This window comes from Pseudomonas sp. 9Ag (genome assembly GCF_902506445.1).
In the GTDB taxonomy this organism is placed as follows: domain Bacteria; phylum Pseudomonadota; class Gammaproteobacteria; order Pseudomonadales; family Pseudomonadaceae; genus Stutzerimonas; species Stutzerimonas stutzeri_AB.
The window spans coordinates 3,279,054-3,333,801 of sequence record NZ_LR733836.1; the positions used below are offsets into that span (position 1 = coordinate 3,279,054).

Here is a 54,748-nt window from a genome sequence, read left to right on the forward strand (position 1 = left end):
AATCACCGAGGCGCCCAAGGCAGGCCTAACCAAAATCCAGCGGCCCTGGCGCCCCTGGCAATGATGCGTTCGACGAGGCCAACCGTTGCTGGCAAACTTTCCCCGGCCAGCCGGCTCTCAGCAATAGCCAGCTTGATGATCGAAACTGGAATTAGCCAACTACCGCAATTGAAGGAGTCGCGATGAAATTTTGTAGCCAGTGCGGCGACTCGGTCATATCGCGGGTGCCCGAGGGCGATAATAGGCAACGTTTCGTCTGTACGTCCTGCGATACGATCCACTACCAGAACCCGCGCATCGTCGCGGGCTGTCTGCCAGTCTGGGATGAGTGCGTGCTGCTTTGCCGGCGCGCAATCGAGCCACGACGGGGATATTGGACACTGCCGGCGGGCTTTATGGAAAACGGCGAAACCGTTCAACAGGCAGCAGAACGCGAAACTCTTGAGGAAGCGTGCGCCCGTGTCACCGGCCTGCAGCTGTACACACTGTTCGACTTGCCGCACATCAACCAGGTCTATATGTTCTTTCGCGCCGAACTGGTCGATGAACGATTCAGTCCAGGAGACGAAAGCCTGGAAGTCCGGCTCTTTCGACAAGCCGATATCCCTTGGTCAGAGCTGGCTTTTCCGACCGTCGGCCGTACCCTAGAATACTTCTTCGCCGACCGGGTGCAGCAGGCCTTCCCGGTGCGCAACGAAGCCATCGAAGCAATGCGGGTGGCGCGCAAACAGGTCTGATGCAGTTTTGATTCAGGATTCGCCCCAATGCGCTGGCTGTTAGCAATAGTCTGCTTTAGTTTCGCCCCCCTCTCTTACGCAAACGCGACCCCCACCCTCGACGACTCGTTCATCGACAAAGTTCTGGTGGTCAAGTCCGAGCGCAAGCTTCACTTGATCAGCCGCGGCGTCAGCATGAAAAGCTACCGTGTGTCTCTCGGCAAACAAGCAGGCCCCAAACAACGCGAAGGAGACCAGCGCACCCCTGAAGGTCTTTACTGGATCGACTGGCGTAAAGTCTCAGACAAGTACAACCTGGCGATGCACATCTCTTACCCGAACGCCAAGGACCTGGCACGCGCTAGCAGCGAGGGCGCGAGACCGGGCAGCATGATCATGTTGCATGGCACGCCGCTCGACGAAGAATACCCCGAGTGGTACTTCCACACGCTCGACTGGACGGAAGGCTGCATCGCCCTGAAGAACGACGATATGCGCGAAATCTGGAGTCTGGTTAAAGACGGCACCTTGATAGAAATTCGCCCCTGAGCGAGCGCCGAGCTTGGCAAGGGGCAAGGCCGCGCGCTAGGGTGAAAGCCATTTTCTCGCCATTCGACCTCTCATGACGAAGCGCCCCTCCGACGAACAACTGCAGCTGGATCACCAGCTGTGTTTCGCCCTGTATTCTGCCTCTCTGCAGATGACCAAAGCGTACAAGCCGCTTTTGCAGAGCATCGGCCTCACCTACCCGCAATACCTGGCCATGCTAGTCCTTTGGGAGCGCGACGGCCTGACCGTCGGGGAGATCAGCGCGCGCTTGCTGACCGAGCCCGGGTCATTGACCCCTTTGCTCAAGCGCCTGGAGGCCGAAGGCCTGATCAGCCGGACCCGCAGCAGCCGCGACGAGCGAGTGGTCGAACTGCGTCTTACGGAGGCCGGGCGGGCCATGAAGGTGCAGGCTCGCGACTTTCCGGCCTGCATGCTCGAATGCACAGGGCAATCACAGGAAGCGTTGTTGGCACTACGCGATCAGCTCGTTTCCCTTCGAAGCGCATTGCTGGCCCGCGACTAACTGCACTCCTCTTCCCACCTTGATGCAAGCGCAGGGACATTGAAGCCATTTTATCTTGCGCGATAAACATTATCGCGATAGCTTAAATGGACTACCCATTCTTGGAGGACGCGAATCATGCAAAGCATCAAGGCTCTCTATACCGCCACGGCCACCGCAACCGGCGGTCGCGATGGCCGTGCTGTATCGCCAGACGGTCTACTTGACCTGAAACTGTCTACGCCTCGCGAGCTCGGCGGCCAAGGCGGCGATGGCACCAATCCGGAGCAGCTCTTCGCCGCGGGGTATTCGGCTTGCTTCATAGGCGCACTCAAGTTTGCCGCGAGCCAGCTGAAGCAGCCGCTTCCTGCCGACACTTCGGTCTCGGGTCAGGTCGGCATAGGCCAGATTCCCGGAGGTTTCGGTCTTGAAGTGGAGCTGAACGTCAATCTTCCAGGCCTGGAGCAGACCGCAGCCGAGCAGCTGACCGAAGCGGCGCACCAAGTTTGTCCCTATTCCAACGCTACACGTGGGAACATCGAAGTACGCCTGAACGTCAGCGTCTGACTAGCTGACATGATGCAAAAAAGCCGAGTCACCAGTGGCGACTCGGCTTTTCTATCGACATCGATCAATCAGAACTGCAGGTCGGACAGCCGCCAGACTTCGAAAGCTGGCTTCTCGTAAGGATGAGTGCGTTTGAGCGCCTTGACGCTATCGTGGATCAGCTCATCAGCGACCACCAACTCGACCTTCCATTCGGAAACCGATTGAACCTGGCCCTGCTGCCCCAGATAGGGCGTGCTGCCCTCCAGCGGGCGATATTGCCCATGCCCCAACACCTGCCAGCAGCAACTGTCGTACGCACCGATACGCCCGCCACCCGCCGCAAAAACCGCTTGTTTTACGGCATCCAGATGGCTCTCTGGGACATAGAAACACAGCTTGTACATCAACATCTCCGCACTGAAAAACGGTGAGCAGAGCACGAGCTCCGCCGGGTGGTTATGTTCAGGTCCAGAGCGTCCTTGCGTGCCCCAGGTCAAGATCAGACGTTGACCTCGGTGCTTGGTTCAGCGGTCGCGAGGTAACACCTCATAGGCAATAAAAAGCCCGAAGCGCTCGCACGCTTCGGGCTCTTTATCTCAGATCAACTTCAATCCACCCACACCCGCGCATTACGGAACATGCGCATCCAGCCGCCGTCTTCCTGCCACTCGTCCGGACGCCAGGAGTTGGTGACGGCACGGAATACGCGCTCAGGGTGCGGCATCATGATCGTCACACGCCCGTCCCGAGTCGTCAGGCCGGTAATGCCACGGGGCGAGCCGCCAGGATTGGCCGGGTACCGCTCGGTGACCTTGCCGTGATTATCGATGTAGCGCAGCGCTACCGTGCCGGACAAGTCGGCTTCAAGCAGCGCCTCCTCGCTTTCGAATTCCGCGTGACCTTCGCCATGAGCAATGGCAATCGGCAAACGCGATCCGGCCATACCTTGGAGGAAGATCGACGGCGAATCCTGAACCTGGACCATCGCCACACGCGCTTCGAACTGCTCAGAACGGTTACGCACGAAGTGCGGCCAGGATTCGCTGCCAGGTACCAGCTCGTGAAGGTTAGACAACATCTGACATCCATTACAGACGCCAAGGGCAAAGCTGTCTTTACGCTCAAAGAAGGCACTGAAATCTTCACGCGCGCGAGCATTAAACAGTATCGACTTGGCCCAGCCTTCGCCGGCGCCCAGCACGTCGCCGTAGGAGAAACCGCCACAAGCCACCAACCCCTTGAAGCGCTCAAGACTGATGCGGCCTGACAGAATATCGCTCATGTGCACGTCGACCGCGGCGAAACCCGCGCGATCGAACGCTGCCGCCATTTCAGTCTGGCCGTTTACGCCTTGCTCACGAAGGATCGCCACCTCAGGCCGTACGCCACGCTTGATATACGGCGCAGCGATGTTGTCGTTCACGTCAAAACCTAACGTGACGCTCAACCCGGGGTTGTCTTCCTCAAGCAGTGCATCGAACTCCTGATCGGCGCAGTCGACATTGTCCCGAAGGCGCTGGATCTGATAACTCGTCTCGGACCACTGCCGCTGTAGCAGCCGGCGATCACCTGCAAAGACATCTGCGCCTTCGAACTTGATTGCCACATGGCCGTTGTTGACTGGCTGCCCGATGACCGACACGCAGTCGGCAAGCCCTGCCGCGCTGAACTGTGCGAGCACGATTTCCGTGTCGCCCTGACGAACCTGGACCAGCGCACCCAGTTCTTCGTTGAACAAAGCTGCCGGGATATGAGCAACGGTTTCAACAAGCGAATCGAGATTCAGGTTGAGACCGCAATGACCGGCAAAGGCCATTTCCAGTGCGGTAGTCAGCAAGCCGCCATCGGAACGATCGTGGTAAGCCAGCAACAGCCCGTCGGCGTTAAGCCCCTGGATCACGGCGAAGAAGGCTTGCAGATCTTCCGCATCGTCCACATCCGGCGCCTGACGGGCCATATGGCCATAGACCTGCGCCAGGATGGACGCCCCCATACGGTTCTGACCGCGACCAAGATCAATCAGGATCAGGTCGGTTTCGCCCTTGTCCAGACGCAGCTGCGGCGTCAGAGTCTGGCGAATGTCGACAACCGGGGCAAAGCCGGACACCACGAGCGAAAGTGGCGAGGTAACGCTCTTGTCTACGCCCTCGTCGCTCCAGCGGGTCTTCATCGACATGGAGTCTTTGCCCACTGGAATAGTGATACCCAGCTCAGGACACAGCTCCATGCCAACCGCCTTGACCGTGTCGAACAGACGCGCATCCTCGCCCGGATGCCCGGCAGCGGCCATCCAGTTGGCAGATAGCTTGATGTCGGAAATCTTCTCGATACGTGCTGCGGCAAGGTTGGTCAGCGTTTCGCCGATAGCCATACGACCCGACGCTGGCGCGTCGAGCAGGGCCAGCGGCGTGCGCTCGCCCATGGCCATGGCTTCACCGGTATAGACGTCATAGCTGGTAGCCGTAACCGCGCAGTCGGCCACCGGCACCTGCCAGGGCCCGACCATCTGATCGCGCGCGACCATGCCAGTGATGCTGCGATCACCAATGGTGATCAGGAAGCTCTTGCTCGCGACCGCAGGGTGATGAAGCACGCGATTGATCGCCTCGGAGAGGTCGACCTGATCAGCTGAAAAGTCATCCCCCAGTTCGGCTTCACGAACGGCGCTGCGATGCATGCGCGGCGCTTTGCCGAGCAAAACGTTGAGCGGCATATCGACCGGCTTATCACCGAAATGGCTGTCGGCCACCGTCAGGTGCGGCTCGGCCGTGGCTTCGCCGACTACGGCGAAGGGGCAACGCTCGCGCTTGCAGATCTCTTCGAAACGCTCGAGATCAGCCGCATCGACCGACAGGACATACCGCTCCTGGGACTCATTGCACCAGATCTCATGCGGCGCCATGCCTGGCTCATCGTTAGGCACCTTGCGCAGTTCGAAACGACCGCCACGACCGCCGTCATTGACCAACTCAGGGAAAGCGTTGGACAGGCCGCCGGCACCGACGTCGTGGATGAACTTGATCGGGTTCCTGTCGCCGAGCTGCCAGCAGCGATCGATAACTTCCTGACAGCGACGCTCCATTTCTGGGTTGTCACGCTGCACTGACGCGAAATCCAGATCGGCCGAACTGCTGCCGGTCGCCATGGAGGATGCCGCGCCACCGCCCAGGCCGATGAGCATCGCCGGGCCACCGAGCACGATCAGTTTGCCGCCGACCGAGATTTCGGCTTTCTGAACATGATCTTCACGAATGTTGCCCATACCGCCGGCCAACATGATCGGCTTGTGATATCCGCGGACTTCCTCACCACGCGGCGTGCTGATCGCCTGCTCGAAGGTCCGGAAATAGCCATTCAGAGCTGGACGACCGAATTCGTTGTTGAAAGCCGCGCCACCCAGAGGGCCTTCGATCATGATGTCGAGCGGCGTGACGATGCGCTCAGGCTTGCCGTATGGCACTTCCCAAGGCTGTTCGAAGCCTGGGATGTTGAGGTTGGAGACGGTAAACCCGGTGAGGCCGGCCTTCGGCTTGGCGCCACGTCCGGTTGCGCCTTCATCTCGTATTTCGCCACCGGAGCCGGTAGCCGCGCCCGGGAATGGCGCAATGGCGGTCGGGTGGTTGTGCGTTTCGACCTTCATCAAGATGTGCACGGGCTGCTTGTTCGCCGCGTATTCGCCCGTTTCCGCGTCCGGGTAGAACCGTCCGGCTACGTTACCGACGATGACCGCAGCGTTGTCCTTGTAGGCCGACAACACACCTTCGCCGTGCATCTGAAAGGTATTCTTGATCATGCCGAACAGCGACTTTTCCTGGCTTTCGCCATCGATGTCCCAGCTGGCATTGAAGATCTTGTGACGGCAATGCTCGGAGTTGGCCTGCGCGAACATCATCAGTTCGATGTCGTGCGGGTTACGGCCGAGCCCGTTGAAACTGGTAACCAGATAGTCAATCTCGTCTTCGGCCAATGCCAGACCCAATTCCACGTTGGCCTGTTCCAGCGCGGCACGGCCACCCGCCAGCACATCGATCGTGCGCAGCGGCTTGGGTTGTGCGTGGCTGAACAGCTCTGCCGCACCCTCGAACTGCTCGAGGACCAGCTGAGTCATCCGGTCGTGCAGGACCGCTGCGATCAGGCCCGCATCGGCCTCCGAGAAATCGCCTTCGACATAGTAGGCAATGCCGCGCTCAAGGCGCTGAATCTTGTCGAGACCGCAATTTCGCGCAATGTCGCTGGCCTTGCTGGACCAAGGCGAGATGGTGCCGAAGCGCGGGATCACCAGGAACAGTCGTCCTGCAGGCTCCTGAACTGGAACGCTGGGACCGTATTTCAACAGCCGGGCCAGTACTTGCTGCTCGTCCGCACCAAGCGTGCCGGACACCTCGGCGAAATGAGCAAACTCGGCGTACAACCCGCGCACAGCGGGGACCTTATCGGTCAATTGGGCCAGGAGCTTACCGTGACGGAAGGCGGAAAGAGCGGGAGCGCCGCGCAGGATCAACATCGTCGGAACAGCCTCGGAGGGGGGAGCAGTCGGGCCGCGTATTCTAGCCCATGACGGCGCCCGAGGCTAAGGGGACGCCGTCGAATTAAGCTCGGAGACAGAAGCTGAACATTCAGTCAGAACTGAACGTTCAGCCCGATGCAGCGACCAGTCAATGCAGAATCTGACTGAGGAACAGCTTGGTCCGTTCGTTGCTGGGGTTGGTGAAGAAGGTCTCTGGGTCGGCCTCCTCGACGATCTCGCCCTTGTCCATGAAGATCACCCGATCAGCGACGGTGCGCGCGAAGCCCATCTCATGGGTCACGCAAAGCATCGTCATACCACTTTCGGCGAGGCCGACCATGGTATCGAGCACCTCCTTCACCATCTCCGGGTCCAGTGCCGAGGTGGGCTCGTCGAACAGCATGATCTTTGGCTTCATGCACAGCGCCCGCGCAATCGCGACCCGCTGCTGCTGACCGCCAGACAGCTGCCCTGGAAACTTGTCGGCCTGCTCCGGGATACGTACCCGCTCGAGGTAATGCATGGCGACCTCCTCAGCCTGGCGCCGGGGCATCTTGCGTACCCACATTGGAGCCAGAGTGCAGTTCTGCAGCACCGTGAGATGGGGGAACAGGTTGAAGTGCTGGAACACCATGCCGACCTCGCTGCGAATCGCTTCGATCTGCTTGAGGTCATTGGTCAGCTCAACGCCATTGATGACGATACGACCCTGCTGATGCTCTTCCAGCCGGTTGAGGCAGCGAATGGTAGTGGACTTGCCCGAACCGGACGGACCACAAAGGACGATACGTTCGCCCTGGGTGACGTTCAGATTGATGTCCTTGAGCACGTGAAACTGACCGAACCACTTGTGCACGCCCTGCATCTGGATCACGGATTCACCAGACTGCTCGGGCTGCTGGCTATTCAAAGATGTTTCATTCATGTGTAACGCTCCTAATTCCGGTGACCTGTGTCGAGCTTGCGTTCCAGATGCATGGAATAGCGCGACATGCCAAAACAGAAAACCCAGTAGACCAGCGCTGCAAACACATACCCCTCGGTCGACATGCCCAGCCAGGCAGGGTCCGAGGTGGCGCGTTTGATGCTGTTGAGGAAGTCGAACAGGCCGATGATGATCACCAGGCTCGTGTCCTTGAACAGTGCGATGAAGGTGTTGACGATGCCCGGAATGACCATCTTCAGCGCCTGCGGCAGGATGACCAGAATCATGCTGCGCCAGTAGCCCAAGCCCATCGCTGCGGCCGCCTCGTATTGCCCTTTGGGGATCGCCTGCAAGCCTCCGCGCACGACTTCGGCGATGTAAGCCGCCTCAAAGAAAACCACCATCACCATGGCGCGCATCAGCTTGTCGAGGTTCATGCCCTCCGGCAGGAACAACGGCAGCATCACCGAGGACATGAACAGCACGGTGATTAGCGGGACACCGCGCCAGAACTCGATGAAAGTGATGCACAGCACGCGGATAGCCGGCATGTCGGAACGCCGTCCCAGCGCCAGCAGGATTCCGAGTGGCAGTGCCCCGGCGATACCCACGGCCGCGATGACGATGGTCAGCATCAGCCCACCCCAGCGGCTCGTGGGTACTGTTTCCAGCCCCAGAAAACCGCCATGCAGCAACCAGTAGGCAACCAGCGGGTAAATCACCAGAAAGGCGATACCGTAGCTTGCTTTATGCCGCATCTGCTTCAGGAACAGCGGCGCGGCACCGATGATGGCGAGCCAGGCAGTGGCATCCACACGCCAGCGCAGCTCCGGCGGGTAAAAACCGTACATGAATTGGCTGAAACGTGTCTGCACGAACACCCAGCACGCCCCCTCACGACTGCAGTCGTCACGTGTGTCACCGGTCCAGTCGGCCTTGATGATGGCCCAGTCGATGAGGGGAGGCACTATTAGCCAGATCAGATAGAGGCCGATCAAGGTCAGCAGCGTATTGACCCAGCTAGAAAACAGATTGGCCCGCATCCAGCCCAGCACACCAATATTGGTGGACGGAGCCGGCAGGTCCGGTTTGAAAGTATGGCTTGTCATGCGCTGATCCTCACCGCTCGATTAGCGCAATGCGCTTGTTGTACCAGTTCATCAGCAGCGAAATGCTGATGCTGATGGCGAGGTACACACTCATGGTGATGGCCATGGTTTCGATCGCCTGGCCGGTCTGGTTGAGCACCGTGCCGGCAAACAGCGAAACCATGTCCGGATAGCCGATCGCAGCGGCGAGAGAGGAGTTTTTGGCGAGGTTGAGGTATTGGCTGGTCAGCGGAGGAATGATCACCCGCATGGCTTGGGGAATGATCACCAACCGCAAAACACGACCCGGACGAAGGCCCAACGAAGCCGCCGCCTCGGTCTGACCGTGGCTCACTGACTGGATGCCTGCGCGCACCGTTTCACCGATAAAGGCGGCGGTATAGATCGACAACGCCAGCACAATCGACACCAGTTCCGGAATCACCACCCAGCCACCGCGAATGTTGAAACGCTGCAGCTCCGGCACTTCCCACAGAAAGGGCGCGCCCATGATCAGCGAGCAAAGCCCTGGAATTGCGATAAACAGCGCCAGGCTGGCGGAGAACACTGGAAATGTCTGACCGGTGGCGTGACGCCGAGCGCGTGCCCAGCGATTGAGCATCACGATTGCGACCAGTGCCACAAACATGGCTACCCAGAACGACCAGAACCCCTCTCCGGCGCTCGGGGCTGGCATCTGCACACCTCGGTTGTTGATGAACACCACGTCCCAAAGACTCAAGCTTTCCCTGGGCCCGGGCAGCGGGCTGAGCACCGCAAAGTAGACAAAGAAAATCTGTAGCAACGGGGGGATGTTGCGAAACGTCTCGATATAAACGGTGGCGATCTTGCGGATCAACCAATTGGGAGACAGCCGGGCTACACCGAGAATGAAACCGATGACGGTCGCCAGGATGATGCCGACGATGCTTACCAGCAGCGTATTGAGCAGGCCGACCCAGAAGACCCGACCGTAAGAGTCGCTCTCGCTGTAGTCAATCAGATGTTGGGAGATGCCGAAGCCGGCAGCGTTATCGAGAAAACCGAAGCCTGACGTGATGCCTCGGTGGGCAAGATTGGTCTGGGTGTTGTGAAACAAAAACCAGCCAATCCCTACTACGGTTATTACGGCGATGATCTGGAACACCCAGCCACGCGCCTGCGGATCCGTGAGCAGCGAGCCGCGCGCGGCCCCCGCTTTGGCAATGGTTCGCATCAAGAAACCTCATACGGCGCTGCCGGTGCCCTGGCACCGGCAGCGCTCATCCTTGAAACAAGGCCGGCTGCGCGCCGGCCCGGCTCGGTCAACGCACCGGAGGTGCGTACTGCAGACCTCCATTGGTCCAAAGCGCGTTCAGGCCGCGTTCGATCTTCAGATCGCTACCGGAACCGATGTTGCGCTCGAACACTTCACCGTAGTTACCAACTTGCTTGACGATCTGTACTGCCCAGTCCTTAGGCAGTTTCAGATCCTTACCATATTCACCTTCGGCGCCCAGCAGACGCGCCACGTCAGGATTCTTGGTGTTCTTAGCCTTCTCTTCGACGTTCGCCGAAGTGATCCCCAGCTCTTCGGCATTGATCATGCCGTACAGAGCCCAACGAACGATGTCGAACCACTCTTCATCGCCCTGACGCACGGCCGGGCCAAGCGGCTCTTTGGAAATGACTTCTGGAAGCACTACATAGTCGCCCGGCTTCGCCAGCTTGATGCGCTGGGCGTAGAGCTGAGACTGGTCAGAGGTGAGCACGTCGCAACGCCCTGACTCCAGCGACTTGGCGCTCTCGTCAGAGGTGTCGTAGGTGATCGGGGTGTATTTCAGGTTGTTGGCGCGGAAATAGTCAGAGAGATTCAGCTCTGTGGTAGTGCCGGCCTGGATGCAGACCGTCGCGCCATCGAGCTCCTTGGCGCTGGAGACACCAACTGCCTTGTTGACGAGAAAGCCCTGCCCGTCGTAGTAGGTCACGCCGGTGAAGTTCAGGCCCATTGCTGCATCGCGTGAACTGGTCCAGGTGGTGTTACGCGACAGCATGTCGACTTCACCGGACTGCAGCGCGGTGAAACGCTCCTTGGCGGTCAGCGGGCTGTACTTGACCTTGCTCGCATCGCCAAAAACTGCGGCCGCAACGGCACGGCAGATATCCACGTCGATTCCCTTGTACTCGCCCTTGGCATCGGTATAGGAGAAGCCCGGTAGCCCGTCGCTCACGCCGCATTGCACGAAGCCTTTGCTCTTCACCGCGTCCAGAGTCGCCCCTGCTTGAGCCAAGCCGCTTGCGCCCAAAAGTGTCGCGGCACCAAGCACGGCCAGTGTGGATTTAACCCTTATCATCGAAACCTCCAGTTTGCTTTTATTCTTGTGGTTAGAGTCTTCCGCCTGGATCGCAGGCTGCCGCTCGATACCTTTCGAGGGGACGAAGAAGAAACTGACCTCAGTCTAGCCGCCGTTTGATTATCAGCAACTCTTCCCTACACGCATGGTTGCAGAAGTGCCGACGACTTCCGGCGCATTGGGTGTCTCGACCAAAGCAAGCGGCGTACCAGAACCTGAAACGCCGTCGCGCGCGGCTGCGCGCTTCATTGCAAGGCTCGCTACAGGTAACCTCGCTGCAGATTGCTGCATTTTTCTCTGCGCCCGCACCATCCTGGCGCGCATCATCCGAACGGAGCCCATCATGAGTGACCCCCTGATCATCGAGCCCGCAACAACCGCCGACGCTTGCGTCATCTGGTTGCATGGTCTCGGCGCCGACCGCTACGACTTCCTGCCGGTTGCCGAAGCCCTGCAACAGCGCTTGACGACGACCCGCTTCGTGCTGCCCCAGGCCCCGACTCGCGCAGTCACCATCAACGGTGGCTGGGCCATGCCGAGCTGGTACGACATCGTCGCAATGAGCCCAGCTCGCGCCATCGACCAGGCACAACTGGAACAGTCCGCGCAGAGCGTGATCGACCTGATCGAGGCACAGCGCGACAGCGGGGTCGATCCCGCACGTATTTTTCTGGCCGGTTTTTCCCAAGGCGGCGCTGTGGTCTACCACACGGCCTTCCTGCGCTGGTCCAGCCCGCTGGGCGGCGTCATTGCCCTCTCCACCTACGCACCGACCTTCAATCCCGACCTGAAGCTGTCGCCCTTGCAGGCCATGCTCCCGGTACTGGCGCTACACGGCACCCGAGATGGTGTTGTGCTGCCGGCGATGGGGCGCGCCGCCTATGACTGCCTGATACAAAATCAGGTGCAGGCACAATGGAAGGATTACCCGATGGCCCATGAGGTGGTACCCGAGGAAATCCGCGATATCGGCGAATGGCTGGCCGCTCGGTTGGATTGATGTCCTCAGCGATAGTTGACCGACTGCAAAGAAAAAATGTGACGCTGCGCGCCTGTCCCGGTAAGCGAATACGGCTACGCTTGGCATGGGTAGAGCAAGACTCGATGCGCCTGCCGTTGTAGCGAGCATTGCGGCCAGAAGAAGCCGACCCAGCCAGCCCTAAAGGGACGCGTGCGAGAGCCATGACGAGGATGTCACCCGAGCAGATGGTGCAGCCATGAACCCAGCCAATTGGCGGGTGGAAATGCAGCACCTTAAAGAGGCGCGGCTACTAGACCGGGTGGACGAGCCCTGTCTGCGCCTGCTGCAGGAAGTCTTCGAGCCCTGCACGGCCGCGCCTGGCGAGGTTCTGTTATCGCCGCACGAACATAACCACTACCTCTATCTGGTGCTCGGAGGCGAGCTGGCGGTTCATCTGGATTCGCTCGAAGGCAGCCCTGTTCGACTGATTGGTCCAGGCGAATGCGCAGGCGAAATCAGCTTCATGGACGATCTGCCACCTTCGGCTTACGTCCTCGCGCTGGAGGATACGGTCTTGCTGCGCGTGCATCGACGCTCGATGCAGTTGCTGACCCGCTCGCCACAATTGATGCAGAACCTGGCCGAACTGCTTTGCCAGCGCGTGCGCCTGAGCGACCGGCTGATCATCAACAGCGAGCAGAACGCTAACATCGACAAGCTGACCGGCTCGTTCAACCGCCGCTGGCTTGAGCATATTTATGGGCGCGAAAGTGCCCGTTGCGCACTTGGTGGCCAGCCGCTGTCGTTACTCATGCTCGATGTCGACCGCTTCAAGGAGTACAACGACAGACATGGCCACCTGGCTGGCGATCATGCGCTGTGCCTGGTAGTCAATACGCTCGGCAAACTCCTGCGCCCGGCCGACAGTCTGGTGCGCTATGGCGGTGAAGAGTTCGTAGTGCTGCTGCCCGAGATGACCTTTGGAGATGCACAAAACGCAGCAGAGCGATTGCGCCGCAGTCTTGCGGAGATCAACTCGTTTCATTCGCCGATCGGCTTATTGCCGGGAGTGACCATTTCGATCGGGGTAGCGCCGATGCGATTGAACGACGACCTGGACAGCCTCATCAACGTGGCTGATCGAGCTCTTTACCGGGCCAAGGAACAGGGCCGAAATCGAGTTTGCGCGTGACAGTGCGCGGCGGACCATCCCGGGGCACCCTTCGCCGTATCTGCTTCTTGCATTACACTGCCGGGCAAACCTTACAAGACACAGACGAGAAGACCGTGCTCAAAGCACTCAAGAAGATGTTTGGCAAAGGCTCGGATGAGTCTGCAGCCACCGAAATTGAAAGCAGCACCTCAACACACCAGCGCGTTAGCGGTCCGGCGCACGCCGAAAAGGCCAAAACGCAACAGGATGAGGCCCCAAAGGCGAGCAGCAAGCCACGCCGCGAACGGGCAAGCAAGCCGACCGCTCCACCCGCGCCAGCCTGGAAGCCGGAAGACTTCACCGTCGAACCAGCCGAAGGCAAGACCCGATTTCACGATTTCAAGCTCGCACCCGAGCTGATGCACGCCATCCACGACCTCGGCTTTCCTTATTGCACGCCCATCCAGGCACAGGTCCTCGGGTTTACGCTCAAGGGCCGTGATGCCATCGGCCGGGCCCAGACCGGCACCGGCAAGACCGCCGCGTTTCTTATCTCGACCATCACACAACTGCTACAAACTCCACCACCGGCTGATCGTTACATGGGCGAGCCACGCGCGTTGATCATCGCGCCGACTCGGGAGCTGGTTGTTCAAATAGCGAATGACGCACTGAACCTGACTAAGTACACCGGGTTGAACGTCATGAGCTTTGTTGGCGGTATGGATTTCGACAAGCAGCTCAAGGCGCTCGAATCCCGCTATTGCGACATTCTGGTGGCGACGCCAGGACGCCTGCTGGACTTCAACCAGCGCGGCGAAGTGCACCTGGATATGGTTGAGGTGCTGGTCCTCGACGAAGCGGATCGCATGCTGGACATGGGTTTCATCCCGCAGGTCCGCCAGATTATTCGCCAGACGCCGCCGAAGAGCGAACGCCAGACGCTATTGTTCTCGGCCACGTTCACCGAAGACGTAATGAATCTGGCCAAACAATGGACCACGGATCCGGCAATCGTCGAGATCGAAGCGGTCAATGTCGCCAGCGACACGGTCGAGCAGCATGTCTACGCGGTGGCAGGCAGCGACAAGTACAAGCTGCTGTACAACCTGATCACCCAGAACGACTGGACCCGAGTAATGGTGTTTGCCAACCGCAAGGACGAGGTGCGCCGCATTGAAGAGCGTTTGACCCGCGACGGTATCAGCGCCGTACAGATGTCAGGCGACGTCCCGCAGCACAAGCGTATCCGCGCCTTGGAAGGCTTTCGCGAAGGCAAGATCCGCGTCATGGTGGCCACTGATGTGGCAGGCCGCGGCATCCATGTCGACGGCATAAGCCACGTGATCAATTTCACCCTGCCTGAAGTTCCTGACGACTATGTGCATCGCATCGGCAGGACAGGTCGGGCGGGGGCCAGCGGTACCTCGATCAGCTTTGCCGGCGAAGATGATTCCTTTGCCCTGCCGGCCATCGAGGCGTTGCTGGGTCGAAAAATCAGTTGCGAGATGCCGCCGGCCGAGCTGCTGGCAGCCGTCCCACCCAAGCGCTAACGGCTAAAATGGAAAAGGCGAAGCCGTAACGGCTTCGCCTTTTTTTATGTTTCGCCGCTGCATTCAGGCTTTGATTTCCGCGAGTAACGCTGGGAGCCGCGCTGCCTAGGACGGGCATGGTTTCCATGCTATCGCCGCGCTGCTCTGCTAATTGCAGATCGCGCTCGGCTAGCTGCCCTGCCCCTGCTGCCAGCGATCGGCCGCAGCCTGATCGCTGCAGCGACCTTCGACCCAGCGCGATCCCTCCGGGGTGTCTTCCTTTTTCCAGAAAGGCGCACGGGTCTTCAGGTAATCCATGACGAATCGACACCCATCAAAGGCCGCCTCTCGATGGGCGCTAGCCGCACCGACAAAAACGATCGCCTCACCCGGTTCCAGCCGGCCTACCCGATGCAGGATCTCCAGCGTCAGCAGCGGCCAGCGTTCAGTGGCCTCGTCGACAATTTTCTGCAGCGCCTTCTCTGTCATCCCCGGGGCATGCTCGAGGAACATACCCGCGACGTCGCGACCGTCATTGAAATCGCGCACGTAGCCGACGAAACCGGTTACCGCACCGATACCGAGATTGGCCGCATGCAAGGCATTGAGCTCGGCGCCTGGATCGAATGGATCCTGCTGGACTCGTACACCCATGGTCAGCCTCCCGTCACGGTGGGAAAGAACGCCACTTCATCGCCATCAGCCAATGGTTCGTCAAGGCTGCATAGCTCCTGATTGCGCGCGCACATCAGGTTCTGCTCGCCTAACACCGTCCACTCGCCGCCCCGTGCCAGCAGTTGCAAGCGAAGGTGGTCAACGACTTGCCAGGAGGCGTCCCAATCCAACTGCTCCGAATCGCGGCCAAGGGCCTCACGGTAGCGTGCGAAAAACTGAACCTGGATCATACCGGCACCTGCCAGTGGCCACTCTTGCCGCCAAGTTTTTCCAGCAGTCGAACCCCCTCGATGACCATGCCTTTATCGACTGCCTTGCACATGTCATAGATCGTTAGGGCAGCGACACTTGCGGCGGTCAGCGCCTCCATTTCCACACCTGTCTGGCCCGCCAGCTTGCAACGCGCTTCGATGCGCACGCAGTCGTTGCCGTTCGGCTGTAGATCGAGCTTGATGCTGGTCAGCAATAGCGGGTGACAAAGCGGGATCAGGTCATGGGTCTTTTTCGCCGCCTGAATGCCCGCGATTCGGGCAACCGCGAAGACGTCGCCCTTGGGATGTCCGCCTTGCTGGATCATCTGCAGGGTTTCGGGAAGCATGCGGACCCTGGCCTCCGCCACCGCCTCGCGCGCCGTGACGGCCTTGGCGGTTACGTCGACCATGTTGGCCCGCCCTTGGGAATCGAGATGGGTGAGCATTTTTCATCCTGCTAAAACTGTGGGGGTCCCGCAGTTTAGCGCAGCTGGAAGCTGGAAGCTGGAGGCTCGTTTCGTTCCAGGTCAGCCTTTGCATGAAGCCTTGGCTCCAGCCTCCAGCGGCTCTCTTACATATGGGCCTCGGCGTACTCGGCCAGGACCGAACGGGGAACGCCCTGCAAGGTGATGTGCATGCCGTGCGGGAAATCCTTGAAGCGTTCGGTGAGATAAGTGAGACCCGAGCTGGTTGCAGACAGGTAAGGCGTATCGATCTGAGCCAGGTTACCGAGGCAGACCACCTTCGACCCGCTACCGGCGCGGGTAATGATGGTCTTCATCTGGTGCGGGGTAAGGTTCTGGCATTCATCGATCAGGATCAGGCTCTGCTGGAAGCTGCGTCCGCGAATGTAGTTGAGCGATTTGAACTGCAACGGCACCTTTTGCAGGATGTAGTCGACACTGCCATGGGTGCTTTCGTCGTCCATATGCAGCGCTTCGAGGTTATCGGTGATCGCACCCAGCCAGGGCTCCATCTTTTCCGCCTCGGTGCCCGGCAGAAAGCCGATGTCTTCATCCAGCCCCTGCACGCTGCGCGTCGCGATGATACGGCGGTAGCGCTTGCTCACCACCGTCTGCTCGATGGCCGCAGCCAAGGCCAGAATCGTCTTGCCCGACCCGGCGGCGCCCGACAGATTGACCAGATGAATATCCGGATCAAGCAGTGCGAAGAGCGCCAGTGCCTGGTGGATGTCACGTGGCTTCAGGCCCCAGGCTTCCTGATGAAGCAACGGTTCCTGGTGCATGTCGAGCAGTAGCAGCTCGTCAGCCTTGATGCCCTTGATCCAGCCAACGAAGCCTTGCTCATCGAGAATGAATTCATTGACGTGCACGGCAGGCAGGTTATCTATCAGTTGTACCCGGTGCCATGTGCGGCCATGCCCCTGGTGGGTATCGACCTTACTGACTCTGTCCCAGAACGACCCGCTGAGGCTGTGATAGCCGCGTGACAGCTGCCCGACATCGTCGACCAGCTTGTCGGTGTGATAGTCCTCCGAGGCAACGCCACAGGCCCGCGCCTTCAGACGCATGTTGATGTCATTGGTGACCAAGACCACAGGAACGCCCGCACTGCGCCGCTGCAGGTCGACGACCTGATTGATGATCTTGTTGTCGTTGAGATCCTCTGGCAGTCCACTAGAGTCGGCGACCTTGCTCATCAGGATCGACAGGCTGCCGCACGGGCCGCTTTTCTCACGCTGGATGGGCACGCCGAGTTCCACTTCTTCAGGGGTGGCATCACCCAACACCTTGTCGATCAGGCGGATCGCCTGTCGGCATTCGGCAGCCACGGTGTGCTTGCCGGTCTTGAGCTGGTCCAGCTCTTCGAGCACGGTCATCGGAATGGCGACCTGATGCTCCTGAAAATTCAATAGCGCGTTGGGGTCGTGAATCAGAACGTTGGTATCGAGAACGTAAAGGGTGGGCTGAGTTGCGCGGGGTCTGCCGTAGTCATCCATACGCGATCACCTTTTCGGAGCCGGTTCGACGGAGGGCCAAAGCACTCCGCCGTAGAAAGAACCACCGTGCGCAAGATGAGCGGACTTGGGTAGCAGGGGCTTGGGGCCACCCAGAGGCCGCCACCTGTGAGTGCAGGTTTCGGCGGTCTTACATCAGGTAATACCGCAAAAAAGATGACAGGAAAAAGTCTTTTTCGAACTGATGACGTTTTTTTAACGAAACGACGGATAGCGCTTGGCGCAAGCCCGTTCGAGGACTAGTCTCGCTGATCAACCTGTGCGTTTTCGCCGCACCGGTTCACCTCCGCTGTCACATGAACCAGCTCTGGAAACCCGGCCAGTTGCGCTTTGTAGCAATCGGCCGAGTAAGGCTGGTGAGTAACGATGCTGATGATACAACTGTATTGCGCTCGCCCGACGCGCCACAGGTGCAAGTCGGTCACATCGGTATCCGGCATTTGCTCCAACTGTTCCCGCACTCGACGCACCAGCGGGTCGTCCATTTCCCGGTCAAGCAAAGCCTTCGTCGTTTCACGCAGTAAGCCTTTGGCCCAGATCAGAATCACGATCGCACCGATAATCCCCATCAGGGGATCCAGCCAACCCCAGCCGAAGTACTTGCCCCCCAGCAAGGCAACGATTGCCGCAACGGAGGTCAGGCCATCAGTCAAGACATGGATAAAAGCTGCATGACGGTTCAGGTCCTTGCCCGGCCCGCTTGAATGGTCGTGATCGTCATCGTGATCGTGATCGTGATCGTGATCGTGGCCATGATGGTGGTGCTGGTCACGCAGCAACCAGGCGGACAGCATATTCACCAACAAACCGATCACCGCGACCCATAGCGCCTCGTCAAAACCGATCAGGGCCGGTGACCAGAAACGCATTAGCGACTCACCGATCATCAGCAATGCCACCATGACCAGCAAGACAGCGCTGGCAAAACCTGCCAGCACCTCGATCTTCCAGGTACCGAAGGCAAAACGCCGATCGTGCACGTAGCGTCGAGCCAGCCAGTAGGCAGTTGCCGCCATGCCGATAGCCACCATGTGTGACGCCATATGCCAACCGTCTGCCAGCAATGCCATCGAATTGAACCAGTAGCCGGCAATGATCTCTGCGACCATCGTCAGGCCGGTTAACAGCACCACCGCCCAGGTCTGTTTTTCCGCACCCTGCTCCAGAGGTCGGTAATCGTGGGAGGGCTGCCAGTGCGCGTGGTTGCAGTCGGTCATGTTTCCTCCTTCGTTAGCTACAGAGAAGCGTGCCCCCTTAGCCCGGGTCAAGGTCAACACCTAATCGAGGCCATAGCTGGAGCGGCGATGGGTATAACGCCTAGAATCCGCTCACATTAAAGGAGCCCGTTGCATGCTGATGGTGATTTCCCCAGCCAAGACTCTGGACTACGACACCCCACCGACAACCCAACGTTTCACCCAGCCCGAACATTTGGATCACGCGCAGGCGCTGATCAATCAACTGCGCGATATGTCACCTCAGCAAATCGGCGAACTGATGCACCTCTCCGATAAGCTCGCAGCGCTTAACGTCGCTCGCTATGGCAGCTGGGATTCAGACTTTACCCCGGGTAATGCCAAGCAGGCGCTGCTTGCGTTCAAGGGCGACGTCTACACCGGGCTGGACGCCAATGAGCTCACTGAAGAAGATCTCGATTTCGCCCAAGACCACCTGCGTATGCTGTCCGGGCTCTATGGCGTGCTGCGACCACTGGATCTGATGCAGCCCTATCGTCTGGAAATGGGCACAAAGCTGGCCAATCCACGCGGCAAGGATCTTTACGCTTTCTGGGGCGAACGGATAAGCGAGTGGCTCAACGAAGCGCTGGCGGCGCAGGGTGACGACGTATTGCTCAACCTGGCATCAAAAGAGTACTTCAGTGCCGTGAAACGCAAAGCGCTGAACGCCCGGGTGATCGACGTTGACTTCAAGGATATGAAGAACGGCCAATACAAGATCATCAGCTTCTACGCTAAGAAAGCCCGGGGCCTGATGAGCCGCTTCGTCATCAAGGAACGCGTCCAGGATCCTGAGCAGCTGAAAGACTTTGATTACGACGGCTATCGTTATTGCCCTGACAGCTCGACCCCTGACCACTTGGTCTTTTTACGAGACGCTCAGGACTGAAAGCAGCGCCACCCCCTCGTTCTTAACGCTGGGGGAGTCACATCTCCCGCATAAAAACACTGCCGCTGGTGCACCACGGACCTGGAACCTGCCGAGGATAAAGGCCTCCTGCGCCAGCGGACTGTCGCTTTTTCGATGCCCGTCAAAAACTCCCCGATCGACGGCAGGCGTACGGGGAACTATCCGAAGGCACCTGCAATCATAAGCGCGTACCGGCATTTCCAGACGGAAAGGGACGTCGCACATGAACGTGCAGTGGAATTCAAAACAATGCATTCGGCCTGTCAGCCAGGACACACTTTTAGTGACGTCCGGCATGTCCGACAGACGACAGACGGGCTGGATCGGCGCGGTGTCAGTGCTTAAGCGAGACTGTCAAGCGCGCCAATTTCGGGCAGCTGGCCCACAGCAGAGCAGCACGGCTCCCGGCCTTTTCAAGATTGATGAAAGCCTTGCAGGCGCCCGCTTCGAATCCGCTATCCGCTCTGCTTTAGCAAGTGCGGCGCCCATCGACTATCAGACAGCACCCCCCACATTCAGGCTCGGAGCACGCAGTTCGCCCCGAAAGCAGTTTTCCTGTTGGAAAACGGAACTTGATGGCACGCGGCACCTGAAGGCCCGACCAAGAAGCGCATGGCGAGCACAGACATCTGGCCGCCCACATGGACAAGAAGAACTTCCCCTTCTCAACGATTCAGGAGAAACAACATGATTCCGGTCATCCTCTCAGGCGGCAGCGGTTCCCGACTCTGGCCTCTTTCGCGCAAGGCCTTTCCCAAGCAGTTCCTCGCGCTGACGGCCGAGCAAACGCTGTTTCAGCAAACCATTGAGCGCCTGGCCTTTGAAGGCATGCAAGCGCCGCTGCTGGTCTGCAACAAGGAGCACCGGTTCATCGTTAAAGAGCAGCTGGCCGCACGAAAGCTTCAAACCCAAGGCCTCATGCTCGAACCCTTCGGCCGTAATACCGCGCCGGCGATTGCCATTGCCGCGATGAAGTTGCTTGCCGATGAACGTGACGAGCTGCTGCTGGTGCTGCCGGCCGACCACGTCATCGAAGACCACAAAGCCTTCCAGCGCTCCCTCGCCCTGGCCACCAATGCAGCCGAAAACGGCGGGATGGTACTGTTCGGCATTCCGGCCACCAGCCCGGAGACCGGCTACGGCTACATCAAGTGCGATCATCAGGGACGCAACGGCCTGCCTGAAGGCGTCAACCGCGTCACACAGTTCGTCGAGAAGCCGGACGAGATTCGCGCTCAGGAATATGTCGATTCCGGCGACTACTACTGGAACAGCGGCATGTTCCTGTTCCGCGCCAGCGTATTCCTTGACGAGCTGAAGAAGCACGACCCGGACATCTACGACACCTGCTGGGTAGCGCTGGAGCGCAGCATCAAGAATGGTGAAGAGCTGCTGATCGACCCGGCCACCTTTGCCTGCTGCCCCGACAACTCGATCGACTATGCCGTGATGGAAAAAACCGAACTGGCATGTGTCGTTCCGATGTCGGCAGGCTGGAGCGATGTGGGTTCCTGGTCATCGCTTTGGGATGTTCTGGAAAAAGACGAAAACGGTAACGTGACCCGCGGCGACGTGATTGTCGAAGACAGCCGCAACTGCCTCGTGCACGGTAACGGCAAGCTGGTAACCGTGGTTGGCCTGGACAACATCGTAGTAGTCGAGACCAAGGACGCCACGATGATCGCCCATAAGGACAAGGTCCAGGACGTCAAGAAGCTGGTGAACAAGCTCGACGCCATGAAGCGCTCTGAAACGCAGAACCACTGTGCGGTCTACCGCCCTTGGGGATGGTACGACTCGGTCGATATGGGCGGTCGCTTCCAGGTCAAGCGGATCTGCGTCAACCCAGGCGCACAGCTGTCATTGCAGATGCACCATCATCGTGCCGAGCATTGGATCGTCGTCTCCGGCACTGCGCAGGTCACCTGCAACGACAAGACCTTCCTGCTCACCGAGAATCAGTCGACCTACATTCCGGTGACCTCCATTCACCGACTTGCGAATCCGGGCAAGATTCCACTGGAAATTATTGAAGTCCAGTCGGGCAGTTATCTAGGCGAGGATGACATCGAGCGTCTGGATGACGTATATGGCCGCGCGCCAAATGACCTGGCCAGCCAGTCGGCTCGCTAAAGATCAGATGTGGCAAAAAAACCGCGCCGAATCAGGCGCGGTTTTTTATTAATGGATTTTCAACGGCGGCTAGATACTGCTGAACCCGCTTGTTTGCGCTGGTCAGAGCCTGCCTCACAAATATTGTCGTTACAGCCCAAGCTGGGGCTTTCCTTTTCCCATGACTCACGCAGACAGAGTTCATAAGACCTACATCGCACTTAACTACCGGGCTGAATGCAGTTTTAACGTCACACTTGTTTAGCCCAGGCCGCTTGCAGTACTGTCTCTCCTATCGCATACGCACCCAATTCGAGCCGGGCCTCATTTCGAGCCCAGAAGCTCGCGCCCCTTAGCGCGCCGCGCTGAAAATAAACTTTAATAAAGAGGCCATACAAGACGTGACAAAAGAAGAACTACGCGCCGAACTGGAGAAGCAAGCCAACCGTTTCCAGGCTGTCTACGGTGGGGAAATCACGACCTATGCCGCGCAGCCTGATCCAGAACGAAAGCCATGGCGTAAAAAGCCGACCGTCCATGATCAAGTATTCAAGGCCGAGTTGCAGAAGATCGAGAAAGAGTTGTCAGAGCAAGCCTCAGAGGCAAAGTGAACTGCGGCACCGTGAATGCGCACCGCAAGCACAGCAGTCAGAAACTAAGCAGCTGTAGCCGATTTTTTGCTCAGCGCTTACCGCCCAATAAAGAGCCCAGAAGCCCTCGTGCCAACTGCCGACCTAACTGTGTTGCAGCCTGGCGCATTGCGCTCTTGAAGACCTGTCCGGCCGCTTCACCTAGCGCATCGGCAACACCATTTTTTGACACATCGCTCTTCGCTTGTGGCTGGTCCTCGGAAGCCTGCTTTGCCCGTTCGAGCAATATTTCGTAAGCAGATTCACGATCGACCGGTCTGTCGTAACGTCCTCTCAGGGGTGAGCTGGCGATCAGGTCGTGTCTCTCGCGCTCGGTCAGCGGCCCGACCCGCGACTGAGGCGGCGCGACCGCAACACGCTGTACCATCGACGGCATGCCTCTATCCTCGAGGCCACCGACCAGCGCTTCGCCGGTTCCCAGACTGGACAAAGTGTCCAGCGATGAAAACGCTGGGTTGGCGCGGAAACCGTCCGCCACCGCACGCAGCGCTTTCTGCTCCTTGACCGTGTAGGCCCTGAGTCCGTGCTGTATGCGCAGGCCCAACTGAGCCAGCACATCATCCGGCAGGTCTGTGGGGCTTTGGGTTACGAAATAGACGCCAACGCCCTTCGAGCGAATCAGCCTGACTACTTGCAGCAACCTGTCCTGCAATGCTTTCGGGGTGCCGCTGAACAGCAGATGCGCTTCGTCGAAGAACAGCGCGAGAAGTGGTCGATCAGCGTCACCGCGCTCGGGAAGCTGTTCGAACAGCTCAGCCAACAGCCACAGCAGAAAGGTCGCATAGACTTTGGGGGCCTGATGGACGAGCTGGCTGGCGTCAAGCAGGTGGATCCGTCCACGCCCGTCGCTTGCAGGCTGCAGAATGTCCTCAAGCGCCAGAGCCGGCTCACCAAACAGCGCCTCGGCACCTTGCTGCTCCAGCGTTGCCAGTCGCCGTAACAGCGCCTGGGACGATGCGCTGGTTAGCAAGGCCGCATCGTCACCGAGCACCTCAGGGTGTTTTTTCAGATGCGCAAGCAAGGCCTTGAGGTCTTTCAGGTCGAGCAACAGCAGCGCTTCACGATCAGCGACCTTGAATGCGGCATAGAGTGCTGCCTGCTGGCTGTCGCTCAGCTCCAGCAGATTGCCCAACAGCAAGGGGCCCATCTCTGTCAGCGTGGTCCTCAGCGGATGACCGCTCACACCGTGCACGTCCCACAAAATCACCGGATAGGCCTGGGGTCGATGGTCGAGCCAAAGCATGCTGGCGATCCGCTCGGCGATCTTTCCTTGCGGCTCGCCAGCCGCGCCCAGGCCACACAAGTCACCTTTGATATCGGCTGCGAAAACCGCGACGCCAGCCTCGCTGAATTGCTCAGCGAGGCGCTGCAAGGTTACGGTCTTGCCGGTGCCTGTAGCGCCGGCGATCAAACCGTGTCGGTTGGCCAGATGCAGCGGGTGGGAGTTCGGCTCGCCCGTCGCGTCAGCACCCAGTACCAGGCAGTTTGTCTGTTTCATCCGCAGGCCTCGAATAGAACAATGGAGTATCCGGCAACGTCAATCAGCCGGCCTTCGAGCCGCTGGTTTCAGCGCCGACCACAACGTTGCAATCGCCATCGACAACAGAGGCATCGAGCGCCTCCACATGCCGCTCCCAGAGCGCTTCGGCACCTGGGAAATCGGTGCCCAGGTCGGGGCCCAGCCGGTCCGGATCGTAGCGTTGAGTACAACCGCTACCGATGATCGGCAGCGCTTTCGCGCCAGCCTTGTCCAGTGGGTCGCTCATCTCGCCTCCCGCGCCAATAACGATGGATCAGTTGAATACCAGCGTCTTGTTGCTATGCACCAGCACCCGCTCTTCTAGGTGATAGCGCAAACCACGGGACAGCACCATCTTTTCCACGTCCTTGCCCAGCCGAACCATGTCCTCGATGCTGTCTCTATGGCTGACGCGCACTACGTCCTGCTCGATGATCGGCCCGGCATCAAGCTCTTCAGTCACATAGTGGCAAGTCGCACCTATGAGTTTGACCCCTCGCAGCGAGGCCTGGTGGTAAGGTTTTGCACCGACGAACGACGGCAGAAAGCTGTGATGGATATTGATCACCCGTTGCGCATATTCCTCGCAAAGCTCAGCCGGCAGAATTTGCATGTAGCGCGCTAACACGATGGCGTCAGCGTGCTGCTCGCGTACCAGGCGCGACACCTCGGCGAAAGCTTCTTCCTTGCGCCCCGGCTGCACGGGGACATGGAAATACGGAATGCCATGCCATTCGACCATACTGCGCAGATCGTCGTGATTAGAGATCACGCAAGGAATGTCACAGTCCAGTTCCCCACTGTGCCAACGATGCAGCAGGTCGGCGAGGCAGTGCGACTCGCGGCTGGCCATCAGCACGACTCGCTTGCGCTGGGCAGAGTCGGTGATGCGCCATTCCATGGAAAACTCGCGCGCTATTGGCGCAAACGCCTGGCGAAAGCCATCGAGATCAAAAGGCAGCGAGTCGGCCCGAATCTCATGCCGCATGAAGAACCAGCCACTCTGATGATCAGAGTGGTGATTGGCCTCGGTGATCCAGCCGTTGTAGGTCGCTAGGAAATTACCGACCTTGGCCACAATGCCGACGCCGTCGGGACAGGCGATAACCAGCCTGAAAGTGCGCATTCTTAAGTTAACTCCGGCTTACTCATAAAGACCCGGCATTCTAGCGCAGCGAAGAAAAGCACCACCAAATTATTCAAGCCGGAGCATGGCACGCCTCTACTGTCGACACACGCCGCAGGGTGCGAATCAGCTGATTTGTAAAAAACCATGATTGAAGCCTTAACATTTCCTGGGTTCAAGTTGCTGGAAAGGCGCCAACGAGCAAAGGAAACGCACACCGCAACGGGTTGCGGAACTGCGTATTCAAATACCGGGACGGCATAAATAAGCCTGACGTGGTCCGTCGCATGCTTCGTTATGTGCAGTAGTTCACCCTGGCTACGTTTAACTGCACCTCAGCGCGCCTAACGCACCACAATGAAACAAACTGAGTAAACTTTGTTCAGAGCAACATTTACTTGTCTGCAGCAGCTGTCTATGATTGCTGTCACTTGCGTTCAAACCTATACCAAGGAAGTGACATGTCGCTGATCAACGAATACCGCGCTACTGAAGAAGCTATCAAGGAACTACAGGAGCGCCTGAAATCCTTGTCCGAAGATGACAAGCTGAAAAAGGAACTCGAGTTTGAAGGCAAACTGCGCGAGCTGATGGGCGAATATCAGAAGTCCCTTCGCGACATTATCGCTCTGCTCGATCCCGATGCCCGCAGCAACAAGACGCAACGCGCATCCAAAACCCCCGCTGCAACCAAACGCGCCCGTCGCGTCAAGCAGTACAAGAACCCTCACAACGGTGAAGTGATTGAAACCAAAGGCGGCAATCACAAGACGCTGAAAGAGTGGAAAGCACAATGGGGTTCCGACGAGGTTGAAAGCTGGGCCACTCTGTTGGGCTAAGTTTTACGCCGCACCCCAAAGCCATCTGACGCAGTCATGTTGCGTCAGATGGCTTTTTATTTCCCGGCTAAGCATTTTCAGAACATGTAACGTTCGCGTAATCCGCGAACATGTATTAACCATTGCTGCAAAAGACACGCTTGTTCGGGCGTGGTTGATGGCAATAAAGCCTGCACAGCATGTTCAAACTGCTCCGAGGTGTTCGGCGCGCCGAACTCAGGTTTCATCAAGCGCTGCCGGCAGAAGGCATGCCACTGCTCGGCTTCGGTGGCTGATAAACACTCGGGAAAGTTACGCGCGCGATAGCGGAAATGCAGCTCTGGCAAGCGCGGGTCATCAAACGGCAGTGCGGCGCCTGTCGAAAGCGGCGAAGTACTTCGTACCTGCTCGCACAGTCGCCGGTCGCGATCATTGAAAAAGCCGTCATACAACTGCTGCTCCGGATCGGACGAACCCGCGAAGACATCCTCCTTGTAGATGTCGGCAAGCTTCCAGCTCCACTCCGGTTCGCGCCCACGTAACTCGGCCGCTTTCGCCTCGCAACATTGGATATCCAGTCCCAGCCGCGCAATATCCGATGGCCGCAGGACGCTCATGGGTGCCAGCACGGGGCAGCGGTTCATGTGCACGAGTTTCAAGGGAATCGGAAGTTTCTCGCCCAAGTCTTCCCGACGGGTATAGAGCCGTTCACGAATAGCCTCGGCCTGCTCTTCCCACAGCGGCGCGCAGTCGGCATTCAAGTCACAGACGATCAGTGCATTACGGTTGCGAGGGTGCCAGGCCAGCGGCAAGACCACCGATAGAAAATGACGCGCTGCGGAAAACCGACCCGATACATGCACCATTGGTTTGAGCAGCTGGACTTGTTCGATCACCGCATGTTTACGGCGTAGCTTGTAGAGGTAGTCATAGAGACGCGGTTGACGCGTGCGAATCAGGCGAGCCAAGGCAATCGTTGCCCGAACATCGGACAATGCATCATGGGCATTCAGGTGCTCGAGTCCATTGGCAGCACTGAGCCGCTCCAGTTTCAATGTGACTCGCCCCTCCTCTTCCGGCCAGACGATGCCTTCCGGCCGCAAGGCGTAAGCAGTGCGGACCAGATCAATGAGGTCCCAGCGACTATTACCGCCCTGCCATTCACGCGCATAGGGATCGAAGAAGTTGCGATAGAGACTGTAGCGCAGCACTTCATCATCGAAGCGCAAGCTGTTGTAACCCGCGCCACAGGTGCCTGGCACCGCCAGTTCATGATGCAACCGGGCCACGAACTCGGCCTCGCACAGGCCTTTTTCCGCCAGCGTGGCAGGTGTGATACCCGTGACCAGGCACGCCGCGGGATGCGGGAGGATGTCGTCGCTCAGCCTGCAATAGATGTTCAGCGGTTCGCCAACTTCCTCCAGCGCCTCGGTGGTGCGTATACCGGCCACTTGCACAGGCCGGTCACAGCGAGGCGATACGCCGGTTGTTTCGAAGTCGTACCAGAAGATGCTGGAGGTCAAGGGAGCTTCCTTCTCGATTGTCGCCCACAGTCTAACGCGCCAGACTCGCCCTTACCGAAGGGTCCGGCGCCTGGTGCAGGTAGGATTGAGTGCTGACGTAAATAATCCGCTGGCGCATCAATCAAAGTGCCAAGCCGGTTATGGCCGCAGATCTCATCCAATGGTTTCATTCAGCAGTACCGCTTCCGCCAGGCGTTGCTCGGTACGCAATCTGCGCATAGCATCCAGCCCCCCATTTACGAGCCAGAGCCGTGCAATCCGCCTCTTCAGCCACCGCCTTGCTGGATAACACGCACCGCGTCGAAACGCCGGAAGGTATCGATTTGTTGCTCCATCCAGCCGGTCTGGTCCCTCGCGCCTTGGCATTTGCACTGGATCTGCTGATACGGGGCGCGCTATTGGCGGCTTTGGGTTTTGCGTTCACGTTGCTAGGCAAGTTCGGCATGGGTGTTGGGGCGCTGCTGCTGTTTCTGGTGCAATGGTGGTACATGGTGTTGTTCGAAGTGCTGAACCAGGGCCGCACCCCGGGCAAGCAATGGCTGGGGCTGCGCGTTATCCATGATGACGGCACGCCGGTCGGTTGGGCTTCCTCCCTGACACGCAATCTGCTGCGCTTCGTCGACATGCTGCCGTTCGGCTATTTCCTCGGGGCTCTCTGCTGTCTCTGGCACCCATCGTTCAAGCGCTTGGGCGACCTCGCCGCGGGCACCATGGTGGTGTACCGCGAGCGCAACGTCAGCGCACCAGACCTGCCAGCAGCTGAAGCAGTAACGCCCCCGCTACCGCTTACACTGGCTGAGCAGCAAGCGCTGATCGCCTTTGCCGAGCGCCATTCGACGCTCACGGCGCAAAGGCGGCTCGAACTGGCTTCAATCCTGGCCGAGCCGCTGCAGCTCGAACCCACTCAGGCGGAAGCCCGAATCCACGGCATCGCCCGAAACCTGGTGGGTCCGATATGAAGCAAAGCCAGTTCGAAACCCGGCACCAGGCGGAATGGCAGGCGTTCGAAGAAATGCTCGAAACATTGGAGCGCGGCAAAGGCCGTGCGCCAGAAGCAGTCGCTGGCTTTCCGGCCGCCTATCGACGGCTTTGCCAGCAGCTGGCTCTGGCACAGTCGCGCGGTTACAGCATGCGCTTCGTCGAGCGTCTGCAGCTGCTGGCTCAGCGCGGGCACCATCAGATGTATCGCCACCGAAGCCCGTTGGGTGGTCGCCTGCTCGGTTTCTTTCTTGGCGGTTTTGCCAGACTCGTCCGCACAGAGTGGCGCTATCTGGCAGCCGCGAGTCTGATTTTCTACCTTAGCCTGCTGGGCATGGCTGCGCTGGTGCTGGCCTTTCCGGAGTTGGTCTACAGCCTCATCAGCCCGGAACAGATCGCAGAAATGGAAGCCATGTACGACCCTGACGCCAGTCGTCTCGGCCGCTTCGGCGAGCGTGGGTCCGCTGACGACTGGGTCATGTTCGGTTACTACGTGATGCATAACATTGGCATCGCTTTCCAGACTTTTGCGGGTGGCCTGCTCTTCGGCCTTGGCAGCCTGTTCTATCTGTTGTTCAACGGCTTGATCATCGGCGCCATTGCCGGCCACCTGACCGGCATCGGCTACGATCAGCCGTTCTGGTCATTCGTTATTGGACATGGCGCGTTCGAACTGACGGCGATCACATTGGCGGGCGCTGCCGGGTTGAAACTGGGTGCTGCCCTTGTCGCACCCGGCCGTCGAACACGCAGCGAGGCATTGCGCCTGGCAGCCGCCACAGCAGTGAGGCTGATTGTCGGCGCCACGCTGTTTCTCTTGATCGCAGCCTTTATCGAGGCCTACTGGTCCTCGATGACTTATCCCCCAGCCCCCGTCAAATACGCCGTTGGCGTTCTGTTGTGGCTACTGGTCGGGGTCTATTTGACGCGGAGCGGGCGACATTTCCATGCGCCTGAATGACGCCAGCATGGCGATCCGCCCCCGCACCGCGTGGGAGGCGCTGGATCTCGGCATTCTGTTAGCACGGCGTCATGCTGCATTGCTGATGGGCAGCTGGGCGCTCGTGACGTTGCCGATTTTCGCCCTGTTCAGTCTGTTGTTCTGGCAACACCCGACGCTCTCGTTGTTGCTGTTCTGGTGGTTCAAGCCGCTCTATGAACGGCTGCCTCTGTTCATCCTGTCGCGAGCACTGTTCGGCGACACACCGTCGCTGCGCCAGAGCATCACGACTCTGCCACCCCTGCTGCGTCCCCAGTGGTTTTCCAGCGTGACATGGCGCCGCTTCAGCGTGACTCGCAGTTTCGATCTGCCGGTGCTGCAGCTCGAGCAACTGGCCGGCTCGGCTCGTCAGCAGCGCCTCGCGGTCCTCGGACAACGGGACAGCCGGGCCGCATCCTGGCTGACCCTGGTGGGCATGCATCTGGAGATGGGGCTGTGGTTTGGTGCTCTGGCGCTGATGTATATGCTCATCCCACAGCAGATGTTGGCGGATTGGAACTGGCAAGACCTGCTCGGCATGAGCGGCGATTGGCTGTGGTTCGAACACCTTTCCAACCTGCTCTATGCCTTGGTGCTGGTGGTCTGGGAGCCAATTTATGTCGCCAGCGGTTTCAGTCTTTACCTCAATCGCCGCACTACGCTAGAGGCCTGGGATATCGAACTGACGTTTCGCCGCTTGCAGACACGCATGAAGTCGTTGCTGCCAGTGCTGCTGGTGGGGCTGGGCCTGTGGTTGTTATCGCCACCCGAGATGGCACTCGCCGCTACTGGCGCAGAGGGAACGACGCAAGCGATCGAGGCCTCCGGCCCAGACAGTAATCGCCTGCTCAAGCAGCCCTTGACCAGCAAAGAAGCCAGTGAACGGATTGATGAATTGCTTGACCAGCCGCCCTTCCGAAACCGCGAGACCGTGACCCGCTGGCGCTTCACGGAAGAATCCAGTGGCGAGCCGGGTTGGCTGGCACGTCTACTGGAGCGACTGCTGCGCAGCGACCTGCTGACCCAGCGCCCCGACACACTCGCAAGCATGATCGAAGTGTTCCTCTGGGCCGCCCTGTTCGGCCTGACTGGTTGGCTGCTGTGGCGCTACCGTGAGTGGCTCAAGCTATACGCGACACCTGGCCAGTTGCGGATCAGACAGCGCCAAACAACGCCTGCCGTACTGTTCGGGCTTGACCTGCAACCCGAAAGCATTCCGGCGGACGTTGTCGCCGAGGTACAGCGGCTCTGGCACCAGCACCCACGCGAAGCGCTTGGCCTGCTCTACCGGGCCTTTCTCAGCCGCCTGCTGCACGAACAGCAACTGCCATTGAAGAGTTCGCATACCGAGGGAGAAATACTCGAACTGCTGCGGCTGGAAGCTCGGCCAGAGTTGCTTGAGTACGCCGAAGCCTTGACGCGCCACTGGCTGCGCCTGGCCTACGGACATCAGCTTCCACCCGAGAGGGCCCGCGACGAGCTGTGCGAGCACTGGCGCGCACTGTTCGGCAGTGAGCGGCTCGCATGAGCAGGCCACGTCGGTTCTTTCTGCTTGCTGCGAGCGGGTTGCTGCTTGGGCTGTTGCTGCTTTTTGCCCTGAGCAAGGCGACGCCCTATGAGGAAACGATCGAGCATGGCCCCGCACCGGAGGTACGCAGCAATCCGTACCTGGCCGCAGAGCGTTTCCTGATCGACCAGGGGCGCGCCGTCGATCATGCACAAGGCCTCGGTGGCCTCGCCGAGTCCGAAAGCAATCAACAGGTGCTGTTGCTGCTAGGCGAGCGCAGCAACATGACGCCCGGCCAGGCTGAACGCCTGTTGCGCTGGGTCGATCAAGGTGGCCACCTGGTATTTGTTGCTGAGCGTATATGGGACGAAAATAGCGGAAGCAGCGGCGACTTGCTGCTCGATGCGCTGAACCTTCAGCAGCACGAGGCAAACGAGAACCTCGATGACAGCCATACCGCTGATGCCGCCGCCAACGCCGAGAAGCGCCCTGCTTTGACTCGCCTCTATCTGGAGAACGAGGATGCCCCCGCCTATCTCGCCTTTGATACCCACTATCACCTCTATGACGCCGGCGGCAGCGCGCACGCATGGGCCAACAGCGCCAGCGCGACGCATATGCTGCAACTGCAGCATGGGGACGGCCTGATCACGGCCCTGACCGACAGCTGGATCTGGCAAAACGATGCCATTGCCCAATACGACCATGCCTGGCTGCTGTGGTACCTCACCCAAGACCGCGACGTAACGCTGATCTATCGCACCGAACATGATGATCTGCTGCAACGGTTGCTGCGTTACTTCCCCGAAGCACTGGCGGCGCTGCTACTGATGCTGCTCGCCACGCTCTGGCATGTGGCGCAGCGACAGGGCCCGTTGATAGTGCCGGTCAAACGGAATCGCCGGCGGCTGCAAGAGCACCTGCGTGGCAGTGCCGATTTCTTATATCGCAGGGCCGGACAACGACAGTTACTTAGCAACCTGCAAGACGATATCCGACGACAGGCGCAGCGACGCCACCCGGGCTTTAAAACCCTCGGACAGGTTGAACAGTGCCAGGTACTGGCAGCGATCAGCCAGACCACCTCCGGAGCTGTCTCGCAGGCCATGCAGCCGCCATCGAACAAACCCGTCAGCGCCACCGAATTCACCCGCCAGGTTGCCCACCTGCAAAGCCTCAGGAACAGCTTATGAGTGACTTACCCACGGATCCGAACAGTGTCAATCCAGACGCGCCGCCGAACAACCAGCGCCAACGTGCCAGTCAGCTCGCCCAGGCGCTACGCCACGAGCTGCACAAAGCCGTGATCGGCCAGCACGACGTCGTTGACGGGTTGCTCACAGCGCTGATCGCCGGTGGTCACGTTCTGGTCGAAGGCGTGCCGGGTCTAGGCAAGACGTTATTGGTCCGGGCATTGGCGCGCTGCTTTGGAGGTGACTTCGCGCGTATCCAGTTCACGCCGGACCTGATGCCCAGCGACATAACCGGCCATGCGATCTACGACATGGCCTGCGAACAGTTCAAGTTGCGCAAGGGCCCGGTGTTCACCAACCTGCTGTTGGCCGACGAGATCAATCGTGCGCCCGCCAAGACCCAGGCGGCGTTGCTGGAAGTCATGCAGGAGCGTCAGGTCACCCTTGAAGGCCGCGCCCTCGCTGCACCCCAGCCGTTCCTGGTCATGGCCACGCAGAACCCCATTGAGCAGGAAGGCACCTACCCGTTGCCGGAAGCCGAGCTCGACCGCTTCATGCTGATGCTGCGCATGGACTACCCGCAGGCGGACGAGGAATTGACGCTGGTTCGCCAGGTTACTCGCTCGGTGCGCACTGACATTCTTGACGTCAGTGGCTTGCGCGTCCTGCTGCAGGCGAAAGATGTCCAGGCGCTGCAGAAAATCGCCAGCGACCTACCGCTGGACGACCAGGTGCTCGACTATGCCGTTCGGCTGGCCCGAGCCACGCGCAGCTGGCCCGGCTTGGCGCTGGGCGCGGGGCCACGAGCGTCGATCGCGCTGGTGCGCTGCGCCCGTGCACGCGCCTTGTTGCGCGGCGGCGATTTTGTCGTCCCTGACGATGTAAAAGGCTGCGCCCTGGCCGTGTTGCGGCATCGGGTCAGACTCTCGCCCGAACTCGACATCGAAGGCACTTCGGTGGACCAGCTGCTCCAACAGCTGCTGGAGCAGATCGCGGCACCGCGCCTGTGACGCCCATCGGCATGCGAGCGCTTCGATGAATCCGTCACGTCGATTGCTCTACGCCCTGGCCGCTCTGCTTTGCCTTGGGCTTTTGCTGGGTACCGCGGCGGCGCTCGAAAACACCGTGCCGTCGGCTATCCGTACGGCCTGGTGGGGTCTGTTGCTATGTCTGGGTCTGGTTGCGACGCTTGACGCCTTGCATCTGCACCGCCTGCCTTCCCCAGGGCTGCGGCGCGTACTGGCCGGCAACCTTGCGCTGGGCCGCTGGCATGAAGTTCAGCTCGAGATTCGACACCCACTGACGCGCGCCATGCGTGCCGAGATTTTCGACCATGTGCCTGCGGGGCTGGACATGCAGGTACTGCCACAGCAGTTGCTGCTGCCTGCGCGGCAGTTCTGCCAGCTCAGCTACCGTCTGCAGCCGACGCGCCGCGGGCACTTTCATTTCGAGCATTGCGAGATTCGCTTGTTCAGCCCTCTGGGATTGTGGCGAGAGCGGCGCCTACTGCCGCTGCAATCGCAGACCCGGGTCTATCCCGATTTTACCCAGCTGCATGGTGCGCCACTGATGGCGGTGGACCGCTGGCTGAGCCGCCTGGGCGTGCGCCAGCAGCCGAGGCGGGGGCTTGGCATGGACTTTCACCAGCTACGCGAATTCCAGGAAGGCGACACCCTGCGGCAGATCGACTGGAAGGCCACGGCACGCAACCGCACGCCCATCGTCCGGGAGTATCAGGACGACAGGGACCAGCAGATCCTGCTGATGCTCGATTGCGGCAGACGGATGCGCAGCCAGGACGGCCCGCTTACGCACTTTGATCATGCGCTCAATGCCAGCCTGCTGCTGGGCTATGTCGCGCTGCGCCAGGGCGACGCTTTGGGACTCTATACCTTTGCCACCGAGCAACGGCGCTTCTTCGCTCCCGCCAAAGGTCAGACGCAACTCAATGCGTTGCTCAACGGTGTTTATGACCTGGTCAATACGCAGCGACCAGCCGATTTCGCCCTTGCCATCAACGATGTCCTGGCCCTGCAGAAACGCCGCGCACTGGTGATCATCGTGAGCAACCTGCGCGACGAAGACGACGAAGAGCTGCTCGGAGCAGTCCAGCGACTTTCCCGCCGCCACCGTGTACTGATCGTTAGCCTGCGCGAGCCGGTTCTGGACAGGTTACGTCAACAGCCCGTCGATACCTTTCAGCAAGCCCTCGATTATTGCGGAACACTCGACTACCTCAATGCCCGCGGCAAGCTTCATGAACAGCTTGTCGCCCATGGCGTGCCAGTGCTCGATGCCCGCCCGCACGAGGTCGGACCAGCGCTGATCAGCCGCTACCTGGCCTGGAAGAAAGGCGGAGTGCTGTAACCGGTTTTCAGAAGTTGCTGTGGAAAGCGATCAATCGTTGCACGCTTGGCCAGGTCGCGTAGGTTCAGCTGCCTTTGCAGCAATCCTGGTCGGCGGACTTGTTCCCGGCTGATTCGATACGGGGCAGACGCGCTGGCGGGATATGCTGCATGGGACGAAAACTGAAGTAGTGGTGCAGCGCATCGATCATTTCACGAATCTCACGCGGCGGTGAGGCAAACACGAAACCGGAGTCGAAACTGCCGGGCGTGACGTCCTCACGCGACCAGCGGCAGACGGCACTGAAATCGATATAGCGCAGCTGGCTATGCTGCCCGGGAATTTTCAGGCGCATATCGAAACGTACGTCGGTCATCATCGGATAGGGGCTGATCAACATCAGCCCTGTCTCGGACAGGTTGCCAATGAAACCCAAGGGCTTGTCCGAGAAACGGTTGAACACGTTGAGGTAATACGGCAACTGGTGCCGCTGAATACTGCGCTGATTATGCATGTCCATCGGATGCGGGCCTGCCGCCAAGTATTATCGCTGCTGCCGTGTCCGGCCTTCAGCGGCAGATCTGACTGATACGACTGGCCAACTGCCGCCGCGCCGCCCCTATTTCTTCATCACTGTAGTAGACCCGCCCACTCTTTGCATCGGCACTGAAGTAGCGCCCGCCCTGAGACAGCCTCGATAAGCGATCGCGCAGCTGCAGGCACTCCTGCTCACGCTGCCCCTGCCTGGCGCTCGCTGCCAACCTGGCCGCCTCCTGTTCCTCCCGGCGAGCCTCGAAGAAGCGCTCCGTGCGCACCTGGCGTTCCCGGGTCGCATCGTCTCTGTCGACCACCTGCGGCCGGACCTCGACCTGCTCAGCGCCAGGCTGCGGCTTCGCACTGAAATGCACGTTGCCTCCCGGATCGACCCAGCGGTAAATGTCGGCCGTCGCCAGCGGGGTCAACAAAACGCTGACGATCAGAAATGCGATACGCATGGGATCCTTTCCTGCCGGTCGCAATGACCGGGCTCTCGTTTCAGGGTTTGACGGCGCGGGTCACCACCCGTTCCTCGGGCTGATAGTGCCCCAACTGACGCAGCGTCTCCAGCCTGGCGCGACTGCGAAAAGCGTATTCGCTGGCCGGGTAGCGCGACTGAATGAACTGGTAGGTCTGCGCCGCATCGACAAACAGGCCCTGACGTTCCAGGCATTGCCCACGCAATAGCGACATTTCCGGCTGAAGATTATCCCGTGGCCGGCTGCGGCGTTCAGCCTGGGACAGCTCGAGCATGACCTGGCCGCAATCACCCAGCTCGTATTGCTTGTAGGCCATATCGAGATGGCGATCGAGCGCATTTCTGCTGCTGCAGCCTACGCTGAGGGTGGCCAGAAAGATGATGAACAGTGTGCGCATAGGTGGTTCCTCCGATGCTGGCGTATCGACCGTCAGCAAAAAAACTACAGCCCGTTCGGCTGCCGAACGTCGCTTGAACACCCGCCAGGCCACTGCCAAAAGAGTAGTGCAGCCCAACAATGACTACAGCCGCCCGGCATAGTAGCCTCGCCGCCATTCTGAAAAAGGAGCATTGAATGATCTCGCGCCGTACCAAAATCGTCGCCACTCTGGGTCCAGCCAGCAGTTCGCCAGAGGTGCTGGAAAAAATGATCGTTGCCGGGCTCGATGTGGCCCGCCTGAATTTTTCCCACGGGACGCCGGATGAGCACCGCGCACGCGCGCAGCTGGTACGGGACATTGCCGCGAAGCACGGTCGCTTCGTCGCGCTGCTCGGTGATCTGCAGGGGCCGAAGATCCGTATCGCCAAGTTCACCAACAAGCGCATAGAGCTGGCCGAAGGCGACAGCTTTCGCTTCTCGGTCACCCACCCCCGTGATGCCGGCACCCAGGAAGTGGTCGGGATCGATTACCCGGATCTGGTGAAAGACTGCAGCGTCGGTGATGAACTGCTGCTCGACGATGGCCGCGTGGTCATGCGCGTGGACGCCACCACGGCCGACGAACTGCACTGCACCGTGCTGATCGGCGGGCCACTGTCGGACAACAAGGGCATCAACCGTCGTGGCGGTGGCCTGACCGCACCGGCGCTGACGGCCAAGGACAAGGCCGACATCAAGCTGGCCGCCGACATGAACCTGGACTATCTCGCCGTCTCTTTCCCGCGTGACGCGGCTGACATGGAACTGGCTCGGCGCTTGCGCGACGAAGCCGGCTCGAGCGCCTGGCTGATCGCCAAGATCGAGCGTGCCGAAGCCGTCGCCGATGACGAAGCGCTGGATGGCCTGATCCGCGCCAGTGATGGCGTGATGGTCGCGCGTGGCGATCTGGGCGTGGAAATCGGCGATGCCGAGCTGGTAGGCATTCAGAAAAAGATCATTCTGCATGCGCGCCGCAACAACAAGGTGGTGATCACCGCGACCCAGATGATGGAGTCGATGATTCAGAACCCGATGCCGACTCGCGCCGAAGTGTCCGATGTAGCCAACGCCGTGCTCGACTACACCGACGCAGTGATGCTCTCGGCCGAAAGCGCCGCGGGCGAGTACCCGGTCGAAGCCATCAAGGCCATGGCGCGCGTATGCGTCGGTGCCGAGAAGCATCCGACCAGTATCAAGTCGGGCCATCGTCTTGGTCAGCGCTTCGAGCGCAGCGACGAAAGCACCGCCCTGGCCGCGATGTACACGGCGAACCACTTCCCCGGTGTCAAGGCGATCATCAGCCTGACCGAAAGCGGCTACACCCCGCTGATCATGTCGCGGATTCGCTCGTCAGTACCTATCTTCGCCTTTTCGCCCCATCGCGACACTCAGGCGCGTGTCGCCATGTTCCGCGGCGTGCAAACCATCCCCTTCGACCCGGCAGCCCTGCCCGCCGACAAGGTCAGCCAGTCGGCTGTGGACGAGTTGCTCAAACGCAACATCGTCAATGTTGGCGACTGGGTGATCCTGACCAAGGGCGACACCTACCACGGCACCGGAGGCACCAACACCATGAAGATTCTGCGTGTGGGCGATTCGTTGACCTGATTGGCGCGGCGCGCCAGCTGCCGGTCAGCGCGGCCTGGCGCGCCGTTCCCAATTAAAGAAGGTCTATGCCTGCTGCGGTTCGTTATGCCCCGAACTGGCGGGTAAGAAAGGCGTCACTCAATACCTGCCCCCGCGGCAGCCCCGCTAGGAACATGCGCTTTGCGCAGTCTTCGACAAAGCCGCTTCCACCGCATATCAGAGCGATCTCCTGACGCGATGTGGCGCGCAGCGACTGCAGACGGCTGCCTGTATGCCCCCTATCGACGTATTCGATGCTCAGGTTGCTATTCGCCTCGGCAAGCGCTTCGAGCGGCCCTTGCAGATAGGAGGCTCCACGGCAGAAGTGCAGCAAACGGATCGGTCCCTTGTGCTCCTGATGCAGCGCTTCTCGCATCAGGCTCCAGAGCGGGGCAAGTCCCGTCCCGGCAGCCAACAACAGTAAAGGCCTCGCCTGCCATTCGGGCTCGTAGCGCAGCGCGCCGGTATGCGGTTGGCTCAAGTGCAGAGTGTCACCGACGGTCAGCGTACGCGCCACATCGCAGAAGGCACCGTTGTGCCGACAATCAAGGTGAAACTCAAGCCAGCGGTCTTCCCAGGGTACGCTTGCCAATGAATAGGGCCGGGCGACTCCATGGTTACTCCACAACAGCACATGCTGACCCGACTGGTAGCGCAGCGGTCGTGCGGTGGGCAGCAGGCGCAACCGCAAAACCCGGTCGTCCAGCCAGTCGTGCCCGACCACTCGCGCCGGCAGACCTTCGCGCGCCGGATCGAAAATCGCAACATCGAGGTTTTCCGCCACACTGCATTGGCAAGCGAGCCGCCAGCCTTCCAAGCGCCTGGCAACGTCGAGTGCCTGCGGGCGGGCATCCTGCGGTTCCCCTTGCAGGCAGCGCACCAGGCAGGCATGGCAACTGCCCGCTCGGCAGCTGAAGGGTACGTTCAGGCCGGCATCATTGAGCGCATCAAGCAGATTGCTGCCCTTCGCCACCCGCCAGGTCCGCTCCCCGTGGGTGATCTCAGGCATTCACCGCAGCCCAGCTGGTCTCGCACCGATTTCGACCATTTCCCTTGGCTCGGTACAGCGCATCGTCGGCGCGCTGCAAGGATTCATCCAGATCGTCGCCTTCACGAAGCAGGGTCAAGCCGACCGAGAGGCTCAAATGACCAGCCTGCTTAGCCCCTTCCGGCAGCGGGGCATTGGCGAAAGCTTCGCGCAAGCGCTCGCAACAAGCGCTGAATTGCTCGGCATCGGTGTTCGGCAACAATAGAACGAACTCTTCACCACCGTAGCGAGCCAATATGTCGTCGTCTCGCAGACAGGACCGAGCCACGGACGCAAAGGTTTGCAACACCCGATCACCCACCGCATGTCCATGCAGGTCGTTGACCCGTTTGAAATAGTCGAGATCGATCAGCGCCAGGCCGGACTGATGCCCTGCCCGTAGCCGACTCAGCTCGGCTTCCGCCTTGCGCAGGAAGTGTCGGCGGTTGTAGAGACCCGTCAGCTCATCGGTCGAGGCCAGGTCTTCCAGCTGCCGCATCATGCCGCGCAGCGTTTCCTGGTGAGCCTGCAGGGCAAAGCGGCGCTGACGCATACGCTGGCGCAACCTGTAGACATAGCTGACGAACAAGCACATCCAGACCAGGGTCACCAGCAGCACGCCAGTCTGCAGCAGTGCCGTCTGCGGGTCATTCAGGTGACCCATTTGCGCATCGAAATACACCATACCGACGAAGCTGAAGAGCGCCAGCACGGCATAACGAACGAAGATTTTTGGCTGGAGGAACACGGCAAACATCAGCACCAGCACGTACAGCACCAGCAACGATCCACGGTTATCGCCGAGATTGAACAAAAAGAAGGTCAGCCAGACCAGGGCAACCAGCACTTGTGGTTCGGTCAGGCTGGGGTCGCGAAAGCGCAGGTTGTGGCCGCGATAGAAGACCCAGAAAAAGGTTAACTGGCTGGCCGCAATCATCACCGACCCCGCCACCGCCGTCTCGACCGGAGCCTGGTAGAAACCGGCAGCCACAGTAATCCAGGTGAGCAGCAATGCCAGACCGTAGGTGGCGGCCGCCATGCCGAAGCGCTTGGTCACCAATAACTGCAGCGCTTGCTGTTCGCTTTCGTCACGACTAGCGCGCATGGAATCCATCCCATAGTGGCAATTCGTCACACTTTACGCTGCGCGTTGTAAAAAACCTATATGCAGCTGTATCGACAGTATGAGAAAACATCACCAGAAACCGCTGCCATCGGACGATCATCTTCAACAAGACCTTTGCTATTGCGCTCGCGCCGATGTGGAGCCGACATCTCGGCCCTCCGTGAAACGCCGTGTCGCTGCCAGCGTCATGCCAGTTTCCGCAGTGCATCCCTTCACCTTTGGTCCGTCTGTGTTCCCTGCTCTACGGCAGGTTATACTGCCGCGCATTTTTTACTGAGCGTGTCGGTCGCTTTCTCGATACGCACTGTTTCCGCCCCGCCAAGAGGACGCGCTGCATGACCGTGATCAAGCAAGACGACCTGATACAAAGCGTTGCTGACGCTTTGCAGTTCATCTCCTACTACCACCCCGTCGACTTCATCCAGGCGATGCACGAGGCCTACCTGCGCGAAGAATCGCCAGCAGCCCGCGATTCCATGGCACAGATCCTGATCAACTCGCGGATGTGTGCGACCGGCCACCGGCCGATCTGCCAGGACACCGGCATCGTCACTGTATTCGTGCGCGTGGGCATGGACGTACGCTGGGACGGCGCAAGCATGAGCCTGGACGACATGATCAACGAGGGTGTTCGCCGTGCCTACAACCTGCCGGAGAACGTTCTGCGTGCTTCGATCCTGGCTGACCCGGCAGGTTCCCGCAAGAACACCAAAGACAACACGCCAGCGGTAATCCACTACTCCATCGTCCCCGGCGACAAGGTGGAAGTGGACGTCGCAGCCAAGGGCGGCGGTTCGGAAAACAAGTCGAAGATGGCGATGCTCAACCCATCCGACTCCATCGTCGACTGGGTACTGAAGACCGTTCCAACCATGGGCGCTGGCTGGTGCCCGCCAGGCATGCTCGGCATCGGTATCGGCGGCACCGCCGAGAAAGCGGCGGTGATGGCCAAAGAAGTGTTGATGGAATCGATCGACATCCATGAGCTGAAAGCCCGCGGCCCGCAGAACCGCATCGAAGAGCTGCGTCTGGAGCTGTTCGAAAAGGTCAACCAGCTGGGCATCGGCGCTCAGGGCCTCGGCGGCCTGACCACCGTGCTCGATGTGAAGATCATGGATTACCCGACCCACGCCGCCTCGCTGCCGGTGTGCATGATCCCCAACTGCGCCGCCACCCGCCACGCACACTTCGTGCTTGACGGTTCCGGCCCGGCAGAACTGACCCCACCGCCGCTGGATGCCTACCCCGAGATCGTCTGGGAAGCCGGCCCGAGCGCTCGCCGCGTCAACCTCGACACCATCACCCCGGAAGAAGTGCAGAGCTGGAAGCCGGGCGAGACCGTCCTGCTCAACGGCAAGATGCTCACCGGCCGCGACGCCGCGCACAAGCGCATGGTCGACATGCTGAACAAGGGCGAAGAACTGCCGGTGGACCTCAAGGGTCGCTTCATCTACTACGTCGGCCCGGTCGATCCGGTCGGTGACGAAGTGGTTGGCCCGGCTGGCCCGACCACCGCGACGCGCATGGACAAGTTCACCCGTCAGATTCTTGAGAGCACTGGCCTGCTGGGCATGATCGGCAAGTCCGAGCGCGGCCCGATCGCCATCGACGCGATCAAGGACAACAAGGCTGTCTACCTGATGGCGGTCGGCGGTGCGGCTTATCTGGTCGCTCAGGCAATCAAGAAGTCCAAGGTACTGGCCTTCGCCGAACTGGGTATGGAAGCCATCTACGAGTTTGAAGTGCAGGACATGCCTGTCACCGTTGCGGTCGACACCAACGGCGAGTCAGTGCACATCACTGGCCCAGCAATCTGGCAACAGAAGATCGCCGACAGCCTCGCGGTCGAAGTGCAGTAAGCGACACGCCGACACAAAAAGCCCGGCCAATTGCCGGGCTTTTTTATTCTTTCAACGCGCGATTAGCGATTGAAGCGCTCAACCAGCGCGCGCAATCCACGTGAGGCGTCTTCCAGCTCGCGCCCACGTTGCATGGTCAGGTCCGCCTTGCCGGCATTCGTGTCGGTGGTTACGGCGATATGGGTAACCTGCCGTGCGATGTCTTCCGCCACATGCGCCTGCTCTTCCGCGGCGGCAGCCATTTGCTCGCTCATGCCGGTGATCCGGTTCACCGCTTCACGAATGCCTTGCAGCGCCTGCTGAGCCTCGATGACCTGAGCCAGTCCTTGCGCCGCTTCCTTGTCACCCACCTGGGCGATCGCGACCGCCTCGCCAGCCTTGGTGGTCAATGATTGGATGATGCCCTGGATCTGCTGGGTCGACTCTCGAGTCTTGCTGGCCAACGCCCGCACCTCGTCCGCAACCACGGCGAACCCCCTGCCCTGTTCGCCGGCGCGCGCGGCCTCGATCGCAGCGTTAAGGGCCAGCAGATTGGTTTGTTCGGCGATGGTCTGGATCATTCCGGCGGCCGACATGATTTGCTGGGTTTCGCCCGCGAGTTCGTTCACCGCATTGCCGATACTGGTCACGGTGTTCGCGAGCGACTCCATGGCCTTGCGCGAACTTGCTGCGACCCGGTCACCCTCGTTCGCCAGGCCATTAGCAGCGCTCGCTTCAGCTGCAGTTTGTTGCACATGGCTGGCGACTTCAGTGATTGATGCCGTCATCTGAGTGACCGCCGTGGCCGTCATGTCGGTCTCACCGCGTTGCTGGCGCAGGTCGTTCTCGGTCTGGCTAGCGAGCATAGACGTTTGCGCCGAGGCGCTTTCGACCTGTACGGCAAGATCCGACACACGCGTCAGCGCGGTACGCAAACGTGCGTCCTCACTGATCAAGGCCATTTCCAAACGCGCCGCATGGCCTGAGTGATGGGTATAAGTAAGCGCAACGACCGGGTCGGTAAACGCTTCAGGAACACGCATAAGAATCCGCTTCAGCTGCCGTTCCGCCGAAACATGAGAGCTCAGGCCCAGCGCGAAGAACAAGCCAAGCACCACGACCACTTCAACCGCTGCCGGCAGCCAGAACATACCCGCCGTCGCCAGCGCGGCTGCGCTCATAGGCAGTGCCAATACACGTGCCCAGCCAGAGGCCCGCCGGCCGGGCGAAACGGCAGGCTGCCCTGCCCGCAGACGCGCATAGAGCTCAGTGGCTTTGGCGACCTGCTCGGCAGTCGGCCTGACCCGTACCGACTCGAAGCCGGTCAGCTTGCCGTCGTCGAGAATCGGCGTGACATAGGCGCTGACCCAGTAAAAGTCGCCGTTCTTGCAGCGATTCTTCACCACGCCCATCCAGCTTTTACCCGCCTTCAGGTAGCCCCACATCGCCTGAAATACCGCCGGCGGCATATCTGGATGGCGGACCAGATTATGGTCACTGCCGATCAGCTCAGCCTTGGCATAGCCGCTGACTGCGACGAACTCGTCATTGCAATAAACAATCTTGCCCTGGGTATCGGTGGCAGAGATCAAACGCTGATGCGCCGGAAAGCTCCGCTCGGTATTGCTAACCGGTCCGTTATTTTTCATCGTCCTGCACTCTATGGTTCGCAAGTCTCTGTTCCAGACTCATCAGTCACGATGAATCGCTAGTCACAACATCGGACCGATCTAGACGAACTTGAGCGCGCAGCTTGCGGGAGCCAGACGAACACCGACGAACGGCGGATTAACGTTAGCGTAACAAGATCATTTCACTGAGCGACGCAGCTGGACAAACAATCCCTCTACCTTCGCCCGCGCCCATTGCGTCTTGCGCAGAAACGTCAGGCTAGACTTGATACTGGGGTCGCTCTTGAAGCAGCGGATATCGACTCGCTCCGCCAGCCCTTCCCAGCCATAGTGAGCCTGCAGTTCGACGAGTATCGATTCCAGCGTCACGCCTTGGAGCGGGTCTCGGGGTTGGGTCATGGTGGCCTCAGACCTTGAGCAGACAGCGCCTGCGGAGTGAAACAAAAAGGCCCGCCGGAGCGGGCCTTCGAACGGAGCGGCATCTTACAGGCTGATGCGGGTCCCTAGCAGCTCGAGAAATGCAGCCAGCCAGGCGGGATGTGCTGGCCACGCTGGCGCAGTCACGAGATTGCCCTCGGTGTGTGCTTTGTCGACGCCAATGTCGACGAACTCACCACCGGCCAGGCGGACCTCCGGCGCACAGGCCGGATAAGCGCTACACGCACGCCCTTGCAGCACATCGGCCGCCGCCAGCAGCTGAGCGCCATGGCAGACCGCAGCAATCGGCTTTTTCGCCTCACCAAAGGCCTTGACCAGACTGATCACCTGCTCATTGAGGCGAAGGTATTCAGGCGAACGGCCTCCCGGTACCACCAGAGCATCGTAATCTTCGGCCCGCACCGCAGCGAAATCGAAGTTCAGCGCAAAATTATGGCCGGGCTTCTCGCTATAGGTCTGATCACCCTCGAAGTCATGAATCGCGGTGCGGACGGTGTCGCCAGCCTTCTTGTCCGGGCAGACCGCATGCACGGTATGACCAACCATCTGCAAGGCCTGAAACGGCACCATGGTTTCGTAATCTTCGACGTAGTCACCGACCAGCATCAGAATTTTCTTCGCAGCCATCAGAACGCTCTCCCTCTCAGTTGGAAACTTTATAAACGGCCCGGCCAGTGCCGTCAGCCGCTTCGGTTGAAGATGTTAATCACGAGCCGATCAAGCAGCCCCCACAAGCGCTGGTAGACGCGCTGGCTCAGCGGACGAGAATGCCACTGCTCAAGATCAATTTCGAAGCTGTGCGAAAGATCAGTTTCAAAGCTGCTGGCCACCGACTCACTGAATTGCCGGTCGACCGCTTCAAGATTGGCTTCCAGGTTCCAGCGCAAATTCCAGTGATCGAAATTACACGAGCCGACGCTGACCCAATCATCGACCAATGCCATCTTCAGGTGCAGAAAGTGTGGCTGATATTCATGAATGCGCACGCCGGCTCGCAGCAGCCTTGGATAATAGCGCTGCCCGGCATAACGGACCGAGGGGTGATCAGTGTTGCGGCTGGTCAGCAACAGCCTTACATCGACGCCGCGTCTCGCCGCGCGCATCAGCTCCCGACGAACGCGGCCAGTGGGCAGAAAATAAGGGGTCGCCAACCAGATTCTGCGTTCGGCGCGCTGCAGGTTGCGCAGCAGGCTATGGAGAATGTCCCGATGTTGCCGCGCCGCCGAGTAGGCCACTCGGCCCATGCCATCATCGAGTGACGGATTGACAGGGACCTTTGGTAGTCGCTGCGGTAGCGGCAGCTGCCAGATTCTCTTTTTCACGCACAACGTCCATTGCACATCGAACAGATGCTGCCAGTCGGCAACGAGCGGGCCGCTGATTTCAACCATCGCTTCGTGCCAGTGCTCATCCGGCTCAGAAGGGTTCCAGAACTCATCGGTAGCCCCTGTCCCGCCTACAAAACAACGGGTGTCATCGATAAGGATCAGCTTGCGGTGATCGCGGTGCAGATTGCGAAACTTCAACCGAAGTCTCAGCGGATTGTACTGACGCAGGTCGACCCCCGCGTCGGTCAGCCGCTGTCGCGCCTTCTGTCCCAATTTGAGGCAGCCGAAGCCATCGAACAGGCAGCGAACCCGCACACCGCGACTAGCGGCCGCGACCAGAGCATCGGTCAGCTGGTCTGCGCAGGCGCCATCTTCAACAAGATAGAGTTCGACATCGACCCGATGCTGGGCAGCGTTGATGCACGCCAACATGCGCGGGAAGAACTGCGGCCCGTCGAGCAGTAGCTGGAATTGATTGCCCTCTCGCCAGGGGAAAACCTTGCCGGCAAGCATCATGACCGGCATCCCCGCAGCAACGCCGCGCCAGGGACCAGAGTAGGGATACAGCTCAATGGCATTGAAATCCTTGTCAGGTAATTTTACAGGGGCGCTTCGATCACCTGCGTTGCTGAAGCCTGGGGAGACTGACCCGTGCTACTTCAGCACGCCTGTTATAGGTCCGCAGCGCAGCGAGGAGTTCCCGGAGACTGGCGATTAGCTAGTCACGCCTGCCGTCATCGGGCATCAGCCCAAACAGCTCGGCTGCCTGCGCCAACCGCTTGGCCTGTGCGCTACGAGCCAGCTGCAACACACCGCGGTCGCGCTGCCAGAGATCCGACCAGTGCTGCGGACCGGCTGCCAGCGCAGCATCGAGCGCCTCAGTGAGCGCCATGAATTGCAAATTCAGCGCAGCCAGCAACAGATGCGTTGCCGCATCCGCTGGCGGCAACCGGGAGATCTCAGCCGCGCCAGGCAAGATGCCGAGTAGTTGCAGTTGCAGCCGTTGCGGCCAGCCACATTGCAACCCGACGCCATAAAGCCAGCTAACCAGAGCCACTAGCACGTGAAGGTCTTCCAGCGTCCGAAACGGCTTGACGTAATCGTCCCAACCGTCGCCAGCCAAGCGGTCGCAGGCCACGTTCGCCAATCGCAAGCGGCCGTGCGGGATATCCGGCACCAGCGCCAAGGCCGGCCCCGCCTCGACACGGACGCCAGGATCAGTCGTACGAACCACGCAGACGCTCAGCCGCGGGCGCTCACCGAGCACTTCATCACGTGCTGGCACCAGCAACCAGGCAGCAGCCGAGCCCGCAATGACGAAATCCTTGTGGCCTGTCAGTCGCATACCCTCTAGCCGGGTTTGCATGTCAGCCGGTCGCAGCAATCGACCCTCGGTCGCGCACAATGCGCCAAGACCTGCTGGAGCGTCCGGCCATAGCTGCCGCAGGGCGGCCTGATAGCCGGCGAGAAACGCCAGCCCCGGCGTGGCGGCCCGGCGCCCGCCCAGCACGGCGAGCTCAAAAGTATCGCGCGGACCATACGCTTGCAGGGCTGCGAACCAGCCGTCCAACGATGCAGACGGCGGCAGGTGTTCCAACGGACCAAGCAGCTCACGCCAGGACATCATCAGGCTCCAAGAACGGCGGAAAAAAGTGGCAATCAACATCGACCCGTGATCGCAAAAGGATCACCCCTGCCCTTTCCAAGCTGACAGCGGTGATTGACGGAACACCAACCATATCAATCAAGTGCTAGGAACGCATGCAAGCTGAATGCAAGGAAGCGCTGCTAAACTTGCCCCATGAATTTTCTTGCACACCTGCATCTCGGCGGCGAACGACCCGGGCAGCTGCTCGGCAGCCTCTACGGAGACTTTGTCAAAGGCCCCTTGCAGGACCGCTGGCCAAGCGACATCGAAGCAGGCATTCGCCTGCATCGACAAATCGACGTTTTTACCGACAGCCACCCTGTTGTGCTCCAGGCGAAACAGCGCTTTCCGCGCGAGCGCAGGCGCTATGCAGGGATATTGGTTGACCTGTTTTTTGATCATTGCCTGGCCGCGCACTGGCACGACTACGCCAGCGAACCCCTGCACGACTTCACCGCACGGGTTTATCAGGTGTTGCGTGAGGAAGCAGAGCTACCCGCCAAGTTGGCCCTGATCGCGCCGCGCATGGCGGCGCAGGATTGGCTGGGCAGCTATCGAGAATTCGCCGTGATGGAGCAGGTCGTGGCCGGCATGAGCCGCCGACTGTCTCGCCCCGAAGGGCTGATCGGCGGTGTCGAGGAAATGGAACGGCTATATGAGCCGCTGCTGCAGGACTTCCAAGCGTTCTATCCGCACCTGCAAGCCTTCGCTCGCCGCGCAGACTGACCGGCGCCTGACGACTGCCGGCATTGCCTGCCTGTCAGCCACGCAGAGCTGCGGCAAAGCTTTCCAGCCAGGGCTCGGCATCGGTCTCCGGCGTGACCGTTTCGCTGGCATCAAGGCGCAGCATTTCCTGTACTTCACGCACGCCCAGCTCAGCGTACAGCTCCCGAACCAGTTCCCCGGCACCGCAGAAGGTTTCGCCATAGCTGGCATCTCCCAGCGCGATCACCCCGCCTGGCAAGCCCTGCCAGGCCGGAAACCGATCGCGGATCGCCGTATACAGCGGGACGAAACTGTCCGGTAACTCGCCCATTCCGGTGGTGGCAGTCACCACCAGCAGTGCTTGCGGTTCGAAGTCCAACACCTGCGCAAGTTGCGCGCGAGGGTCGTGCCAGGCATCGAAGCCCGCCGCGTTGAGTACCGTAACAGCATGTCGGGCAACGTCTTCAGCGGTGCCGTAGACCGTACCGGAGAGAATGGCGACTTTCATGATGCGCTCCGTTTCGAGTTAAAGCCGCGCATTATGCCGCATCCGACACATACTCCCCGCCCCTGCGGTTCTACACTCACTAGAGTACTGCCGCCGGGCGAAAGGGAATTAGTTCGCGAGCGCGTGGTCGCAAAGCCGTCCTGGCAGAGGATCTCGCGGAGGTCCATGCCACGTTCTGGAGCGACTAGGCATGACAGACAGGTTCTGCCCATGCCCTTGAGAGGGAAATCGGGATGCCGAACAAAGTGAATCTGACCAGCGCCGAACTGGCCTACATCAATGAACTCGTCAGTGGCTCCTCAACGGAGCCAGGCGAAACGCGGGCAGGCTTTCGCGTCGACGGCGGTGAAAAGGCCAACGGCCTGCTTTTACAACTGGCCGCGAAGGCAAACCTGACCCTCGAAGCCGAGCTCGACGAATATTGCATGTCGTTCCCGCTGCAACTGAAGCAGGACGAGTTCCAGACGGTCCATTTACAACTGGCGCCTCCGACCATCTACGAGCGCGGACCGGTTCTGCGCGCCTGGCGCTTGCATCTGGATGAGCCGCTGCCACTGCTCTCCAATGACGGCAACGAGACCGCGCTGAGTGTCCACGAGCTGTCTCCAAACGGCCTGTTGGTGGACGCTGGAACCAAACACCGGGCCCCCAAACACCTGCATATGCGCCTGGCATTACCGGGAGAGGACTCCTTTCAGATCAACGCGCACCGGATTCGCCATGCCGAAGGTGGTATGACTGCTTACGAAGTCGCATATCCGCAGGACAAGGATGCCGAACGCATCCGCTCCTATCTGTACGAGCAACACCAGCGCCTGCATCCCGACCTGCAGCCGGAGCTCGCCGTCGACATGCCCGAGAGCTCTTAACCGGGCCGTTGGCTCCGCCTTCCCGTGCATGATGCGGCCGACGAGATAGGGCCGCTGCGCCCCCTGGTGTAAGCTGGCCGGCACTGCAGCCTTGCAAAGGCAGCGCGACCATTCTTCCACCTGGTATCCCAGCATGATTCAGCCGACGGCCCCGATACTGATTACCGGTGCCAGCCAGCGCATCGGCCTTCATTGCGCCGAGCGCCTGCTTGATGAGGGCCAGCCGGTAATCGTAAGCTACCGCACCTCACGCGCCAGCCTGGCTCGGCTTCGCGAACGCGGCGCCGTGACCTTGCATGCCGACTTTTCCGCCGCCACTGGCATACTGGCGTTTATCGCTGCTCTCAAGCAGCACACCAGCGTCCTGCGCGCGATCGTACACAACGCGTCGGACTGGCTCCCCGAAACACCGGGGGAGGAAGCTGAGACCTTCCAGCGCATGTTTGAGGTGCACATGCTCGCGCCTTACCTGATCAACCTTCACTGCACCGAACTGCTGCAGCATGGTGGTCCGGCAGACATCATCCATATCGGTGACGATGTCACCCGTGTCGGCAGCAAAAAGCACATCGCTTATGCGGCCAGCAAAGCCGGGCTGGACAACCTCACCTTGTCGTTCGCAGCCCGACTGGCGCCAGCGATCAAGGTCAACGGCATAGCCCCCGCGCTGATCCAGTTCAACGAAGGCGACGACGAGGTCTACCAGCGCAAGGCGCTTGCCAAGTCCGCCCTGGGCATCGAGCCCGGTGCCGAGGTGGTCTACCAGAGCCTGCGTTATCTGCTGGATAATCCCTATGTCACCGGCACCACGCTGAGCGTGAACGGTGGCCGCCACCTGATCTGATAGGCCAAGGAATCCCATGCCCCGATTGGAACCCGCCATGGCGCGCATCCGCGTCAAAGACCTGCGCTTACGTACCTTCATCGGTATCAAGGAAGAGGAAATCCTTAACAAGCAGGACGTCCTGATCAATCTGACCATCCTTTATCCGGCAGCCGATGCCGTGCGCGACAACGATATCGACCATGCGCTGAACTACCGAACCATTACCAAGGCGATCATCCAGCACGTCGAGGACAACCGCTTCGCCCTGCTCGAGCGACTTACCCAGGAGATAGTCGACCTGGTCATGGCGCATCCGCAAGTGCGCTACGCCGAGGTCGAAGTGGACAAACCGCACGCTCTTCGTTTCGCCGAATCGGTATCGATTACCCTCGCCGCTCATCGTGACTGACCGCCCGCGTCAGTCGCTGCCGTAGGCCAGGGTTGTCATCAGCGCCCGGTCACCGCTGCGCGCATCCAACCGCGTGTGCTGAATGACCACCGGTATGTTGGAGATAAACACGCTGGCGTAATCGGTCTCACGGGGCACAGCCTCCGGCGTCTGCAGATCATCGAAGCGCAGGTGCAAGGTTCGCCGCGCCGGGACGCGTATGGAATATGGTCCGACCGGCTCGCGGTCAGCGAAGTACAGCGTCAGCTCGATCACGGCCTCCAGCGGGCCGGCGTTCAGAATGCATGCCGTCTCGTGGCTGCGCAGTGCCGGCTCATCGGGTTTGGGCCCCAGCGCCGGCAGGTAACCTTCGGCTATCACCCAATGCTTTTTCCCAATCACATCCAATCTCCTTTCAGCTTGATGACCGGCTGGCCATCCTGTTTAGCGGAGACGGTTCATGCCGCTAAAGTTCCCCGTCGCTCGCTGGCCCAGGACCTGCGTCGAGGTTATGATCCCGCCCACGTCTGCAACGCCGAGACCTTTGAAAATGAATGAGCAAGAACGCACCGAACTCGAAGCCGCTGCCTTTCGCCGCCTGGTCCAGCACCTGCGCAGCCGACCGGATGCACAAAACATCGATCTGATGAACCTGGCCGGCTTCTGCCGCAACTGCTTGTCCAAGTGGTACAAGGCCGCCGCCGACGACCTGGACATCGAAGTCAGCCTCGACGAAGCGCGCGAAGAGGTCTATGGCATGCCCTACGCGGAATGGAAGAAACGCTATCAGAAGGACGCGACGCCAGAGCAACAGGCTGCGTTCGACAAGGGTCAGAAAACATGAGCAGCCTCAGGGACTTTCGCGCCAGCCTGCGCAACCGAAACCACCCTTTCAGCGAGACGCTGGCATTCATCACCAGCGCCTACGACTATCAGCCAACCCGTTTCTTCAATGGCGGCATTGAAAACGCCGCCGGCCAGAACGAGGGTTCCTGCAAAACGCTGGGGCTGGCCGTGCTGGAAGGATTCACCACTGAAGAAGCCTTGCTGGCATTCGGCGAGCACTATCAGTCGGTGCTGGAGAATCCCAGTGGAACCGACCACCAGAACATTCGCGCGCTGATGGATACCGGGCTTCCGGGCGTACGTTTTGATCAACAGCCGCTCAGGCGCAAGCCGGTGAATTTCGAAGAGAAATAAAAAAGGGCCGGCCAGGCACTTGGGGAAGGCTTGAAGCGGACGGCCCTGAAAACCAAAAGGAGAGTTCGGGGCTAGCCTAATGGCCAAGCGCAACGCTTGGCCATTACCTAAAGCGGATCGGCCCCATAGCGCTGGACTATCGACTGCTATGCCGCTTTTCCCACCTCGTCAAAGTCGGTAAGGTCCGGACCGTCCTTTCCGGAGTATCGCCAATGCCCCTCGCTGCCCTATCCGGCCCCCAATACCTGCGTGAAGGTCTGAAGCTAATTCTCAGCCCAGGACTCAGGCTGTTCGTCATTCTGCCGCTGACTGTCAATCTGCTGCTGTTCTGCGGCCTGATCTACCTCGCTGTGCGCCAATTCGGCGGCTGGGTCGACGCCTTCATGCCTAACCTCCCCGAGTGGCTGATGTTCCTCGAATACATCATCTGGCCTCTGTTCGTGGTACTGGTGGTGCTGATTGTGTTCTTCACCTTCACCATACTCGCCAACATCATTGCCGCGCCGTTCAATGGTTTTCTCGCCGAAAAGGTGGAAACCGTGGCGCGCGGCGTCGACAGCGCGCCGCCGTTCAGCTGGAGCGAACTGCTGGCGATGCTGCCGCGGACCCTTGGACGCGAGGCACGCAAGCTGGCGTATTTTGCACCTCGGGCGCTGGCGCTGCTGGTGCTCTCATTTATTCCAGTGGTCAATCTGGTCGCGGCGCCACTGTGGCTGCTGTTCGGCGTCTGGATGATGGCGGTGCAATACATCGACTATCCAGCGGACAACAACAAGCTGAGCTGGGCCGAAATGATGGTCTGGCTGCGCCAGCGCCGCTGGAAGAGCCTGAGTCTCGGCGCGGTGACCTACGCAGCGCTGCTGATTCCCTTCGTCAATCTGCTGATCATGCCGGCAGCTGTGGCAGCCGCAACGCTGTTCTGGGTGCGTGAAGGCGGTAAGTCGACCATGCCCACGACCGTCGATTCGTGAACTGCGAGAGGTAGAGGTGTCTAGATCTGAACACCTTCACACAGGGAGACTCGCAATGGCGCTTACCGCACTCGCAATCAACTGCACCCTCAAGGCATCGCCCGCAGAATCGTCCTGCAGCCTGCTGCTGAGCCAAGCTCAGCGCGAGCTTGAAAAGCTCGGCGTCAGTTGCGAGCAGATCCGCGCCGTGGACTTCAACATCAAGCCGGGCGTGACATCAGACGAAGGCGAAGGTGACGACTGGCCGATGATCAGGGAAAAGGTTCTTGCGGCGGACATCCTGATTCTTGGCACGCCGATCTGGCTTGGCCATCCAGCCAGTGTCTGTCAGCGCGTACTGGAGCGCCTGGACGCGTTCATTGGTGAAGTGGATGACGAGCAGCGGATGGTGTCCTACGGGCGGGTCGCTTGCGTCGCGGTGGTAGGCAATGAAGATGGCGCCCATCATGTGGTCGCCAGCCTCTATCAAGGACTGAACGACGTAGGCTTCACCATCCCTGCCAACGGCTGCACCTACTGGGTCGGGCCGGCAATGGGGTCGACGGATTACAAGGATGTGGAAGACCCCGGCGAGAAAATTGGCAAGACCAATGCCATGCTGGCGCGCAACGCCGTGCACATGGCCAAGCTGCTCAAGCAGGCCGGTTACCCGGGCGCCTCGCAATAACGCTGCGCAAAAAAAAGCCATCGCGAGGATGGCTTCTTTGCAGCTGCAGGTCGGGTGACCTGTCAGGCCAGCGTCTTCAACGCTTCACGACTAAAGGGCAGGATGTCCTGCATACGCCCTTCCTTCACTTTCAACGCCCAGTCCGGATCGCAGATGAGCGCGCGCCCTACTGCGACCAGATCGAACTCCTGCTTGTTCAGACGCTCCAGCAAGCCTTCGATGTTGGCCGGCTGCGCCACCTTGTCAGTCTTGACCATGAACTGCAGAAATTCGCCATCAAGCCCCACGCTGCCGACGGTGATGGTGGGTTTTCCAGTCAGTTGACGGGTCCAGCCAGCGAGATTGAGTTCTGAACCTTCGAACTCTGGCTCCCAGAACCGGCGCGTCGAGCAATGGAAGATGTCCACGCCCGCTGCAGACAGCGGCTCGAGGAATTCGCCCAGCGCTTCGGGCGTGGTGACCAGGCGCGCGGTGTAGTCCTGCTGCTTCCATTGGGAAAAGCGGAAGATGATCGGGAAATCCGGACCTACCGCGGCACGTACCGCCTCGATCAGCTCGATGGCGAAGCGCGAGCGATTGGCCAGACTGCCACCGTATTCGTCGGTGCGCTGATTGCTGCCTTCCCAGAAGAACTGATCAACCAGGTAGCCGTGCGCACCGTGGATCTCGACACCATCCATGCCGATGGTCTGGGCATCTTTGGCGGCCTGAGCAAAGGCCGCAATCACGTCCTGAATGTCCTGTTTGGTCATGCCGTGCACAACCACCTGGCCATCCTTAAGCTTCTCCATCGGGCCATAACCTGGCACTTCCGGCTCCGGCTCGGTTCCCACGTGGCGAACATTGCCCACGTGCCATAGCTGCGGAACGATCTTGCCGCCTTCGGCGTGTACAGCATCGACCACGGCCTTCCAGCCGGCCAGCGGAGCTTCGCCGTAGAAGCGCGGCACCTGCGGATAGCCATTGGAGGCCTTGTGCCCGACCGTGGTGCCCTCGGTGATGATCAGCCCTACACCCGACGCGGCACGACGACGGTAGTACTCGACGACGTCCGCGGTTGGCACGCCGTTGGGCGAGAAAGAACGGGTCATCGGCGCCATCACGACACGGGTCGGCAGTTGCAAGCTACCGAGTTGGAAGGGTTGGAACAGGGCGTTCACGGCTGCGGTCATTGCTGTCTCCTTTGACTTGAAGCAAAAGCGACCGGTCGTCTCGCCGATCACCAAAAAAAATCAGCGGGGCGTCAGCAGACGCTCCAGCTGGGTTAAAAAAATGCTCAATGGCGCTGCGCTGCGGCCCACCTTCATACGCAGCAAGGCGCCTTCCCAGGCATTGCCGATGAATTCAGCCAGCGCCAGGCAGTCAGTGTCGGCATCGACCTCACCGGCCGAGCGCGCCTGCTCAAGGCAGCTAGCCAACAGCTGGACCGAACGCATCAGGATCGCCTCGACCTGTTGGCCGATGGGCTGCGAAAGCTCGGCCATCTCAAAGCTCAAACTGCCGATGAAACAGTGATACTCGGGACATTCCTGCCGCGAAAAATGAGCCACGACCTCAGCGTAGTAACCGAGAACCCGTGCCCGCGGGCTCTGCCGAGCATCGAGCAGCGCTGCTTGATAACGCTCAAGCCGCGGTTGATAAAGATGCTCAAGCGCCTGCAGGGCGAAATCTTCCTTGCTGGCGAAGTAGTGGTAGAAGGACCCTTTGGGGATGCCGGCTGCCTGGACGATCTCCAACACGCCGGTGCCGTGATAACCACGACGGGTCATCACCTGAGCCCCTTTGGCCAGGATCAGGTCACGCTTGTCGTTGCGGGCTTGGTTGCTCATGACGACGAGCATATGACCGGTCGTCTAGGACGAACACCATCATCCACGGCGCTTATTGCCGTGCAGTTCTGT

General features: G+C 59.9%; 56 protein-coding genes and 1 pseudogene. 27 read left to right on the forward strand and 30 right to left on the reverse strand.

The window, feature by feature from the left end; genetic code table 11:
* Positions 1-182 precede the first annotated feature (182 nt).
* The 4 genes from ALTERO38_RS14855 to ALTERO38_RS14870 all read left to right on the forward strand — a co-directional run bounded on the left by ALTERO38_RS14855 (position 183) and on the right by ALTERO38_RS14870 (position 2,334).
* Positions 183-737 carry an NUDIX hydrolase gene (locus ALTERO38_RS14855; protein ID WP_159968847.1) on the forward strand — a complete coding sequence of 185 codons (555 nt, stop codon included), beginning with the start codon at positions 183-185 and terminating at the stop codon, positions 735-737.
* 27 nt (positions 738-764) lie between these two features.
* Positions 765-1,265: a murein L,D-transpeptidase family protein gene (locus ALTERO38_RS14860; protein ID WP_159968848.1), complete on the forward strand. Its 501-nt coding sequence runs from the start codon at positions 765-767 to the stop codon at positions 1,263-1,265.
* Between the two features lie 73 nt (positions 1,266-1,338).
* The gene (locus tag ALTERO38_RS14865) at positions 1,339-1,788 is read left to right on the forward strand and encodes a MarR family winged helix-turn-helix transcriptional regulator (RefSeq protein WP_102835701.1); all 450 of its coding nucleotides are present in this window, start codon (positions 1,339-1,341) and stop codon (positions 1,786-1,788) included.
* A 117-nt stretch (positions 1,789-1,905) separates the two neighbouring features.
* Positions 1,906-2,334, forward strand: coding sequence for an organic hydroperoxide resistance protein (locus ALTERO38_RS14870; protein WP_102835700.1), 429 nt, complete (start codon positions 1,906-1,908; stop codon positions 2,332-2,334).
* A 68-nt stretch (positions 2,335-2,402) separates the two neighbouring features.
* On the opposite strand, the gene ALTERO38_RS14875 is transcribed toward ALTERO38_RS14870, so the two are convergent.
* The 6 genes from ALTERO38_RS14875 to ALTERO38_RS14900 form a co-directional block, all read right to left on the reverse strand.
* Entirely contained in the window at positions 2,403-2,720 is a 318-nt protein-coding gene (locus ALTERO38_RS14875) for a YqfO family protein (RefSeq protein ID WP_159968849.1), read from the reverse strand.
* Positions 2,721-2,923: 203 nt separating this feature from the next.
* Positions 2,924-6,820 carry a phosphoribosylformylglycinamidine synthase gene (purL, locus tag ALTERO38_RS14880; protein WP_159968850.1) on the reverse strand — a complete coding sequence of 1,299 codons (3,897 nt, stop codon included), beginning with the start codon at positions 6,818-6,820 and terminating at the stop codon, positions 2,924-2,926.
* 151 nt (positions 6,821-6,971) lie between these two features.
* The gene (locus ALTERO38_RS14885; protein WP_159968851.1) at positions 6,972-7,748 is read right to left on the reverse strand and encodes an amino acid ABC transporter ATP-binding protein; all 777 of its coding nucleotides are present in this window, start codon (positions 7,746-7,748) and stop codon (positions 6,972-6,974) included.
* An 11-nt stretch (positions 7,749-7,759) separates the two neighbouring features.
* Positions 7,760-8,857 carry an amino acid ABC transporter permease gene (locus ALTERO38_RS14890; RefSeq protein ID WP_159968852.1) on the reverse strand — a complete coding sequence of 366 codons (1,098 nt, stop codon included), beginning with the start codon at positions 8,855-8,857 and terminating at the stop codon, positions 7,760-7,762.
* A 10-nt stretch (positions 8,858-8,867) separates the two neighbouring features.
* Positions 8,868-10,052, reverse strand: coding sequence for an amino acid ABC transporter permease (locus ALTERO38_RS14895; protein ID WP_159968853.1), 1,185 nt, complete (start codon positions 10,050-10,052; stop codon positions 8,868-8,870).
* A gap of 88 nt (positions 10,053-10,140) precedes the next feature.
* Complete coding sequence (locus ALTERO38_RS14900; protein WP_148926680.1) at positions 10,141-11,169, reverse strand: amino acid ABC transporter substrate-binding protein; 1,029 nt, start codon at positions 11,167-11,169, stop codon at positions 10,141-10,143.
* A gap of 343 nt (positions 11,170-11,512) precedes the next feature.
* Between ALTERO38_RS14900 and ALTERO38_RS14905 the strand changes: the two genes are divergently transcribed.
* The 3 genes from ALTERO38_RS14905 to rhlB all read left to right on the forward strand — a co-directional run bounded on the left by ALTERO38_RS14905 (position 11,513) and on the right by rhlB (position 14,836).
* Positions 11,513-12,169, forward strand: a complete 657-nt coding sequence (locus ALTERO38_RS14905) for an alpha/beta hydrolase (RefSeq protein WP_159968854.1) — start codon at positions 11,513-11,515, stop codon at positions 12,167-12,169.
* 217 nt (positions 12,170-12,386) lie between these two features.
* On the forward strand, positions 12,387-13,322 hold the full coding sequence (locus ALTERO38_RS14910; protein WP_159968855.1) for a GGDEF domain-containing protein: 936 nt from the start codon (positions 12,387-12,389) through the stop codon (positions 13,320-13,322).
* 95 nt (positions 13,323-13,417) lie between these two features.
* A complete protein-coding gene (gene rhlB, locus ALTERO38_RS14915; protein WP_159968856.1) occupies positions 13,418-14,836 on the forward strand; it encodes an ATP-dependent RNA helicase RhlB in 1,419 nt (472 codons plus the stop codon).
* A gap of 168 nt (positions 14,837-15,004) precedes the next feature.
* On the opposite strand, the gene moaE is transcribed toward rhlB, so the two are convergent.
* The 5 genes from moaE to dmeF all read right to left on the reverse strand — a co-directional run bounded on the left by moaE (position 15,005) and on the right by dmeF (position 18,936).
* On the reverse strand, positions 15,005-15,469 hold the full coding sequence (gene moaE / locus ALTERO38_RS14920) for a molybdopterin synthase catalytic subunit MoaE (protein ID WP_102835691.1): 465 nt from the start codon (positions 15,467-15,469) through the stop codon (positions 15,005-15,007).
* 2 nt (positions 15,470-15,471) lie between these two features.
* On the reverse strand, positions 15,472-15,720 hold the full coding sequence (locus ALTERO38_RS14925; protein ID WP_148926685.1) for a MoaD/ThiS family protein: 249 nt from the start codon (positions 15,718-15,720) through the stop codon (positions 15,472-15,474).
* Positions 15,717-16,187 carry a cyclic pyranopterin monophosphate synthase MoaC gene (gene moaC, locus ALTERO38_RS14930; protein ID WP_159968857.1) on the reverse strand — a complete coding sequence of 157 codons (471 nt, stop codon included), beginning with the start codon at positions 16,185-16,187 and terminating at the stop codon, positions 15,717-15,719. The genes ALTERO38_RS14925 and moaC overlap by 4 nt, the downstream gene beginning before the upstream one ends.
* Positions 16,188-16,312: 125 nt before the next feature.
* Positions 16,313-17,701: a PhoH family protein gene (locus ALTERO38_RS14935; RefSeq protein WP_102835688.1), complete on the reverse strand. Its 1,389-nt coding sequence runs from the start codon at positions 17,699-17,701 to the stop codon at positions 16,313-16,315.
* 257 nt (positions 17,702-17,958) lie between these two features.
* Positions 17,959-18,936: a CDF family Co(II)/Ni(II) efflux transporter DmeF gene (dmeF, locus tag ALTERO38_RS14940; protein WP_159968858.1), complete on the reverse strand. Its 978-nt coding sequence runs from the start codon at positions 18,934-18,936 to the stop codon at positions 17,959-17,961.
* A gap of 133 nt (positions 18,937-19,069) precedes the next feature.
* Here dmeF and yaaA point away from each other — a divergent pair, with 133 nt between their 5' ends.
* The 3 genes from yaaA (at position 19,070) to ALTERO38_RS14955 (ending at position 22,590) form a co-directional block, all read left to right on the forward strand.
* Positions 19,070-19,846, forward strand: a complete 777-nt coding sequence (yaaA, locus tag ALTERO38_RS14945; protein WP_159968859.1) for a peroxide stress protein YaaA — start codon at positions 19,070-19,072, stop codon at positions 19,844-19,846.
* A gap of 708 nt (positions 19,847-20,554) precedes the next feature.
* Positions 20,555-22,000, forward strand: coding sequence for a mannose-1-phosphate guanylyltransferase/mannose-6-phosphate isomerase (locus ALTERO38_RS14950; protein WP_102835685.1), 1,446 nt, complete (start codon positions 20,555-20,557; stop codon positions 21,998-22,000).
* 380 nt (positions 22,001-22,380) lie between these two features.
* Positions 22,381-22,590, forward strand: a complete 210-nt coding sequence (locus tag ALTERO38_RS14955) for a hypothetical protein (protein ID WP_102835684.1) — start codon at positions 22,381-22,383, stop codon at positions 22,588-22,590.
* A gap of 70 nt (positions 22,591-22,660) precedes the next feature.
* Here ALTERO38_RS14955 and ALTERO38_RS14960 read toward each other — a convergent pair whose 3' ends face one another.
* From ALTERO38_RS14960 to purU, 3 genes are read right to left on the reverse strand one after another with little or no spacing between them, the layout of a single operon-like run.
* Positions 22,661-24,127 carry a helicase HerA-like domain-containing protein gene (locus tag ALTERO38_RS14960; protein ID WP_159968860.1) on the reverse strand — a complete coding sequence of 489 codons (1,467 nt, stop codon included), beginning with the start codon at positions 24,125-24,127 and terminating at the stop codon, positions 22,661-22,663.
* 43 nt (positions 24,128-24,170) lie between these two features.
* Complete coding sequence (locus ALTERO38_RS14965; RefSeq protein WP_159968861.1) at positions 24,171-24,395, reverse strand: hypothetical protein; 225 nt, start codon at positions 24,393-24,395, stop codon at positions 24,171-24,173.
* 27 nt (positions 24,396-24,422) lie between these two features.
* The gene (purU, locus tag ALTERO38_RS14970) at positions 24,423-25,274 is read right to left on the reverse strand and encodes a formyltetrahydrofolate deformylase (RefSeq protein WP_159968862.1); all 852 of its coding nucleotides are present in this window, start codon (positions 25,272-25,274) and stop codon (positions 24,423-24,425) included.
* 461 nt (positions 25,275-25,735) lie between these two features.
* Here purU and mvaT point away from each other — a divergent pair, with 461 nt between their 5' ends.
* The gene (gene mvaT, locus ALTERO38_RS14975; RefSeq protein WP_102835680.1) at positions 25,736-26,113 is read left to right on the forward strand and encodes a histone-like nucleoid-structuring protein MvaT; all 378 of its coding nucleotides are present in this window, start codon (positions 25,736-25,738) and stop codon (positions 26,111-26,113) included.
* A 77-nt stretch (positions 26,114-26,190) separates the two neighbouring features.
* Here mvaT and sbcB read toward each other — a convergent pair whose 3' ends face one another.
* Positions 26,191-27,615: an exodeoxyribonuclease I gene (gene sbcB / locus ALTERO38_RS14980; protein WP_159968863.1), complete on the reverse strand. Its 1,425-nt coding sequence runs from the start codon at positions 27,613-27,615 to the stop codon at positions 26,191-26,193.
* A 251-nt stretch (positions 27,616-27,866) separates the two neighbouring features.
* Between sbcB and ALTERO38_RS14985 the strand changes: the two genes are divergently transcribed.
* From ALTERO38_RS14985 to ALTERO38_RS15010, 6 genes are read left to right on the forward strand one after another with little or no spacing between them, the layout of a single operon-like run.
* On the forward strand, positions 27,867-28,574 hold the full coding sequence (locus tag ALTERO38_RS14985) for an RDD family protein (RefSeq protein WP_159968864.1): 708 nt from the start codon (positions 27,867-27,869) through the stop codon (positions 28,572-28,574).
* Positions 28,571-29,554, forward strand: a complete 984-nt coding sequence (locus ALTERO38_RS14990; protein ID WP_159968865.1) for a stage II sporulation protein M — start codon at positions 28,571-28,573, stop codon at positions 29,552-29,554. Before ALTERO38_RS14985 ends, ALTERO38_RS14990 begins: the two co-directional genes overlap by 4 nt.
* Positions 29,541-31,100 carry a DUF4129 domain-containing protein gene (locus ALTERO38_RS14995; RefSeq protein WP_159968866.1) on the forward strand — a complete coding sequence of 520 codons (1,560 nt, stop codon included), beginning with the start codon at positions 29,541-29,543 and terminating at the stop codon, positions 31,098-31,100. Before ALTERO38_RS14990 ends, ALTERO38_RS14995 begins: the two co-directional genes overlap by 14 nt.
* Positions 31,097-32,272, forward strand: a complete 1,176-nt coding sequence (locus tag ALTERO38_RS15000) for a DUF4350 domain-containing protein (RefSeq protein ID WP_159968867.1) — start codon at positions 31,097-31,099, stop codon at positions 32,270-32,272. Before ALTERO38_RS14995 ends, ALTERO38_RS15000 begins: the two co-directional genes overlap by 4 nt.
* On the forward strand, positions 32,269-33,282 hold the full coding sequence (locus tag ALTERO38_RS15005; protein ID WP_159968868.1) for a MoxR family ATPase: 1,014 nt from the start codon (positions 32,269-32,271) through the stop codon (positions 33,280-33,282). Before ALTERO38_RS15000 ends, ALTERO38_RS15005 begins: the two co-directional genes overlap by 4 nt.
* 25 nt (positions 33,283-33,307) lie before the next feature.
* Entirely contained in the window at positions 33,308-34,639 is a 1,332-nt protein-coding gene (locus ALTERO38_RS15010; RefSeq protein WP_159968869.1) for a DUF58 domain-containing protein, read from the forward strand.
* A gap of 64 nt (positions 34,640-34,703) precedes the next feature.
* On the opposite strand, the gene ALTERO38_RS15015 is transcribed toward ALTERO38_RS15010, so the two are convergent.
* Genes ALTERO38_RS15015 through ALTERO38_RS15025 form a run of 3 tightly spaced genes read right to left on the reverse strand, consistent with a single transcriptional unit; the run spans position 34,704 to position 36,031 of the window.
* Positions 34,704-35,138: a PilZ domain-containing protein gene (locus ALTERO38_RS15015; RefSeq protein WP_159968870.1), complete on the reverse strand. Its 435-nt coding sequence runs from the start codon at positions 35,136-35,138 to the stop codon at positions 34,704-34,706.
* A gap of 49 nt (positions 35,139-35,187) precedes the next feature.
* Positions 35,188-35,613 carry a DUF4124 domain-containing protein gene (locus ALTERO38_RS15020; protein ID WP_159968871.1) on the reverse strand — a complete coding sequence of 142 codons (426 nt, stop codon included), beginning with the start codon at positions 35,611-35,613 and terminating at the stop codon, positions 35,188-35,190.
* Positions 35,614-35,653: 40 nt separating this feature from the next.
* Positions 35,654-36,031, reverse strand: coding sequence for a tol-pal system YbgF family protein (locus tag ALTERO38_RS15025; RefSeq protein ID WP_159968872.1), 378 nt, complete (start codon positions 36,029-36,031; stop codon positions 35,654-35,656).
* A 176-nt stretch (positions 36,032-36,207) separates the two neighbouring features.
* Between ALTERO38_RS15025 and pyk the strand changes: the two genes are divergently transcribed.
* Positions 36,208-37,659 carry a pyruvate kinase gene (gene pyk, locus ALTERO38_RS15030; protein WP_148926699.1) on the forward strand — a complete coding sequence of 484 codons (1,452 nt, stop codon included), beginning with the start codon at positions 36,208-36,210 and terminating at the stop codon, positions 37,657-37,659.
* Positions 37,660-37,741: 82 nt separating this feature from the next.
* Here the strand turns inward: pyk and ALTERO38_RS15035 are convergent, their stop codons facing one another.
* Entirely contained in the window at positions 37,742-38,686 is a 945-nt protein-coding gene (locus ALTERO38_RS15035; protein WP_159968873.1) for an iron-sulfur-binding ferredoxin reductase, read from the reverse strand.
* Complete coding sequence (locus tag ALTERO38_RS15040; protein ID WP_159968874.1) at positions 38,679-39,809, reverse strand: diguanylate cyclase; 1,131 nt, start codon at positions 39,807-39,809, stop codon at positions 38,679-38,681. The genes ALTERO38_RS15035 and ALTERO38_RS15040 overlap by 8 nt, the downstream gene beginning before the upstream one ends.
* 356 nt (positions 39,810-40,165) lie before the next feature.
* Here ALTERO38_RS15040 and ALTERO38_RS15045 point away from each other — a divergent pair, with 356 nt between their 5' ends.
* Positions 40,166-41,689, forward strand: coding sequence for a fumarate hydratase (locus ALTERO38_RS15045; protein WP_102835667.1), 1,524 nt, complete (start codon positions 40,166-40,168; stop codon positions 41,687-41,689).
* A gap of 62 nt (positions 41,690-41,751) precedes the next feature.
* Here ALTERO38_RS15045 and ALTERO38_RS15050 read toward each other — a convergent pair whose 3' ends face one another.
* From ALTERO38_RS15050 to ALTERO38_RS15070, 6 genes and pseudogenes are all read right to left on the reverse strand, one after another.
* Positions 41,752-42,849: a methyl-accepting chemotaxis protein gene (locus ALTERO38_RS15050; RefSeq protein WP_372239422.1), complete on the reverse strand. Its 1,098-nt coding sequence runs from the start codon at positions 42,847-42,849 to the stop codon at positions 41,752-41,754.
* Positions 42,850-42,990: 141 nt separating this feature from the next.
* Positions 42,991-43,317 (reverse strand): annotated as a pseudogene (locus tag ALTERO38_RS21840) (PAS domain-containing protein); the annotation flags it as partial.
* A 159-nt stretch (positions 43,318-43,476) separates the two neighbouring features.
* A complete protein-coding gene (locus tag ALTERO38_RS15055; RefSeq protein WP_159968876.1) occupies positions 43,477-43,698 on the reverse strand; it encodes a VF530 family DNA-binding protein in 222 nt (73 codons plus the stop codon).
* An 84-nt stretch (positions 43,699-43,782) separates the two neighbouring features.
* The gene (locus ALTERO38_RS15060) at positions 43,783-44,367 is read right to left on the reverse strand and encodes a DJ-1/PfpI family protein (RefSeq protein ID WP_172830740.1); all 585 of its coding nucleotides are present in this window, start codon (positions 44,365-44,367) and stop codon (positions 43,783-43,785) included.
* A 50-nt stretch (positions 44,368-44,417) separates the two neighbouring features.
* A complete protein-coding gene (locus ALTERO38_RS15065; RefSeq protein WP_178114645.1) occupies positions 44,418-45,578 on the reverse strand; it encodes a phosphatidylserine/phosphatidylglycerophosphate/cardiolipin synthase family protein in 1,161 nt (386 codons plus the stop codon).
* Between the two features lie 205 nt (positions 45,579-45,783).
* Entirely contained in the window at positions 45,784-46,689 is a 906-nt protein-coding gene (locus tag ALTERO38_RS15070; RefSeq protein ID WP_159968878.1) for an acyl-CoA dehydrogenase, read from the reverse strand.
* A gap of 177 nt (positions 46,690-46,866) precedes the next feature.
* On the opposite strand from ALTERO38_RS15070, the gene ALTERO38_RS15075 reads away from it, so the two are divergent.
* Positions 46,867-47,439 carry an ACP phosphodiesterase gene (locus ALTERO38_RS15075; protein ID WP_159968879.1) on the forward strand — a complete coding sequence of 191 codons (573 nt, stop codon included), beginning with the start codon at positions 46,867-46,869 and terminating at the stop codon, positions 47,437-47,439.
* Positions 47,440-47,473: 34 nt separating this feature from the next.
* Here the strand turns inward: ALTERO38_RS15075 and ALTERO38_RS15080 are convergent, their stop codons facing one another.
* The gene (locus ALTERO38_RS15080) at positions 47,474-47,926 is read right to left on the reverse strand and encodes a flavodoxin (RefSeq protein ID WP_159968880.1); all 453 of its coding nucleotides are present in this window, start codon (positions 47,924-47,926) and stop codon (positions 47,474-47,476) included.
* Positions 47,927-48,159: 233 nt separating this feature from the next.
* Here ALTERO38_RS15080 and ALTERO38_RS15085 point away from each other — a divergent pair, with 233 nt between their 5' ends.
* From ALTERO38_RS15085 to folX, 3 genes are all read left to right on the forward strand, one after another.
* Positions 48,160-48,795 carry a PilZ domain-containing protein gene (locus tag ALTERO38_RS15085; protein ID WP_159968881.1) on the forward strand — a complete coding sequence of 212 codons (636 nt, stop codon included), beginning with the start codon at positions 48,160-48,162 and terminating at the stop codon, positions 48,793-48,795.
* Between the two features lie 133 nt (positions 48,796-48,928).
* Positions 48,929-49,639, forward strand: a complete 711-nt coding sequence (folM, locus tag ALTERO38_RS15090) for a dihydromonapterin reductase (protein ID WP_159968882.1) — start codon at positions 48,929-48,931, stop codon at positions 49,637-49,639.
* A 16-nt stretch (positions 49,640-49,655) separates the two neighbouring features.
* On the forward strand, positions 49,656-50,030 hold the full coding sequence (folX, locus tag ALTERO38_RS15095; protein WP_159968883.1) for a dihydroneopterin triphosphate 2'-epimerase: 375 nt from the start codon (positions 49,656-49,658) through the stop codon (positions 50,028-50,030).
* A 9-nt stretch (positions 50,031-50,039) separates the two neighbouring features.
* On the opposite strand, the gene ALTERO38_RS15100 is transcribed toward folX, so the two are convergent.
* Positions 50,040-50,411: a sensory rhodopsin transducer gene (locus tag ALTERO38_RS15100; protein ID WP_218581730.1), complete on the reverse strand. Its 372-nt coding sequence runs from the start codon at positions 50,409-50,411 to the stop codon at positions 50,040-50,042.
* Positions 50,412-50,559: 148 nt separating this feature from the next.
* Here ALTERO38_RS15100 and ALTERO38_RS15105 point away from each other — a divergent pair, with 148 nt between their 5' ends.
* From ALTERO38_RS15105 to ALTERO38_RS15120, 4 genes are all read left to right on the forward strand, one after another.
* The gene (locus tag ALTERO38_RS15105) at positions 50,560-50,853 is read left to right on the forward strand and encodes a DUF1244 domain-containing protein (protein ID WP_102835656.1); all 294 of its coding nucleotides are present in this window, start codon (positions 50,560-50,562) and stop codon (positions 50,851-50,853) included.
* Positions 50,850-51,209: a HopJ type III effector protein gene (locus ALTERO38_RS15110; RefSeq protein WP_148926713.1), complete on the forward strand. Its 360-nt coding sequence runs from the start codon at positions 50,850-50,852 to the stop codon at positions 51,207-51,209. Before ALTERO38_RS15105 ends, ALTERO38_RS15110 begins: the two co-directional genes overlap by 4 nt.
* Positions 51,210-51,421: 212 nt before the next feature.
* The gene (cysZ, locus tag ALTERO38_RS15115) at positions 51,422-52,180 is read left to right on the forward strand and encodes a sulfate transporter CysZ (protein ID WP_159968884.1); all 759 of its coding nucleotides are present in this window, start codon (positions 51,422-51,424) and stop codon (positions 52,178-52,180) included.
* A 55-nt stretch (positions 52,181-52,235) separates the two neighbouring features.
* Positions 52,236-52,847 (forward strand): flavodoxin family protein, encoded by a 612-nt coding sequence (locus ALTERO38_RS15120; RefSeq protein WP_159968885.1) that lies wholly within the window; start codon positions 52,236-52,238, stop codon positions 52,845-52,847.
* 62 nt (positions 52,848-52,909) lie between these two features.
* On the opposite strand, the gene ALTERO38_RS15125 is transcribed toward ALTERO38_RS15120, so the two are convergent.
* Together ALTERO38_RS15125 and ALTERO38_RS15130 are read right to left on the reverse strand one after the other, a co-directional pair.
* Positions 52,910-54,019 carry an NADH:flavin oxidoreductase gene (locus ALTERO38_RS15125; RefSeq protein WP_102835652.1) on the reverse strand — a complete coding sequence of 370 codons (1,110 nt, stop codon included), beginning with the start codon at positions 54,017-54,019 and terminating at the stop codon, positions 52,910-52,912.
* A gap of 60 nt (positions 54,020-54,079) precedes the next feature.
* Positions 54,080-54,676: a TetR/AcrR family transcriptional regulator gene (locus ALTERO38_RS15130; RefSeq protein WP_159968886.1), complete on the reverse strand. Its 597-nt coding sequence runs from the start codon at positions 54,674-54,676 to the stop codon at positions 54,080-54,082.
* Positions 54,677-54,748 lie beyond the last annotated feature (72 nt).

Excerpts from the sequence above, each read along its gene's own strand:
- ALTERO38_RS14855 (WP_159968847.1), top strand. The coding sequence starts at position 183 with ATGAAATTTTGTAGCCAGTGCGGCGACTCGGTCATATCGCGGGTGCCC.
- ALTERO38_RS14860 (WP_159968848.1), top strand. The coding sequence starts at position 765 with ATGCGCTGGCTGTTAGCAATAGTCTGCTTTAGTTTCGCCCCCCTCTCT.
- ALTERO38_RS14865 (WP_102835701.1), top strand. The coding sequence starts at position 1,339 with ATGACGAAGCGCCCCTCCGACGAACAACTGCAGCTGGATCACCAGCTG.
- ALTERO38_RS14870 (WP_102835700.1), top strand. The coding sequence starts at position 1,906 with ATGCAAAGCATCAAGGCTCTCTATACCGCCACGGCCACCGCAACCGGC.
- ALTERO38_RS14875 (WP_159968849.1), bottom strand. The coding sequence starts at position 2,720 with ATGTACAAGCTGTGTTTCTATGTCCCAGAGAGCCATCTGGATGCCGTA.
- purL (WP_159968850.1), bottom strand. The coding sequence starts at position 6,820 with ATGTTGATCCTGCGCGGCGCTCCCGCTCTTTCCGCCTTCCGTCACGGT.
- ALTERO38_RS14885 (WP_159968851.1), bottom strand. The coding sequence starts at position 7,748 with ATGAATGAAACATCTTTGAATAGCCAGCAGCCCGAGCAGTCTGGTGAA.
- ALTERO38_RS14890 (WP_159968852.1), bottom strand. The coding sequence starts at position 8,857 with ATGACAAGCCATACTTTCAAACCGGACCTGCCGGCTCCGTCCACCAAT.
- ALTERO38_RS14895 (WP_159968853.1), bottom strand. The coding sequence starts at position 10,052 with ATGCGAACCATTGCCAAAGCGGGGGCCGCGCGCGGCTCGCTGCTCACG.
- ALTERO38_RS14900 (WP_148926680.1), bottom strand. The coding sequence starts at position 11,169 with ATGATAAGGGTTAAATCCACACTGGCCGTGCTTGGTGCCGCGACACTT.
- ALTERO38_RS14905 (WP_159968854.1), top strand. The coding sequence starts at position 11,513 with ATGAGTGACCCCCTGATCATCGAGCCCGCAACAACCGCCGACGCTTGC.
- ALTERO38_RS14910 (WP_159968855.1), top strand. The coding sequence starts at position 12,387 with ATGAACCCAGCCAATTGGCGGGTGGAAATGCAGCACCTTAAAGAGGCG.
- moaE (WP_102835691.1), bottom strand. The coding sequence starts at position 15,469 with ATGGGTGTACGAGTCCAGCAGGATCCATTCGATCCAGGCGCCGAGCTC.
- ALTERO38_RS14925 (WP_148926685.1), bottom strand. The coding sequence starts at position 15,720 with ATGATCCAGGTTCAGTTTTTCGCACGCTACCGTGAGGCCCTTGGCCGC.
- moaC (WP_159968857.1), bottom strand. The coding sequence starts at position 16,187 with ATGCTCACCCATCTCGATTCCCAAGGGCGGGCCAACATGGTCGACGTA.
- ALTERO38_RS14935 (WP_102835688.1), bottom strand. The coding sequence starts at position 17,701 with ATGGATGACTACGGCAGACCCCGCGCAACTCAGCCCACCCTTTACGTT.
- dmeF (WP_159968858.1), bottom strand. The coding sequence starts at position 18,936 with ATGACCGACTGCAACCACGCGCACTGGCAGCCCTCCCACGATTACCGA.
- yaaA (WP_159968859.1), top strand. The coding sequence starts at position 19,070 with ATGCTGATGGTGATTTCCCCAGCCAAGACTCTGGACTACGACACCCCA.
- ALTERO38_RS14950 (WP_102835685.1), top strand. The coding sequence starts at position 20,555 with ATGATTCCGGTCATCCTCTCAGGCGGCAGCGGTTCCCGACTCTGGCCT.
- ALTERO38_RS14960 (WP_159968860.1), bottom strand. The coding sequence starts at position 24,127 with ATGAAACAGACAAACTGCCTGGTACTGGGTGCTGACGCGACGGGCGAG.
- ALTERO38_RS14965 (WP_159968861.1), bottom strand. The coding sequence starts at position 24,395 with ATGAGCGACCCACTGGACAAGGCTGGCGCGAAAGCGCTGCCGATCATC.
- purU (WP_159968862.1), bottom strand. The coding sequence starts at position 25,274 with ATGCGCACTTTCAGGCTGGTTATCGCCTGTCCCGACGGCGTCGGCATT.
- mvaT (WP_102835680.1), top strand. The coding sequence starts at position 25,736 with ATGTCGCTGATCAACGAATACCGCGCTACTGAAGAAGCTATCAAGGAA.
- ALTERO38_RS14990 (WP_159968865.1), top strand. The coding sequence starts at position 28,571 with ATGAAGCAAAGCCAGTTCGAAACCCGGCACCAGGCGGAATGGCAGGCG.
- ALTERO38_RS14995 (WP_159968866.1), top strand. The coding sequence starts at position 29,541 with ATGCGCCTGAATGACGCCAGCATGGCGATCCGCCCCCGCACCGCGTGG.
- ALTERO38_RS15000 (WP_159968867.1), top strand. The coding sequence starts at position 31,097 with ATGAGCAGGCCACGTCGGTTCTTTCTGCTTGCTGCGAGCGGGTTGCTG.
- ALTERO38_RS15005 (WP_159968868.1), top strand. The coding sequence starts at position 32,269 with ATGAGTGACTTACCCACGGATCCGAACAGTGTCAATCCAGACGCGCCG.
- ALTERO38_RS15010 (WP_159968869.1), top strand. The coding sequence starts at position 33,308 with ATGAATCCGTCACGTCGATTGCTCTACGCCCTGGCCGCTCTGCTTTGC.
- ALTERO38_RS15015 (WP_159968870.1), bottom strand. The coding sequence starts at position 35,138 with ATGGACATGCATAATCAGCGCAGTATTCAGCGGCACCAGTTGCCGTAT.
- ALTERO38_RS15020 (WP_159968871.1), bottom strand. The coding sequence starts at position 35,613 with ATGCGTATCGCATTTCTGATCGTCAGCGTTTTGTTGACCCCGCTGGCG.
- ALTERO38_RS15025 (WP_159968872.1), bottom strand. The coding sequence starts at position 36,031 with ATGCGCACACTGTTCATCATCTTTCTGGCCACCCTCAGCGTAGGCTGC.
- pyk (WP_148926699.1), top strand. The coding sequence starts at position 36,208 with ATGATCTCGCGCCGTACCAAAATCGTCGCCACTCTGGGTCCAGCCAGC.
- ALTERO38_RS15035 (WP_159968873.1), bottom strand. The coding sequence starts at position 38,686 with ATGCCTGAGATCACCCACGGGGAGCGGACCTGGCGGGTGGCGAAGGGC.
- ALTERO38_RS15040 (WP_159968874.1), bottom strand. The coding sequence starts at position 39,809 with ATGCGCGCTAGTCGTGACGAAAGCGAACAGCAAGCGCTGCAGTTATTG.
- ALTERO38_RS15045 (WP_102835667.1), top strand. The coding sequence starts at position 40,166 with ATGACCGTGATCAAGCAAGACGACCTGATACAAAGCGTTGCTGACGCT.
- ALTERO38_RS15050 (WP_372239422.1), bottom strand. The coding sequence starts at position 42,849 with ATGAGCGCAGCCGCGCTGGCGACGGCGGGTATGTTCTGGCTGCCGGCA.
- ALTERO38_RS15055 (WP_159968876.1), bottom strand. The coding sequence starts at position 43,698 with ATGACCCAACCCCGAGACCCGCTCCAAGGCGTGACGCTGGAATCGATA.
- ALTERO38_RS15065 (WP_178114645.1), bottom strand. The coding sequence starts at position 45,578 with ATGCTTGCCGGCAAGGTTTTCCCCTGGCGAGAGGGCAATCAATTCCAG.
- ALTERO38_RS15070 (WP_159968878.1), bottom strand. The coding sequence starts at position 46,689 with ATGTCCTGGCGTGAGCTGCTTGGTCCGTTGGAACACCTGCCGCCGTCT.
- ALTERO38_RS15075 (WP_159968879.1), top strand. The coding sequence starts at position 46,867 with ATGAATTTTCTTGCACACCTGCATCTCGGCGGCGAACGACCCGGGCAG.
- ALTERO38_RS15080 (WP_159968880.1), bottom strand. The coding sequence starts at position 47,926 with ATGAAAGTCGCCATTCTCTCCGGTACGGTCTACGGCACCGCTGAAGAC.
- ALTERO38_RS15085 (WP_159968881.1), top strand. The coding sequence starts at position 48,160 with ATGCCGAACAAAGTGAATCTGACCAGCGCCGAACTGGCCTACATCAAT.
- folM (WP_159968882.1), top strand. The coding sequence starts at position 48,929 with ATGATTCAGCCGACGGCCCCGATACTGATTACCGGTGCCAGCCAGCGC.
- folX (WP_159968883.1), top strand. The coding sequence starts at position 49,656 with ATGCCCCGATTGGAACCCGCCATGGCGCGCATCCGCGTCAAAGACCTG.
- ALTERO38_RS15105 (WP_102835656.1), top strand. The coding sequence starts at position 50,560 with ATGAATGAGCAAGAACGCACCGAACTCGAAGCCGCTGCCTTTCGCCGC.
- ALTERO38_RS15110 (WP_148926713.1), top strand. The coding sequence starts at position 50,850 with ATGAGCAGCCTCAGGGACTTTCGCGCCAGCCTGCGCAACCGAAACCAC.
- cysZ (WP_159968884.1), top strand. The coding sequence starts at position 51,422 with ATGCCCCTCGCTGCCCTATCCGGCCCCCAATACCTGCGTGAAGGTCTG.
- ALTERO38_RS15120 (WP_159968885.1), top strand. The coding sequence starts at position 52,236 with ATGGCGCTTACCGCACTCGCAATCAACTGCACCCTCAAGGCATCGCCC.
- ALTERO38_RS15125 (WP_102835652.1), bottom strand. The coding sequence starts at position 54,019 with ATGACCGCAGCCGTGAACGCCCTGTTCCAACCCTTCCAACTCGGTAGC.
- ALTERO38_RS15130 (WP_159968886.1), bottom strand. The coding sequence starts at position 54,676 with ATGAGCAACCAAGCCCGCAACGACAAGCGTGACCTGATCCTGGCCAAA.